The sequence below is a fragment of the Acidovorax sp. ACV01 genome, from assembly GCF_014851495.1.
Classification (GTDB): domain Bacteria; phylum Pseudomonadota; class Gammaproteobacteria; order Burkholderiales; family Burkholderiaceae_C; genus Acidovorax; species Acidovorax radicis.
Genome location: NZ_JACUZT010000004.1, coordinates 227,188 through 282,652 on the forward strand (window position 1 = coordinate 227,188; position 55,465 = coordinate 282,652).

General features: G+C 62.7%; 57 protein-coding genes and 2 tRNA genes (2 of these 59 running past the window's edge). 25 read left to right on the forward strand and 34 right to left on the reverse strand.

The genetic code is table 11. From position 1 onward, the window contains the following. The 3 genes from IB243_RS13630 to serA all read right to left on the reverse strand — a co-directional run. On the reverse strand, nt 1-344 hold the 5' portion of the coding sequence (locus IB243_RS13630) for an HIT family protein (RefSeq protein WP_192427709.1). The gene continues 88 nt to the left of window position 1, outside the view; the window shows 344 of its 432 coding nt (coding positions 1-344); the start codon lies at nt 342-344; the stop codon falls past the left edge of the window. Further along, nucleotides 344-4,270, reverse strand: coding sequence for an FAD/FMN-binding oxidoreductase (locus IB243_RS13635; RefSeq protein ID WP_192427711.1), 3,927 nt, complete (start codon nt 4,268-4,270; stop codon nt 344-346). Before IB243_RS13635 ends, IB243_RS13630 begins: the two co-directional genes overlap by 1 nt. A 121-nt stretch (nt 4,271-4,391) precedes the next feature. Further along, the gene (serA, locus tag IB243_RS13640; protein WP_057228839.1) at nt 4,392-5,621 is read right to left on the reverse strand and encodes a phosphoglycerate dehydrogenase; all 1,230 of its coding nucleotides are present in this window, start codon (nt 5,619-5,621) and stop codon (nt 4,392-4,394) included. A 300-nt stretch (nt 5,622-5,921) separates the two neighbouring features. On the opposite strand from serA, the gene ugpB reads away from it, so the two are divergent. The 6 genes from ugpB (at nt 5,922) to ugpQ (ending at nt 11,556) form a co-directional block, all read left to right on the forward strand. Continuing rightward, on the forward strand, nt 5,922-7,232 hold the full coding sequence (gene ugpB, locus IB243_RS13645; RefSeq protein WP_010461964.1) for a sn-glycerol-3-phosphate ABC transporter substrate-binding protein UgpB: 1,311 nt from the start codon (nt 5,922-5,924) through the stop codon (nt 7,230-7,232). Between the two features lie 203 nt (nt 7,233-7,435). Beyond that, nucleotides 7,436-8,317, forward strand: a complete 882-nt coding sequence (gene ugpA / locus IB243_RS13650) for a sn-glycerol-3-phosphate ABC transporter permease UgpA (RefSeq protein ID WP_010461967.1) — start codon at nt 7,436-7,438, stop codon at nt 8,315-8,317. Nucleotides 8,318-8,466: 149 nt separating this feature from the next. Next, the gene (gene ugpE / locus IB243_RS13655) at nt 8,467-9,318 is read left to right on the forward strand and encodes a sn-glycerol-3-phosphate ABC transporter permease UgpE (protein WP_010461970.1); all 852 of its coding nucleotides are present in this window, start codon (nt 8,467-8,469) and stop codon (nt 9,316-9,318) included. A 60-nt stretch (nt 9,319-9,378) separates the two neighbouring features. Then, entirely contained in the window at nt 9,379-10,389 is a 1,011-nt protein-coding gene (locus IB243_RS13660) for a sn-glycerol-3-phosphate import ATP-binding protein UgpC (protein ID WP_192427713.1), read from the forward strand. 4 nt (nt 10,390-10,393) lie between these two features. Continuing rightward, nucleotides 10,394-10,762, forward strand: coding sequence for a VOC family protein (locus IB243_RS13665; protein WP_192427715.1), 369 nt, complete (start codon nt 10,394-10,396; stop codon nt 10,760-10,762). Next, nucleotides 10,759-11,556: a glycerophosphodiester phosphodiesterase gene (ugpQ, locus tag IB243_RS13670; protein ID WP_192427717.1), complete on the forward strand. Its 798-nt coding sequence runs from the start codon at nt 10,759-10,761 to the stop codon at nt 11,554-11,556. The genes IB243_RS13665 and ugpQ overlap by 4 nt, the downstream gene beginning before the upstream one ends. Before the next feature lie 228 nt (nt 11,557-11,784). Here the strand turns inward: ugpQ and IB243_RS13675 are convergent, their stop codons facing one another. Further along, nucleotides 11,785-12,753, reverse strand: coding sequence for a tripartite tricarboxylate transporter substrate binding protein (locus IB243_RS13675; RefSeq protein ID WP_057272250.1), 969 nt, complete (start codon nt 12,751-12,753; stop codon nt 11,785-11,787). Nucleotides 12,754-12,904: 151 nt separating this feature from the next. Further along, nucleotides 12,905-13,183, reverse strand: coding sequence for a hypothetical protein (locus tag IB243_RS13680; protein WP_192427719.1), 279 nt, complete (start codon nt 13,181-13,183; stop codon nt 12,905-12,907). 72 nt (nt 13,184-13,255) lie between these two features. On the opposite strand from IB243_RS13680, the gene hemA reads away from it, so the two are divergent. The 7 genes from hemA (at nt 13,256) to IB243_RS13715 (ending at nt 20,730) form a co-directional block, all read left to right on the forward strand. Further along, the gene (gene hemA / locus IB243_RS13685; protein ID WP_010461984.1) at nt 13,256-14,572 is read left to right on the forward strand and encodes a glutamyl-tRNA reductase; all 1,317 of its coding nucleotides are present in this window, start codon (nt 13,256-13,258) and stop codon (nt 14,570-14,572) included. Nucleotides 14,573-14,687: 115 nt separating this feature from the next. Then, nucleotides 14,688-15,776 carry a peptide chain release factor 1 gene (prfA, locus tag IB243_RS13690; RefSeq protein ID WP_192427721.1) on the forward strand — a complete coding sequence of 363 codons (1,089 nt, stop codon included), beginning with the start codon at nt 14,688-14,690 and terminating at the stop codon, nt 15,774-15,776. A 73-nt stretch (nt 15,777-15,849) separates the two neighbouring features. Then, nucleotides 15,850-16,683 (forward strand): peptide chain release factor N(5)-glutamine methyltransferase, encoded by an 834-nt coding sequence (prmC, locus tag IB243_RS13695; protein WP_192427723.1) that lies wholly within the window; start codon nt 15,850-15,852, stop codon nt 16,681-16,683. A gap of 285 nt (nt 16,684-16,968) precedes the next feature. Then, entirely contained in the window at nt 16,969-17,676 is a 708-nt protein-coding gene (locus IB243_RS13700) for a DUF3053 family protein (RefSeq protein ID WP_192427725.1), read from the forward strand. 74 nt (nt 17,677-17,750) lie between these two features. Next, the gene (gene grxD / locus IB243_RS13705) at nt 17,751-18,074 is read left to right on the forward strand and encodes a Grx4 family monothiol glutaredoxin (RefSeq protein ID WP_010461991.1); all 324 of its coding nucleotides are present in this window, start codon (nt 17,751-17,753) and stop codon (nt 18,072-18,074) included. Nucleotides 18,075-18,253: 179 nt separating this feature from the next. Further along, nucleotides 18,254-19,261: an AAA family ATPase gene (locus tag IB243_RS13710; RefSeq protein ID WP_010461994.1), complete on the forward strand. Its 1,008-nt coding sequence runs from the start codon at nt 18,254-18,256 to the stop codon at nt 19,259-19,261. A gap of 119 nt (nt 19,262-19,380) precedes the next feature. After that, entirely contained in the window at nt 19,381-20,730 is a 1,350-nt protein-coding gene (locus IB243_RS13715; RefSeq protein WP_192427727.1) for a hemolysin family protein, read from the forward strand. Between the two features lie 127 nt (nt 20,731-20,857). Here the strand turns inward: IB243_RS13715 and IB243_RS13720 are convergent, their stop codons facing one another. Beyond that, entirely contained in the window at nt 20,858-21,550 is a 693-nt protein-coding gene (locus IB243_RS13720) for a lytic transglycosylase domain-containing protein (protein ID WP_192427729.1), read from the reverse strand. Further along, the gene (locus IB243_RS13725) at nt 21,547-23,289 is read right to left on the reverse strand and encodes a proline--tRNA ligase (protein WP_192427730.1); all 1,743 of its coding nucleotides are present in this window, start codon (nt 23,287-23,289) and stop codon (nt 21,547-21,549) included. Before IB243_RS13725 ends, IB243_RS13720 begins: the two co-directional genes overlap by 4 nt. A 92-nt stretch (nt 23,290-23,381) precedes the next feature. On the opposite strand from IB243_RS13725, the gene IB243_RS13730 reads away from it, so the two are divergent. Beyond that, complete coding sequence (locus IB243_RS13730) at nt 23,382-24,050, forward strand: RNA pyrophosphohydrolase (protein ID WP_192427732.1); 669 nt, start codon at nt 23,382-23,384, stop codon at nt 24,048-24,050. A 134-nt stretch (nt 24,051-24,184) separates the two neighbouring features. Here IB243_RS13730 and proB read toward each other — a convergent pair whose 3' ends face one another. The 4 genes from proB to rplU all read right to left on the reverse strand — a co-directional run bounded on the left by proB (nt 24,185) and on the right by rplU (nt 27,247). After that, complete coding sequence (gene proB / locus IB243_RS13735; RefSeq protein WP_192427734.1) at nt 24,185-25,324, reverse strand: glutamate 5-kinase; 1,140 nt, start codon at nt 25,322-25,324, stop codon at nt 24,185-24,187. A 92-nt stretch (nt 25,325-25,416) separates the two neighbouring features. Beyond that, the gene (cgtA, locus tag IB243_RS13740; protein WP_010462007.1) at nt 25,417-26,487 is read right to left on the reverse strand and encodes an Obg family GTPase CgtA; all 1,071 of its coding nucleotides are present in this window, start codon (nt 26,485-26,487) and stop codon (nt 25,417-25,419) included. Nucleotides 26,488-26,661: 174 nt separating this feature from the next. Then, entirely contained in the window at nt 26,662-26,919 is a 258-nt protein-coding gene (gene rpmA, locus IB243_RS13745; protein WP_008905145.1) for a 50S ribosomal protein L27, read from the reverse strand. A 16-nt stretch (nt 26,920-26,935) separates the two neighbouring features. Then, nucleotides 26,936-27,247, reverse strand: a complete 312-nt coding sequence (rplU, locus tag IB243_RS13750; RefSeq protein ID WP_010462012.1) for a 50S ribosomal protein L21 — start codon at nt 27,245-27,247, stop codon at nt 26,936-26,938. A gap of 225 nt (nt 27,248-27,472) precedes the next feature. Between rplU and IB243_RS13755 the strand changes: the two genes are divergently transcribed. The 8 genes from IB243_RS13755 (at nt 27,473) to IB243_RS13790 (ending at nt 34,247) form a co-directional block, all read left to right on the forward strand. Next, entirely contained in the window at nt 27,473-28,402 is a 930-nt protein-coding gene (locus IB243_RS13755) for a polyprenyl synthetase family protein (protein WP_050812516.1), read from the forward strand. Between the two features lie 43 nt (nt 28,403-28,445). Further along, nucleotides 28,446-28,522: transfer RNA gene (locus tag IB243_RS13760), tRNA-Pro, on the forward strand. 132 nt (nt 28,523-28,654) lie between these two features. Then, nucleotides 28,655-30,394, forward strand: a complete 1,740-nt coding sequence (gene pilB, locus IB243_RS13765; RefSeq protein WP_192427736.1) for a type IV-A pilus assembly ATPase PilB — start codon at nt 28,655-28,657, stop codon at nt 30,392-30,394. 18 nt (nt 30,395-30,412) lie between these two features. Then, nucleotides 30,413-31,630 (forward strand): type II secretion system F family protein, encoded by a 1,218-nt coding sequence (locus IB243_RS13770; protein ID WP_057228868.1) that lies wholly within the window; start codon nt 30,413-30,415, stop codon nt 31,628-31,630. After that, nucleotides 31,630-32,511 (forward strand): A24 family peptidase, encoded by an 882-nt coding sequence (locus IB243_RS13775; RefSeq protein WP_192427738.1) that lies wholly within the window; start codon nt 31,630-31,632, stop codon nt 32,509-32,511. The genes IB243_RS13770 and IB243_RS13775 overlap by 1 nt, the downstream gene beginning before the upstream one ends. A gap of 3 nt (nt 32,512-32,514) precedes the next feature. Beyond that, nucleotides 32,515-33,135: a dephospho-CoA kinase gene (gene coaE, locus IB243_RS13780; RefSeq protein WP_192427740.1), complete on the forward strand. Its 621-nt coding sequence runs from the start codon at nt 32,515-32,517 to the stop codon at nt 33,133-33,135. Between the two features lie 85 nt (nt 33,136-33,220). Then, nucleotides 33,221-33,976 carry a cell division protein ZapD gene (gene zapD, locus IB243_RS13785; protein WP_010462020.1) on the forward strand — a complete coding sequence of 252 codons (756 nt, stop codon included), beginning with the start codon at nt 33,221-33,223 and terminating at the stop codon, nt 33,974-33,976. Between the two features lie 52 nt (nt 33,977-34,028). Further along, nucleotides 34,029-34,247 (forward strand): DNA gyrase inhibitor YacG, encoded by a 219-nt coding sequence (locus IB243_RS13790; protein WP_192427742.1) that lies wholly within the window; start codon nt 34,029-34,031, stop codon nt 34,245-34,247. 95 nt (nt 34,248-34,342) lie between these two features. Here the strand turns inward: IB243_RS13790 and IB243_RS13795 are convergent, their stop codons facing one another. The 5 genes from IB243_RS13795 to IB243_RS13815 form a co-directional block, all read right to left on the reverse strand. Then, a complete protein-coding gene (locus IB243_RS13795; protein ID WP_192427744.1) occupies nt 34,343-34,810 on the reverse strand; it encodes an NUDIX domain-containing protein in 468 nt (155 codons plus the stop codon). After that, on the reverse strand, nt 34,803-35,675 hold the full coding sequence (locus tag IB243_RS13800) for an ATP-binding protein (protein ID WP_057228875.1): 873 nt from the start codon (nt 35,673-35,675) through the stop codon (nt 34,803-34,805). The genes IB243_RS13795 and IB243_RS13800 overlap by 8 nt, the downstream gene beginning before the upstream one ends. Before the next feature lie 57 nt (nt 35,676-35,732). Then, nucleotides 35,733-36,962, reverse strand: coding sequence for a bifunctional glutamate N-acetyltransferase/amino-acid acetyltransferase ArgJ (gene argJ / locus IB243_RS13805; protein WP_057228877.1), 1,230 nt, complete (start codon nt 36,960-36,962; stop codon nt 35,733-35,735). 96 nt (nt 36,963-37,058) lie between these two features. Further along, nucleotides 37,059-39,812: a preprotein translocase subunit SecA gene (gene secA, locus IB243_RS13810; protein ID WP_192427746.1), complete on the reverse strand. Its 2,754-nt coding sequence runs from the start codon at nt 39,810-39,812 to the stop codon at nt 37,059-37,061. A gap of 137 nt (nt 39,813-39,949) precedes the next feature. Then, complete coding sequence (locus tag IB243_RS13815; protein WP_010462031.1) at nt 39,950-40,933, reverse strand: M23 family metallopeptidase; 984 nt, start codon at nt 40,931-40,933, stop codon at nt 39,950-39,952. A 31-nt stretch (nt 40,934-40,964) separates the two neighbouring features. Here IB243_RS13815 and IB243_RS13820 point away from each other — a divergent pair, with 31 nt between their 5' ends. After that, complete coding sequence (locus tag IB243_RS13820) at nt 40,965-41,264, forward strand: hypothetical protein (protein WP_057228881.1); 300 nt, start codon at nt 40,965-40,967, stop codon at nt 41,262-41,264. Nucleotides 41,265-41,308: 44 nt separating this feature from the next. On the opposite strand, the gene IB243_RS13825 is transcribed toward IB243_RS13820, so the two are convergent. The 6 genes from IB243_RS13825 to petA form a co-directional block, all read right to left on the reverse strand. After that, nucleotides 41,309-41,384: transfer RNA gene (locus IB243_RS13825), tRNA-Thr, on the reverse strand. Nucleotides 41,385-41,435: 51 nt separating this feature from the next. Further along, the gene (locus IB243_RS13830) at nt 41,436-41,987 is read right to left on the reverse strand and encodes a ClpXP protease specificity-enhancing factor (protein ID WP_057228883.1); all 552 of its coding nucleotides are present in this window, start codon (nt 41,985-41,987) and stop codon (nt 41,436-41,438) included. A 49-nt stretch (nt 41,988-42,036) separates the two neighbouring features. Next, nucleotides 42,037-42,648 (reverse strand): glutathione S-transferase N-terminal domain-containing protein, encoded by a 612-nt coding sequence (locus IB243_RS13835; protein WP_007854512.1) that lies wholly within the window; start codon nt 42,646-42,648, stop codon nt 42,037-42,039. A gap of 110 nt (nt 42,649-42,758) precedes the next feature. Further along, entirely contained in the window at nt 42,759-43,520 is a 762-nt protein-coding gene (locus IB243_RS13840; RefSeq protein ID WP_192427748.1) for a cytochrome c1, read from the reverse strand. A gap of 17 nt (nt 43,521-43,537) precedes the next feature. Further along, nucleotides 43,538-44,953: a cytochrome bc complex cytochrome b subunit gene (locus tag IB243_RS13845; protein WP_010462045.1), complete on the reverse strand. Its 1,416-nt coding sequence runs from the start codon at nt 44,951-44,953 to the stop codon at nt 43,538-43,540. Nucleotides 44,954-44,964: 11 nt separating this feature from the next. Beyond that, nucleotides 44,965-45,564 carry a ubiquinol-cytochrome c reductase iron-sulfur subunit gene (gene petA, locus IB243_RS13850; RefSeq protein ID WP_035197058.1) on the reverse strand — a complete coding sequence of 200 codons (600 nt, stop codon included), beginning with the start codon at nt 45,562-45,564 and terminating at the stop codon, nt 44,965-44,967. Nucleotides 45,565-45,709: 145 nt separating this feature from the next. Between petA and mscL the strand changes: the two genes are divergently transcribed. Continuing rightward, entirely contained in the window at nt 45,710-46,141 is a 432-nt protein-coding gene (mscL, locus tag IB243_RS13855; RefSeq protein WP_192427750.1) for a large conductance mechanosensitive channel protein MscL, read from the forward strand. Between the two features lie 181 nt (nt 46,142-46,322). Here mscL and pdxA read toward each other — a convergent pair whose 3' ends face one another. Both pdxA and IB243_RS13865 read right to left on the reverse strand, forming a co-directional pair. Further along, the gene (gene pdxA, locus IB243_RS13860) at nt 46,323-47,351 is read right to left on the reverse strand and encodes a 4-hydroxythreonine-4-phosphate dehydrogenase PdxA (protein ID WP_192427752.1); all 1,029 of its coding nucleotides are present in this window, start codon (nt 47,349-47,351) and stop codon (nt 46,323-46,325) included. 93 nt (nt 47,352-47,444) lie between these two features. Beyond that, complete coding sequence (locus IB243_RS13865) at nt 47,445-48,206, reverse strand: Nif3-like dinuclear metal center hexameric protein (RefSeq protein ID WP_192427754.1); 762 nt, start codon at nt 48,204-48,206, stop codon at nt 47,445-47,447. A 123-nt stretch (nt 48,207-48,329) separates the two neighbouring features. Here IB243_RS13865 and IB243_RS13870 point away from each other — a divergent pair, with 123 nt between their 5' ends. Next, entirely contained in the window at nt 48,330-49,481 is a 1,152-nt protein-coding gene (locus tag IB243_RS13870; protein WP_192427756.1) for a trypsin-like peptidase domain-containing protein, read from the forward strand. 224 nt (nt 49,482-49,705) lie between these two features. Here the strand turns inward: IB243_RS13870 and tatC are convergent, their stop codons facing one another. The 10 genes from tatC to hisF form a co-directional block, all read right to left on the reverse strand. After that, complete coding sequence (gene tatC, locus IB243_RS13875) at nt 49,706-50,500, reverse strand: twin-arginine translocase subunit TatC (RefSeq protein WP_010462055.1); 795 nt, start codon at nt 50,498-50,500, stop codon at nt 49,706-49,708. A gap of 62 nt (nt 50,501-50,562) precedes the next feature. Next, the gene (gene tatB, locus IB243_RS13880) at nt 50,563-51,027 is read right to left on the reverse strand and encodes a Sec-independent protein translocase protein TatB (protein ID WP_192427758.1); all 465 of its coding nucleotides are present in this window, start codon (nt 51,025-51,027) and stop codon (nt 50,563-50,565) included. A gap of 43 nt (nt 51,028-51,070) precedes the next feature. Continuing rightward, nucleotides 51,071-51,313: a Sec-independent protein translocase subunit TatA gene (tatA, locus tag IB243_RS13885; RefSeq protein WP_010462059.1), complete on the reverse strand. Its 243-nt coding sequence runs from the start codon at nt 51,311-51,313 to the stop codon at nt 51,071-51,073. Between the two features lie 103 nt (nt 51,314-51,416). After that, nucleotides 51,417-51,773, reverse strand: a complete 357-nt coding sequence (locus tag IB243_RS13890) for a histidine triad nucleotide-binding protein (RefSeq protein WP_192427760.1) — start codon at nt 51,771-51,773, stop codon at nt 51,417-51,419. 117 nt (nt 51,774-51,890) lie between these two features. Further along, nucleotides 51,891-52,955: a patatin-like phospholipase family protein gene (locus IB243_RS13895; protein WP_192427762.1), complete on the reverse strand. Its 1,065-nt coding sequence runs from the start codon at nt 52,953-52,955 to the stop codon at nt 51,891-51,893. Beyond that, nucleotides 52,948-53,334, reverse strand: coding sequence for a membrane protein (locus tag IB243_RS13900; RefSeq protein ID WP_010462065.1), 387 nt, complete (start codon nt 53,332-53,334; stop codon nt 52,948-52,950). Before IB243_RS13900 ends, IB243_RS13895 begins: the two co-directional genes overlap by 8 nt. Then, the gene (locus IB243_RS13905) at nt 53,331-53,705 is read right to left on the reverse strand and encodes a phosphoribosyl-ATP diphosphatase (protein ID WP_010462066.1); all 375 of its coding nucleotides are present in this window, start codon (nt 53,703-53,705) and stop codon (nt 53,331-53,333) included. The genes IB243_RS13900 and IB243_RS13905 overlap by 4 nt, the downstream gene beginning before the upstream one ends. A gap of 5 nt (nt 53,706-53,710) precedes the next feature. Continuing rightward, on the reverse strand, nt 53,711-54,109 hold the full coding sequence (gene hisI, locus IB243_RS13910) for a phosphoribosyl-AMP cyclohydrolase (RefSeq protein ID WP_181147543.1): 399 nt from the start codon (nt 54,107-54,109) through the stop codon (nt 53,711-53,713). Between the two features lie 241 nt (nt 54,110-54,350). Continuing rightward, complete coding sequence (locus IB243_RS13915) at nt 54,351-54,920, reverse strand: hypothetical protein (RefSeq protein ID WP_192427764.1); 570 nt, start codon at nt 54,918-54,920, stop codon at nt 54,351-54,353. After that, nucleotides 54,920-55,465, reverse strand: the 3' portion of a protein-coding gene (gene hisF / locus IB243_RS13920; RefSeq protein WP_057228899.1) for an imidazole glycerol phosphate synthase subunit HisF. Its footprint extends 255 nt past the window's final position; 546 of the gene's 801 nt are visible here — the last part of the coding sequence; its start codon lies off the right edge, out of view — the gene reads right to left on this strand; it ends in the stop codon at nt 54,920-54,922. The genes IB243_RS13915 and hisF overlap by 1 nt, the downstream gene beginning before the upstream one ends.

Sequence of the window (55,465 nt, forward strand, 5' to 3'; positions counted from 1 at the left end):
GGGCTGGGCCGCTGCGCAGCCGCCCACACGGGTGAGGGGAAGCGCGTATCCCAGTCAAACCGCGCAATCACATGCCAGTGCAGGTGCGGCACCATGTTGCCCAGTGCCGCAATGTTGACCTTGGTGGGCGACAGGTGCTGGCGCAGGGCCTGCTCCACCACCGTCACAGCCTCCATGCAGTGGGCGCGTTCGGTAGCAGCCAGGTCCGAGAACTCGGCCACATGCGCATTCCAGACCACGCGGTAGAAGGCAGGAAACCCCGCCTCCTGCGCACGGATGACCCGCAGGCGCTCACCGCGCCAGACCAATGCGCCACCGTCTTCGGCGCACAAAGGGCAGACCATCAGACCAGCACCCGCTCAATGCCGCCCTGGTTGGCGCGCTGCACATAGTCGGGCATCCAGTTCTCGCCCAGGATTTCGCGCGCCATCTCGACCACGATGTAGTCGGCTTCGAGCAGACCGTTGTTCAGGTCGCCTTCATAGCGGTTCAGGCCCTGCAGGCAGCTCGGGCAGCTGGTGAGGATCTTCACGTTGTCCTGCGCGCCGACGGCGCCGCTGGCACGCAGCTGGGCCTCGCCCTTCTTGATTTCTTCTTCCTTGCGGAAGCGCACTTGCGTGGACACATCCGGGCGCGTCACGCCCAGCGTGCCGGACTCTCCGCAGCAGCGTTCGCTCTTCAGGACCTGCTCGCCCACCAGCGCCTTCACGGTCTTCATCGAGTCCTGAAGCTTCATCGGGTTGTGGCAAGGCTCGTGGTACAGGTACGCCCCCTTGCCCTGCAGGCTGACACCCTTCTCCAGCAGGTACTCGTGGATGTCGATGATCCGGCTGCCCGGGAAGATCTTGTCGAATTCGTAGCCCTGCAGCTGGTCGTAGCAGGTGCCACAGCTCACCACCACGGTCTTGATGTCAAGGTAGTTGAGCGTGTTGGCCACGCGGTGGAAGAGCACCCGGTTGTCGGTGATCATCTTCTCGGCCTTGTCGAACTGGCCCGAGCCGCGCTGGGGGTAGCCGCAGCACAGGTAGCCCGGGGGCAGCACGGTTTGCACCCCGGTGTGCCACAGCATGGCCTGCGTGGCCAGGCCGACCTGACTGAACAGGCGCTCCGAGCCACACCCCGGGAAATAGAACACCGCTTCCGTCTCGGCCGTGGTGGTGGCCGGGTTGCGGATGATGGGCACGTAGTCCTTGTCCTCGATATCGAGCAGCGCGCGCGCCGTCTTCTTGGGCAATCCCCCCGGCAGCTTCTTGTTGATGAAGTGGATCACCTGCTCCTTGATCGGAGCCGTGCCCACCGTCGCCGGCGGCTTGGCCGTCTGCTTGCGGCCCACCTTGCGCAGCAGGTCCACGGCGAGGCGCTGGGCCTTGAAGCCCACGTCCACCATGGCCGAACGCATGAACTTGATGGTGTCCGGGTTGGTGGCGTTGAGCATGGTCATCGCCAGCGCGTTGCCCGGCCGGAACGTCTTCTTGCCCATCTTGCGCAGCAGGTTGCGCATGTTCATGGTGACATCGCCAAAGTCGATCTTCACCGGACACGGGCTCTCGCACTTGTGGCACACCGTGCAGTGGTCCGCCACGTCCTCGAACTCTTGCCAGTGCTTGATGCTCACGCCCCGGCGGGTCTGTTCTTCGTACAAGAACGCTTCGACCAGCAGCGAGGTCGCCAGGATCTTGTTGCGCGGGCTGTAGAGCAGGTTGGCGCGCGGCACGTGCGTGGAGCACACGGGCTTGCACTTGCCGCAGCGCAGGCAGTCCTTGACAGAATCGGCAATCGCGCCGATGTCGCTTTGCTGCATGATCAGCGACTCGTGCCCCATGAGGCCGAAACTTGGGGTGTAGGCATTCGTCAGGTCGGCCTGCAAGGCGGGTTTCGACGCCGAATTTGAAGCCAAATTGGCCTCCAACGCTTGTCCATAAAGCGCTGGTAGCTCCTGATTTCGGAGCAACTTACCCTTGTTGAAGCGGCCCTCGGGGTCCACCCGCTGCTTGTACTGCGCAAACGGCAGCAGCTCTTCGTCGGTCAAGAACTCCAGCTTGGTGATGCCAATGCCGTGTTCGCCCGAAATCACGCCGTCCAGGCTGCGCGCCAGCACCATGATGCGTGCCACCGCCTCGTGCGCCGTCTGCAACATTTCATAGTCGTCGCTGTTGACGGGCAGATTGGTGTGCACATTGCCGTCGCCGGCGTGCATGTGCAGCGCAACCCACACGCGGCCCTTGAGCACGCGCTTGTGGATGGCCACCGCCTCGTCCAGGATGGGCTTGAACGCAGCGCCGGTGAAGATGCCTTGCAGCGGCCCACGCAGCTGGGTCTTCCAGCTCGCGCGCAGCGTGTGGTCCTGCAGTTGGGGAAACAGGGTTTCCACACCGTGCAGCCAGCCTTGCCACAGCGCGCGGACCTCCTCCACCAGGCCGATGGCCTGGGCCACGCGCTCCTGCAGCAGCTCCGGCGAGGGCACCTCGTCATCGGCGTCGTGTTTGCCCAAGGGCAGGTTGCCCCGCTCGAAGAACTCGGTCAGCGCGTCGCACAGCTTGATCTTGTTGCGCAGGGAGAGCTCGATGTTGATGCGCTCGATGCCGTCGGTGTACTCGGCCATGCGCGGCAGCGGGATCACCACGTCTTCGTTGATCTTGAAGGCGTTGGTGTGGCGGCTGATGGCGGCCGTCTTCTTGCGGTCGGCCCAGAACTTCTTGCGCGCTTCGGCCGTGATGGCCACAAAACCTTCGCCACTGCGGGTGTTGGCCAGGCGCACGACCTCGCTGGTCACGCGGGCCACGTCGTCGGCGTTGTCGCCCGCGATGTCTCCGATCAGCACCATCTTGGGCAGGCCACCGTTGCCCTTCTTGCTCTTGGTGGCGTAGCCCACGGCCTTCAGGTAGCGGTCGTCCAGATGCTCCAGCCCCGCCAGCAGCACGCCACTGCGCTTTTGCTCGGCGAACATGAAGTCCTTGATCTCGACGATGGAAGGCACGGCGTCCTTGGCGTTGCCGAAGAACTCCATGCACACGGTGCGCGTGTGCTCGGGCATGCGGTGCACCACCCAGCGCGCGCTGGTAATGAGGCCATCGCAACCTTCTTTCTGGATACCGGGCAGGCCCGACAGAAACTTGTCCGTCACGTCCTTGCCCAGGCCTTCCTTGCGGAAGGTGCGACCGGGGATGGCCAGGCGCTCGGTGCGCACGGGCGTCTTGCCGTCGGCCTCGAAATACTGCAGATCGAAGGTGGCCGTCTCCGCGTCATGGATCTTGCCCATGTTGTGGTCCAGGCGGGTCACTTCGAGCCACTGGGCGTCGGGCGTCACCATGCGCCAGCTGGCCAGGTTGTCCAGCGCCGTGCCCCAGAGCACTGCCTTCTTGCCGCCCGCGTTCATGGCGATGTTGCCGCCGATGCAGCTGGCCTCGGCGCTGGTCGGGTCCACGGCGAACACAAAACCCGCACGCTCGGCCGCATCGGCCACGCGCTGGGTGACCACGCCAGCCTCGGTCCACACCGTGCCCACTTCGCGGTCCATGCCCGGCAGGCGGCGCATCTCCACCTCGGTCATGGCTTCGAGCTTTTCGGTGTTGATGACCACGCTCTTCCACGTCAGCGGAATCGCGCCGCCGGTGTAGCCGGTGCCGCCTCCGCGTGGAATGATGGTCAGGCCCAGCTCGATGCAGCCCTTGACCAGGCCTGCCATCTCGGTTTCCGTATCCGGCGTGAGCACCACAAACGGGTATTCAACGCGCCAATCGGTCGCGTCGGTCACATGGCTCACGCGCGAGAGGCCGTCAAACTTGATGTTGTCCTTGGCCGTCAGGCGGCCCAGGGTCTTCTGGATCTGGCGGCGCAGCTGCGCGGCCTGCTCGAAGGTGGCGTTGAATTCGGCCACGGCGCGGCGCGCAGCCACCACCAGTTCACCCACCAGACGGTCGCGCCCGGCGTCGTCGTCGGGTGTGCGGCGTTTTTCGATCTCGCCCAGCCGGTGCTGCAGGGCATCGACCAGGAGCTTGCGGCGGTTGGGGTTGTCCAGCAGGTCGTCCTGCAGGTAGGGGTTGCGCTGCACCACCCAGATATCGCCCAGCACTTCATACAACATGCGGGCAGATCGCCCGGTGCGGCGCTCTTTGCGCAGCTGGTCCAGCACATCCCAGGCCGGAGACCCCAGCAGGCGGATCACGATCTCCCGGTCGGAGAACGAGGTGTAGTTGTAAGGAATTTCGCGCAGACGCACAGGCTCGGCGGCCTGCGTCTGCAAGGCAGCCAACGCAATCGGAACATTCATGGGGTCAACCTGGGGCGGGCGCTGCGCGCCCATGAGCCTTGGGGGCGCGATTTTAAGCCACCGGCCCTCCTCTCGCCGGGCCGGGGCTACGCGGATCGGCGCCAGGGACCGATGGACAGCGTCAGAAAAGCACGCGGCTGCGCAGTGTGCCGCCGACCTTGGCCAGCTTGTCCAGCGCCAGGTCGGACGATGCCGCGTCGATGTCGATCACCACATAGCCGATCTTCTCGTTGGTCTGCAGGTACTGGGCCGAGATGTTGATCTGGTTGTCCGAGAAGATGCGGTTGATCTCCGACAGCACGCCCGGCACGTTGCGGTGGATGTGCAGCAGGCGGTGCTTGCCAGGGTGTGCAGGCAGCGCCACCTCGGGGAAGTTGACCGACGAGGTGCTGGTGCCGTTGTCGCTGTATTTCACGAGCTTTTCCGCCACTTCGAGGCCAATGTTGGCTTGCGCTTCCATGGTGGAGCCACCGATGTGGGGGGTCAGAATCACGTTGTCTAGGCCGCGCAGGGGCGACTGGAACTCGTCCTTGTTGGTGCGCGGCTCCACCGGGAACACGTCGATGGCGGCGCCCAGCAGCTGCTTGGCTTTGAGCGCTTCTGCCAGCGCCTCAATATCCACCACCGTGCCACGCGCGGCGTTGATGAGGATGCCGCCGGGTTTCATCGCCGCGATTTCGGCGGCGCCGATCATGCCTTCGGTGGACGGCAGTTCGGGCACGTGCAGGCTCACGATGTCGCACTGCCCCAGCAGGTCGTGCAGATGCTGCACCTGGCGTGCATTGCCCAACGGCAGCTTGTTGACCACGTCGAAGAAGGCCACCTGCATGCCCAGGGCCTCGGCCAGCACGGACAGCTGCGTGCCGATGGAGCCGTAGCCCACGATACCCAAAGTCTTGCCCCGGATTTCGTACGCGTTGTCGGCCGACTTGAGCCAGCCACCCCGGTGCGCCACCGCGTTCTTCTCGGGGATGCCGCGCAGCAGCAGGATGGCCTCGGCCAGCACCAGCTCGGCCACAGAGCGGGTGTTGGAATACGGCGCGTTGAAAACGGCAATGCCGCGTTCGCGCGCGGCGTTCAGGTCCACCTGGTTGGTGCCAATACAAAAGCAGCCCACGGCCACCAGCTTGTGCGCCTGGGCAAACACCTCTTCGGTGAGCTGGGTGCGCGAGCGGATGCCCACGAAGTGCACATCCGCAATCTTGCGCTTGAGTTCCTCGTCCGGCAGCGCACCGGACACCGTCTCGATCTGGGTGTAGCCAGCAGCACGGATCACATCCACGGCGGAAGCGTGGATGCCCTCGAGCAGCAGGAATTTGATCTTGTTCTTGTCCAGCGAATTGGTAGCCATGGCGATAAGAAGAAAGGGTGTGGAGAAAAGAGACTCGGCGCGTTTGCAGCGCGAACGAACCGACGCGGAGGCGACTGGCACGCGACCCGCAGCATGGTGCATTGCACAAAACCTTGCAAGCCTCGGCAAATGCGCCACACCTTGTCACAAAAGAGTCACAATCGCTTCCCTCATGGGGACCCCAAGGGGTTTCCCCGGTTGTTGCAAGCGCAAGGCTCATGCGACAACGACATATCAATGTCACATCGGCTGCATAGCATCCAGCCCTTGTGCTTTTCGTCATCCTCGGAGGAAATATTCATGCAAACGAAGCATCTGGCGGTCTGCGCTGCCATTGCCTTGTCGGTCTGCGCACCAGCGCAGGCACAACAGGTGGAGATTCAGTGGTGGCATTCGATGAGCGCAGCGCTCGGCGACTGGGTCAACGATCTGGCCAAACAATACAACGCCAGCCAGACCAAATACAAGGTCGTGCCCACCTACAAGGGCACGTATGACGAATCGATGACAGGCGCCATCGCCGCCTTCCGTGCTGGCAACGCACCCCACATCCTGCAGGTGTTTGAAGTGGGCACCGCCACCATGATGTCCAGCAAGGGCGCCATCGTCCCCGCGGCCAAGGTGCTCAACGATGCAGGCTTCAAGTTCGACCCCACCCAATACGTGTCCGCTGTCGCCGGCTACTACACCGCGCCCAATGGCCAGATGCTGAGCTACCCGCTCAACAGCTCCACCACCATCTTCTATTACAACAAGGACGCCTTCAAGAAGGCCGGCCTGGACGCCGACAAGCCGCCAAAGACCTGGCCCGAAGTGTTCGCAGCCGCCTCCAAGCTCAAGGCCAGCGGCCACAGCTGCCCGTTCACCACCAGCTGGATCAGCTGGACGCAGCTGGAGAGCTTCTCGCTGTGGCACAACACCCTGTTCGCCTCCAAGAACAACGGCTTTGACGGCAACGACGCCCAGCTGCAGGTCAACACCCCCCTGCACGTGCGCCACTTCGAGAACCTGGCCAAGGCCTCCAAGGACGGTAGCTTCGTCTACAAGGGCCGCGGCAATCTGCCGGACGCATCCTTCCCTTCGGGCGAATGCGCCATGATCACCGGCTCTTCCGGTCTGTATGCCCGCGTGGCCAAGGAAGCCAAGTTTGCCTACGGCATCTCCGCCCTGCCCTACTACGATGATGTGAAGGGCGCGCCCCAGAACACCGCGATCGGCGGCGCCAGCCTGTGGGTGATGGCCGGCAAGAAGGCTGAGGAATACAAGGGCGTGGCCGACTTCCTGAACTTCCTGAATGACACCAAGGTGCAGGCCGCCAGCCACCAGCGCACGGGCTACCTGCCCGTGACCATGGGCGCCTACCAGCTGACCGAGGCTTCGGGCTTCTACACCAAGAACCCCGGCACCGACGTGGCCGTGACGCAGATGATCAAGAAGGCCACTGAAAAGTCGCGGGGAATCCGCCTGGGCAACTTCGTGCAGATCCGCTCCATCATCGACGAGGAAACCGAACAGATCTGGTCGGGCAAGAAGTCGCCCAAGGAAGCGCTGGACACGGCCGTGACCCGTGGCAACGAGCAACTGGCCCGTTTCGCGCGCGCCAACAAGTAAGTTCTGACGAGCGTCTATTGATGCCACCGGGCCGTTGAGGCCCGGTGGCATCGAAAGCCCGCCGCCCCCGTAAACCCTGCGGTTTACTGGGCGGCGGGTTGTCTTTTTTTGCCGCCGGGCTGTCCCACGGCAAAAGCGGCCCGATGGCGGGCCCGCGCTCCCGCGCAGCAGCCAGCGCGGGGACATTTTTTGAGAGTCTGGACATGGAAAAACGCGTTCTCTTTCGCTCTGCATGGCTGCCATGGGTGCTTCTGGCACCCCAGCTGGCCATCATCAGCGTCTTCTTCTTCTGGCCTGCCGGTCAGGCCTTGGTGCAATCGTTCCAGATGCAGGATTCCTTCGGCTTCTCGAAGGAATGGGTGGGTTTTGACAACTTCCGGGACCTGTTCCAGGACCCGGGCTACCTGGCGTCGTTCAAAACCACGGCCTTCTTCTCGATCCTGGTGGCAGTCAGCGGCATCACGCTGTCGCTGATCCTCGCGATCTTTGCCGACCGCATCATCAAGGGCGCGATGGTCTACAAGACCGCGCTGCTGCTGCCCTACGCCGTGGCCCCCGCCGTGGCGGGCGTGCTGTGGATGTTCATGTTTTCGCCCTCGCTGGGGGTGGTGGCCTACATGCTGCGCCAGTCCGGTTTCGACTGGAACCACATGCTCAACGCCGACCACGCCATGGCGCTGATCGTGATCGCGGCGGTGTGGAAGCAGATCTCCTACAACTTCCTGTTCTTCCTGGCAGGCCTGCAGTCCATACCGAAGTCGCTCATCGAGGCCGCCGCCATAGACGGTGCAGGCCCCTGGCGCCGGTTCTGGAGCATCCAGTTCCCGCTGCTGTCGCCCACCACGTTCTTCCTGCTGGTGATCAACGTGGTGTACGCGTTTTTCGACACCTTCGCCATCGTCGATGCCACCACACAAGGCGGCCCGGGCCGAGACACCGCCATCCTGGTCTACAAGGTCTACCACGATGGGTTCAAGGCCATGGACATGGGCGGATCGGCCGCGCAGTCGGTGGTGCTGATGGTGATCGTGGTGGTGCTCACCGTGATCCAGTTCCGCTACGTTGAAAAGAAAGTGCAGTACTAGATGACTCCCCCCCGAAGCGCCTTTGGCGCCTCCCCCTCGAGGGGGCGCCTCCAGCTGCCCGGCAAAGCCGGTTCCGCGGTGGCACGCGCAATGGCGCCCTTTGATTCACGCATGTCTTCTTCATCGCCCCTCTCTCCTGGAGCCCTCGCATGGTAGAGCGCAGTCCTTATTTCACCGCGTTCTCGCACCTCGTCATGGTGCTAGGCGTGGTCATCGTCGGTTTTCCGCTGTACCTGGCCTTTGTGGCCTCCACCCACACGGCGCAGGACATTGTCCAGGTGCCCATGCCCATGGTGCCCGGCGGCAACTTCTGGCAAACCTACCACGACGCCCTGTTCGGCGGCGGCTCCGGCGCGGGCTCCACCGCACCCGTGGCGCGCATGATGTGGGTGAGTTTTGTCACCGCCATCGTCATCACGCTGGGCAAGATCGCGATCTCGCTGCTGTCGGCATTCGCCATCGTGTACTTCCGCTTCCCGTTCAAGGGCATCTGCTTCTGGCTGATCTTCATCACGCTGATGCTGCCGGTGGAAGTGCGCATCGGCCCCACCTACCAGGTGGTGTCGGACCTCGGCATGCTCAACAGCTACGCGGGCCTCACGGTGCCGCTGATTGCCTCGGCCACGGCCACGTTCCTGTTCCGGCAGTTCTTCCTCACGGTGCCGGATGAACTGGTGGAAGCCGCCCGCGTGGACGGCGCCGGCCCGATGCGCTTCTTCAAGGACATACTGGTGCCGCTGTCGCGCACGTCGATTGCCGCGCTGTTCGTGATCCAGTTCATCTATGGCTGGAACCAGTACCTGTGGCCGCTGCTGGTGACCACGTCCGAAGACATGTACCCCGTGGTGATCGGCATCAAGCGCATGCTGGCCGGCGGCGATGCGGGCAACGAGTGGAACATCGTGATGGCCACGGCCCTACTGGCCATGCTGCCACCCGCCTTTGTGGTGGTGGTCATGCAGCGCTGGTTCGTCAAGGGCCTGGTGGACACCGAAAAATAAGACAAAACCCCTGCTAGCGCTTATCTATCAAGCACTTGTAGCTATCAAATTTATTGCATCATGGCATCCATATCTCTTCGCAACATCATCAAGCGCTACGGCCACGGCCCCAAGGCCAACCAGGTGATCCACGGCGTCAACGCCGAGGTCCAGGACGGCGAGTTCATCGTCATCGTGGGCCCCTCGGGCTGTGGCAAATCCACCCTGCTGCGCATGGTGGCGGGCCTGGAGGAAATCTCTGGCGGCGAGCTTCGCATCGGCGACCGTGTGGTCAATGACCTGGAACCCGCCCAGCGCGACATCGCGATGGTGTTCCAGAACTACGCGCTGTATCCGCACATGACGAACTTCGACAACATGGCCTATGGCCTGAAGATCGCCAAGGTGCCCAAGGAAGAAATCAAGGCGCGCGTGGACAAGGCCGCCAAGATCCTTGAACTGGGGCACCTGCTTGAGCGCAAGCCGCGCGAGCTGTCCGGCGGCCAGCGCCAGCGCGTGGCCATGGGCCGCGCCATCGTGCGCCAGCCCCAGGTGTTTTTGTTTGACGAGCCGCTGTCCAACCTGGACGCCAAGCTGCGCGCGCAAACCCGCCTCGAAATCCAGAAGCTGCACCGTGAACTCGGTATCACCAGCCTGTTCGTGACCCACGATCAGGTGGAAGCCATGACGCTGGCGCAGCGCATGATCGTGATGAACGCGGGCAACATGGAGCAGTTCGGCACGCCCGAAGAGGTCTACCACACGCCCGCCACCACCTTCGTGGCCAGTTTCATCGGCTCGCCGCCCATGAACCTGCTCAAGAACGCCCCCAGCGCCGCGCCCGGCACCATCCTGGGCATCCGCCCCGAGCACCTGGACGTGCGCAGCGAAGGCTGGGAAATCAAGGTGGAAACGGTCGAACTGCTGGGCGCCGAACGCCTGATCTACGGCCGCATCAATGGCGAGCAGATCATTGTGCGCGTGGAAGAAGGCACCCATGCACCAGCGCCTGACTCGGTGATCCACGTGGTGCCGCGCCCAGACCGCCTGCACGCATTCGACGCCACCACCGGCAAACGCATCGCTGCCTGAGCTGATGTTGCCCCAGCCGGCCGCCAGCAGCGGGAACGGGGTTCAGGCCACCGTTCCTGTGCTGGCGTCTCTGAACCTTGCAGAAACCCTGCGGTTCTACACCGAGCACCTGGGCTTTGCTCCGCTGCTGGAGATGGACAACTACCTGATCCTGCAGCGTGATGGTTGTGAACTGCATTTCTGGCCCTGCAACGAACCCCACATTGCAGAGAACACCTCGTGCTATGTGCGTGCAGACACAGAGTCGCTGTACGCGGATTTCACGGCACGGGGCCTGCAAGTGGCACCCCCCATCGTCCAGCCCTGGGGCATGAAGGAGATGTACGTCATCGACCCCCACGGCAACCTGCTGAAGTTTGGTGAACCCGCATGAGCGCTCCCTCGCCCGCCCCTGTATCCACCTTGGCCCCCTGGCCCTACCCCCGCTGGATCGCGCACCGCGGTGCCGGCAAGCTGGCCCCTGAAAACACCCTGGCCGCCTTCCGGCTGGGCGCCCAGCATGGGTACCGCATGTTCGAGTGCGACGCCAAGCTGAGTGCCGACGGCGTGCCGTTTCTGATGCACGACGCCACGCTGGACCGCACCACCAACGCGGTGCAGGTGCTGGGCACCCCCGCCAGCAACACCGGGGGCGACCACCCCTGGAGCGCGCTGGCCCAGCTGGACGCCGGCAGCTGGCATTCGCGCACCCATGCGGGCGAGCCGTTGCCCACTCTGGAGAACATGGCACGCTACTGCATCGCCAACGGGTTCCTCCTGAACATCGAAATCAAACCGACACCCGGGGCCGAGGAAAAAACGGGCCAAGTGGTGGGGGAACATGCAGCGCGGCTGTGGCAAGGCCAGGCTGTGCTGCCCCTGTTCTCGTCCTTCCAGCCCGAAGCGCTGGCAGGCGCCCGGGCCACGGCCCCCCACATTCCACGCGCCCTGCTGCTGGACACGTTGCGCAATGGCTGGCTGGACCTGGCACGCCAGCTGGGCTGTGTGGCCATCGTGTGCAACCACGCACTGTGGGATGCGGCACTGGTCGCACAGGTCCACGGCGCGGGCCTGCGTGCGCTGAGCTACACGGTGAACGACGACTGGGCCGCGCAGCGGCTCATTCACCTGGAAACCGACGGCATCATCACCGACCGCGTGGACTTTTTTTCGCCCGCCACGCCCTAGGGCGTGCCGTCACCCGAAGCCCGCTCCAAGGCCAGCGCCACCGCGGAACCGGCTTTGCCGGGCCTCCATTGGCGTCCCTCTCCGCGTGGACTTTTTTTTGCCCGCCACGCCCTAGGGCATGCCGTCACCCCAACCCCGCACCAAGGCCAGCGCCACCGTGGAACCGGCTTTGCCGGGCCACCGGTGGCGTCCCCCTTCCAGGGGGAAGGCGCGCAGCGCCTCAGGGGGTCAGTCCAATTTAGCGCCCGACTTCTTCACCGCGTCGGCCCAGCGCGGCAGCTCGGCCGCAAGGAATTTCGCAAAATCGTCCGATCCCAGAAACGCCGGGTCGGCCCCCTGGCTCACCATGCGATTGCGCACATCGGGCATCTGCAGCACCTGTCCAAAGGCATCGCTGAGCTTATTGACCACATCTTTGGGTGTCCCGGCCGGAGCCAGAAAGCCGTAGAAGCCTACCACCTCGAAGCCCTTGATGCCGCTCTCGATCACCGTGGGCACATCGGGCAGCGCGGGGTTGCGCTCCTTGCTGGTCACGGCCAGGGCGCGCACCTTGCCCTGCTTGTGGTAGCTGGCCGCCTGCGGGATGCTCTCGGCCATGAATTGCACCTGCCCGCCCATCAGGTCGGTGAATGCCGGGGCGCTGCCCCGGTAGGGAATGTGCACCATGAACAGGCCCGTGGCGGTCTTGAACATCTCGGGCACCAGGTGGCTGATGCCGCCGTTGCCCGCCGAGCCAAAGTTGACCTGGCCCGGCCGCGACTTGGCATAGGCCATGAACTCCTGCAGGTTCTTGGCGGGCACGCCGGGGTTCACCAAAAGGGCCAGTGGCTGCATGGCGGTGCGCGCAATCGGCACAAAATCCTTGAGGGTCGAATACGGCAACCGGCTGTAGAGCCCCGGGTTGATGACCATCACGCCGGTGTTGGCCAGCATGAGGGTGTGGCCGTCGGGCGGCGCCTTCATCACGTCCTGCGCGCCCACGGTGCCACCCGCGCCAGCCTTGTAATCCACCACCACGGGCTGGCCCAGCACGGCCTGCAGCTTGTCGGTAAGCAAACGGGCATGCTGGTCCAGCGGACCGCCCGCCGGAAACCCCACCACGATGCGAATGGGTTTGGAAGGGAAGGCCTGGGCCTGCGCGGCGGCAGACAGGGCAAGACCTGCGGCAAGGGCGATCCAGGTACGCATCAGCTTCATGGGGGGTGTCTCCAGCAGTCAGTGTTATGGGTGTGCATCCTTCAGCGGCGGACCATGGGGCGACGCCGCTGAAGAGGCACCAAGGCTAGCAGACACCAGGGCGCCAGAACCCCGTCCCCCGGCCCTCGCAAACCCTCAGGAGGGCAGGCGCTCAGGCCTTCCAGCCCCGCACCAGAACCCACTGGCAGGTTGCACAGACCACGACCAGGGCAGCATAGGTCAGCATCTTGCCGTCACGCCCCCACACCACAAGCCCTGCCAGCAGCGTGGCCAGCCCGACCCCAAAAACAACAGCGGCATGCAGCCACCCCGAGAGCGTTGCGGGCGCCTTGGAGTGGATGAAACGCCGTGAAAGCCCCAGCAGCAGCGCCATGGCGGCGGCAGGTGCCGCAAAATTGAGCAGGTGGTTGAAAACGTCCAGAGGACCCATGGAATTGACCCAAATCAAGGCTTGAACAAGCAAGGCCGCCTGTTCGGGCCAACAATTTTATAATCGGTGACTATGGCAGTCTGGGCCCTCGGCATCAACCACACCACCGCGCCGCTCGATCTGCGTGGCCGGTTCGCGTTCGCGCTCGACCAGATCGCCCCCACATTGCATGGTTTGCGCCAGTCGCTGGGCACCACCAGCCGCCACCCCGGGGTGGAAACGGCCATCATCTCCACCTGCAACCGCACCGAAATCTACTGCGCGGGCGAGCAGGCCGCCATGGACCATACGCTGGGCTGGCTGGCCCAGAGCGGCGGTGTGAGCCCCGCACTGTTGCGCTCGCACTCGTACACGCTCGAAGACAGCCTGGTCGCGCGCCATGCCTTCCGCGTGGCCAGCGGGCTGGATTCGATGGTGCTGGGCGAGGCGCAGATCCTGGGCCAGATGAAAGATGCCGTGCGCGCCGCCGAAACCGCTGGCGCCCTGGGCACCACGCTCAACCAGTTGTTCCAGCGCAGCTTTGCCGTGGCCAAGGAGGTGCGCACCAGCACCGAGATCGGCGCGCACAGCATCAGCATGGCGGCCGCCGCCGTGCGGCTGGCCAGCCAGCTGTTTGAAGACCTCGGCAAGATCCGCGTGCTGTTTGTGGGCGCGGGCGAAATGATCGAGCTGTGCGCCACGCACTTCGCTGCCAAGAACCCCAAGCAGATCGCCATTGCCAACCGCACGCTGGAGCGCGGCGAAAAGCTCGCCACCCGTTTTGGCGGCGAGGTGATGCGCCTGGCCGACCTGCCCGAGCGCCTGCACGAGTTCGACGCGGTGATCAGCTGCACCGCCAGCAGCCTGCCCATCATCGGCCTGGGCGCCGTGGAGCGCGCACTCAAGAAGCGCCGCCACCGTCCCATGTTCATGGTCGACCTGGCCGTGCCGCGCGACATCGAGCCCGAGGTCAAGGCCCTGGGCGATGTCTACCTGTACACCGTGGACGACCTGGCCAGCGTGGTGCAGACCGCCCAGGCCAACCGCCAGGCCGCCGTGGCCCAGGCCGAGGCCATCATCGACGCCGGCGTACAGAGCTTCATGCACTGGATGGAGCTGCGCAGCCCCGTGGGCGAGACCGGTGGTGTCGTGCCGCTGATCCAGCAGCTCAACGCGCAGACCGACGAGTGGCGCGCGCTGGAGATCGCACGCGCCAAGAAGCTGCTGGCCAAGGGCGAGGATGTGGACGCCGTGCTGGAGGCGCTGTCGCGCGGCCTCACGCAAAAGATGCTGCACGGCACCCTGGCCGAGCTGCGCGCGGGCGATGCCGAAGTGCGCGCCCAGACGGCCCAGACCGTCTCGCGCCTGTTCCTGCGCTCGCAAAGCAAGACCCCCCACAACGGCCTGTAGCGGCGCTCGCCCGCTCCGCAGTCCGCCCCGATTTCAATCAAAATCGGCCCCTGGCGCTTTATCCACAAGCGCCACCAGCTACAAAGTCAGTAGCAATCCCCTTTTCCAGAACTCCATGAAACCCTTTCTCCGAAGCCAGCTGGAGCGCTATGCGCAGCGCCTGGGCGAACTCGACTTTCTGCTCTCGCGCGAAGACATCATGAGCGACATGGCGCAGTACCGGCGCATCTCCGTCGAACATGCCGAGGTCACACAGGTGGCAGGACGCTACGCCCGCTACCAGCAGCGCGAAGCCGACCTGGCCGGCGCCCGCGAAATGCTGGCCGATCCCGACATGGCCGAGATGGCGCAGGAAGAAATCACCAGTGCCGAAGCCGAACTGCTGCAGCTCGCAGACGAACTGCAGCGCCTGCTGTTGCCGAAGGACCCCGACGATGCGCGCAACGCGTTCGTCGAAATCCGCGCCGGCACGGGCGGCGACGAATCGGCCCTGTTCGCGGGCGACCTCACGCGCATGTACACCCGCTACGCCGACCGCGTGGGCTGGAAGGTGGAGATCGTGAGCGAGAACGCGGCCGAGCTCGGTGGCTACAAGGAAATCGTGCTGCGCATCGAAGGTGACAACGTGTACGGCCACCTCAAGTTCGAGTCCGGCGGCCACCGCGTGCAGCGCGTGCCCGCCACCGAGACGCAGGGCCGCATCCACACCAGCGCCTGCACCGTGGCCGTGATGCCCGAGCCCGACGAGCACGAGGCCATCAAGCTCAACCCGGCCGACCTGCGCATCGACACCTTCCGCGCATCGGGCGCGGGCGGCCAGCACATCAACAAGACGGATTCGGCTGTGCGCGTGGTGCACTTGCCCACCGGCATCGTGGCCGAATGCCAGGATGGCCGCAGCCAGCACGCCAACAAGGCCAAGGCGCTACAGGTGCTGCAGGCGCGCATTCAAGAGAAAGACCGCAGTGAGCGCGCCGCCAAGGAGGCCGCATTGCGCAAGGGCCTGATCGGCAGCGGCGACCGCAGCGACCGCATCCGCACGTACAACTTCCCGCAGGGCCGCCTGACAGACCACCGCATCAACCTCACCTTGTACAAGCTGCTGTATGTGATGGAAGGCGACCTGGCCGATGTGCTGCAGGCTTTGGCCCACGCGCGCGAAGCCGAGCAACTGGAAGAGCTGGAGATGGGCACCACAGGCTGATTTCTACCCAAAATTTGAACAAAATTGGCCTCTGGCGCTTGATGGAAAAGCGCCAGAAGCTATCAAAATAGTAGTGAACAAAACTTCCCCCACCCTGGCCCAGGCACTGAACCAGGCCCGCACCCTGGGCTTGGACCGCATCGATGCGCAACTGCTGCTGCTACACGCCCTGGCCCGCCCGGATGCAGGCCGCGCCTGGCTGCTGGCGCACGACACCGACACGATGAATGCGGTCGTGCACGGCCAGTTCATTGCGTTGTGCCAGCGCCGCGTGGCGGGCGAACCCGTGGCCTACCTCACCGGGCGCAAGGAGTTCTATGGCCTGCCGTTGCAGGTGGATGCGCGCGTGCTGGACCCGCGCCCGGACACCGAGACGCTGGTGGACTGGGCGCTGGAGGTGATCACCCCCCTGCCCGCACCGCAGGTGGTGGACCTGGGCACCGGCAGCGGCGCGATTGCGCTGGCCCTGCAGAGCCAGCACCCCACCGCGCAGGTGATGGCCGTGGATGCCAGCGCCGATGCCCTGGCCGTGGCCCGGGCCAATGCCGACCGGCTGGGCCTGCACGTTCGGTTTACACAGGGCAACTGGCTCACCGAGGTGCATGGGCGCTTCGACGCCATCGTCTCCAACCCGCCCTACATCGCCAGTGCCGACCCGCACCTGGCCGCCCTCACGCACGAACCGTTGCAGGCCCTTGCCAGTGGCGCCGATGGGCTCGACGACATCCGCACTATCGTCGCGCAGGCGCCCGGCTGCCTTGCGCCGGGCGGCTGGTTGCTGCTGGAACACGGCCATGACCAGGCACAGGCGGTGCGCGATCTGCTGCAGCGTGCAGGCTTCAGCACGGTGGCCAGCAGGCGCGATCTGGCAGGCATCGAGCGCTGCACAGGTGGTTGCTGGGCCTAGCAGGCTGCCGGACTTGGGAGTCGTCGGCTGCAAATCGGCCGCAGCGGAACGGTTCTCTTCCCACCAACTGTTACAAACAAAGCCCGACGCCGCGGTGTGGGCAATTCAATAATCACCGGCACCCGCTGCGGGGCAACACCTTGCCGCCACCGCTTCGGACGGCGCCCGTGTGATCGATCGGTGCCGTGCCATCCGCGCCAGGCACCCTCGGACGCTCCAGCCGCCCGCACATTGCTTCCCCGTGGCCTGCGGCTTTGGACTGCCGCCATTTTTTTGCGAGACACCATGCTTCACATTGCTTCGCGCCGCACGGCGTTGACCCGCCTGAGCGCGCTTTCTCTGGGCGCCGCCCTGACCCTGAGTGGCTGCGGCTCGGAGCCCGGCGAGCGCAAGGCGTTCATCGAGTTCCTGCAGACCCGTGTGCTCAACACCCCGCGTGCCGCCGTGCCCAAGCTGAACGAGCAGCAGCGCAAGGCGTTCGGCGCGTATGCAGCGCACTACGACATCATTACGGGCTTCAACCAGGAAATGACCGATGCGCCCCTGACACGCATGATGGCCGCCATGCAGAACATGCGCTCGCTGCCTCAGCTGCTGGCCAAGCGCACCGAGGTGGGCGAACTGCTGGCCCACGTGCCCCAGGCCCAGCAGGACGTGAAAGCGCGCATCGACCGTGCCACGGCCGCCAAGAACGCTTTGAGCCAACCCGCTGACCTGAAGGCGGTCTACGACGCCGCCTTCGACAAACTGGTGACCCAGCTCGGCGGGATGATGCTGCAGTTGCTACCGCCCATGCAAGGCATGCTCGCAGCCGCCATGGACCTCGCGACCTACGTGGAGCAAAACCCCAAGGAGGTGCAGATCGTGGGTTCCAGCGTCCAGGCGACCACCCAGGCCAGCCTGGACAAGGTCAGTGTCCTGCTCAAGAAGCTGGAGAGCGAAGCTGCTTCGGTGGCCAAGATGGAAACCGCACTGCGAAAGTTGACAGGCTGATATGCACACGCCAGCCCACTTGAAACAGGGATAATGCAGCCCCATCTGCGCACAAAACCCCTACGGAAGTCCCCATGAGCGATACCCAACAACGCATCGACGCCCTCGTGAAATCCAGCGAGATCCTGCTGTTCATGAAGGGCAACGCCAGTTTCCCCATGTGCGGCTTTTCGGGCCGAGCCATCCAGATCCTGAAGGCCTGCGGCGTGGACCCCAAGAGCGTGGTCACCGTGAACGTGCTGGAAGACGAAGAAATCCGCCAGGGCATCAAGGAATACAGCAACTGGCCCACGATTCCCCAGCTCTACGTGAAGGGCGAGTTCATTGGCGGCTCGGACATCATGATGGAGATGTATGAGTCGGGCGAACTCAAGCAGGTGCTGGGCACCGAGGCCTGATCTCTCCCGGAGACATCCCCTCAAAAAAAGGCCGCCATCGGGCGGCCTTTTTGCTTTTGGGCATTTGATTTTTGGGTGTTCCTGCAACAGGGGCACCAATCGGGGGCTTATCCGATATTGCAGCAGGCATGTTGTGTGCTTGAATGATTGTGTGACCTCACATCACAAAGGAGCATGCAATGACCAGCCATAGCCTTGTTCCCCAGCCCCCGGCCCTGCGCCTACCGGTGGCCCAGATGCGCAATGTATTCCACCCCGGCGATGTCGAGCGCAAGCTCGCACGGCTGCAGGAGTCCGGCAACCAGCGCGAATACGAAACCCTGCGCACCGTCTACGAACGCATGCTGGAGCGTGGCCCGGAGCGCTTTCAGGTCAAGCCCTCGGGCATCCCCGACATGGCCAGCCTGTACGAGCAGTTGCCCAACTTCACCGAGGTGCTGGACGACGTGAAGCGCCATGTGGCACTGGCACAAGACAGCAGCGATGGCCTAGAGGTCACGCCCATGCTGCTGCTGGGCCCGCCCGGCATCGGCAAGACCCACTTTGCGCGCCACCTGGCCGAGCTGCTGGGCACGGGCATGAACCTCTTGCCTATGAGCTCCATGACCGCAGGCTGGCTGCTGTCGGGCTCGTCCGCGCAGTGGAAGGGCGCCCGCCCCGGCAAGGTGTTCGAAGCGCTGGTGGAGGGCGAATACGCCAATCCTGTCATCGTGGTGGACGAAATTGACAAGGCCAGCACCGACGCCCAGTACGACCCGCTGGGCGCGCTGTACAGCCTGCTCGAACACGATACGGCGCAAAGCTTCACCGACGAATTTGCCGAGGTAGCCATCGATGCCAGCCAGGTGATCTGGATCACCACGGCCAATGACACACGCGGCATCCCCGACCCCATCCTGAACCGCATGAACGTCTTCGAGGTAGAGGCCCCCACGTTGGAGCAGGCGCGCACCATCGCCCGTATCTTGTACCAAGGCATCCGCGCGGGGCACGACTGGGGCCGCCTGCTGGACCCCGAGCCACTCGATGATGTGCTGGACCACCTCGCACAGATGCCCCCGCGCGAAATGCGGCGTGCACTGATGACGGGCTTTGGCAATGCGCGGCTGGACCGCCGGTCCACCGTGGAGATCACCGACCTGCCCAAGGCGACGTCAGGGCGCGGCCGCATCGGCTTCGTGCAGTAGCCGCTGCAAGGTGCGTTGAGGGCCGCTGCGCATGCGCGGCCCCGGTATCCGTGCGCGGGGCGCCCAGATACACTCGAGAGGCCGGTGAGCCACGGCCTGTGCTCTGTCGTCACCTTCCCATGACCCTGTCCCAAAGCCTCTTCGTCATCGGGCTGCTGATTGCAGCCAGCGCCTTCTTTTCCATGGCCGAGATATCGCTCGCCGCAGCGCGCCGCCTGCGCCTGCGGCAGATGGCCGACGAAGGGGATGCCCGGGCGGACCAGGTGCTGCGCATGCAGGAGCAGCCAGGCGACTACTTCACGGTGGTGCAGGTGGGGCAGAATGCCGTCGCCATCCTGGGCGGTATCGTGGGCGAAGGTGCCCTGAGCCCGCACTTCAGCGCACTGTTCGGCCTGTGGCTGTCCGAGTCGAGTGCGCAGAAGGTGGGCTTTCTCGCCTCGTTCCTGGTCATCACCTCCCTGTTCATCCTGTTTGCGGACCTGTTCCCCAAGCGCCTGGGCATGGCCGAGCCCGAGCGGCTGGTGGTGCGGCTGGCACAGCCCATGGCCTGGTGCATGGCCTTGCTGCGCCCCGTGGTGTGGTTCTACAGCCGGGGGGCGGATGCGCTGTTCCGGGTGTTGGGCATGTCGTCGCTGCGAGACGACCGCATCACCTCGGACGACATCCTGGCGATGATGGAAGCGGGTGCGCGTGCCGGAGTGCTGGCCGCCCGCGAACAGCAGGTCATCACCAACGTGTTTGAGCTGGACACGCGCATGGTGTCCAGCGCCATGTCGCCGCGCGACCGCATTGCATTCTTTCTGCGCGACGAGCCGGACTCCGTTATACGCCTGCGTATCGCCGCCGAGCCGTTTTCGACCTACCCCGTGTGCGAGCGCGATATCGACCATGTGGTGGGCTACGTGGACGCAAAAGACCTGTTCCAGCGGGTGCTGAACAACCAGCCGATCTCGCTGGCCGACGACAGCCTGGTGCGCAAGGTGCTCATCGTGCCGGACCGGCTGACCCTCTCAGAGGTGCTGGAGCAGTTCCGCCAGGTGCACGAAGACTTTGCCGTGATCGTGAACGAGTACAGCCTGGTGGTGGGGGTGGTGACGCTGAACGACGTGATGAGCACCGTGATGGGCGACCTGGTAGGCCCGGCAGACGAAGAGCAGATCGTGCGGCGCGATGAAAACTCGTGGCTCATTGACGGCGTGACACCGGTGGAGGACGTGCTGCACGCACTGTCGCTGGACGAACTGCCCCACGCCGAGGAATACGAAACCCTCGCAGGCTTCCTGATGGTGATGCTGCGCCGCGTGCCACGGCGCACCGACAGCGTGAGCTGGGGCGGCTACAAGTTCGAGGTGCTGGACGTGGACAGCTACCGCATCGACCAGGTGATGGTGTCCCGCCTCGGAGCCCCCCAGTCAGAGGGCTCCACCCAGGTCATCCAGATAGACAGCACCACGCCCGCTTCGAAATAGGCCAACCTGCGAATTGGCCCCGCAGGCCCAGCGGAAGCTGATTGCCTCTGTTACCCGCTGAATACAAGCCAAATTGGCCCCTGGCGCTTGATAGATAAACGCTAGCAGCTACATAAATAGTAGCAATTCAAGCGGCAGGCAGTTGTGGTTTTTCGCCAAACAGCCAGTTGCGCTGTGCGCCAAACACGGCGTCCGGATAGGGCGAACGACCCCGGCTGCCGTTGTAGCGACCCAGCGCCATGAACAGGTCGCCCCGCTCCCGGTCGATGTAGTGCCGCAGGATCACGCAGCCAAAGCGCAGATTGGTCTGCATCTGGAACAGCTTGCCGGCATCCCCGTCTCCGATCACCCGCGTCCAGAACGGCATGACCTGCATGTAGCCGCGCGCCCCCACGCTGGAGACCGCATATTTTCGGAATGCGCTCTCGACCTGAATCAGGCCCAGCACCAGGGACACATCGAGCCCGGCGCGCTTGGACTCGTACCACGCGGTTTGCAGGAAATCGCGGCGGACCTCCCACTCGGGCTTGCGGCGGCGCAGGCGGTCGCTCATGGCGGCCAGCCAGCGCAGGTAGTGAATGCGGGCCTCAGTGGTAAAAAAATGCGGCTCCGGCGGAGCCTGGTTGGCAATGGCCGAACTCAGTGCCGTGCGCACGGAATCCATCAAGGGTTCCTCCAGTTGCCCGCCCGCATGCGCGAACGAAGGCGCCGCCAGCCACGTCGCTGGCGCTGACAGGGCAGCCAAGCATGCGCGCCGGGACACGCCGCCCCCGTCATCGAGGGGCGTACCTGCCGCAGAAACCAACCGCGCCCCGTTCATACCGCCATGCGGCCCTTCACGTGGGCCAGGATGTCTGCCGTGGCCACCTTGGTGGCCGCTGAGTCACGGCGGTGCTGGTACTCGACCACGCCGTCTTTGAGGCTCTTGTCGCCAATGGTCACGCGGTGCGGCACACCGATCAGCTCCCAATCGGCAAACATGGCACCGGGGCGCTCGCCCCGGTCGTCCAGGATCACATCCACGCCCGCTGCCAGCAGGTCAACGTAGAGCTGCTCGGCCGTGGCCTTGACGGCCTCGCTGCGGTCCATGCCCACGGGGCAGACCACCACGGTGAATGGGGCAATGGCGTCGGGCCAGATGATGCCGCGCTCGTCGTGGTTTTGCTCGATGGCCGCAGCGGGCAGGCGCGTGACGCCAATGCCGTAGCAGCCCATTTCGAAAAATGCGGGCCGGCCATCGTCGCCGAGGAAGGTCGCGTTCATGTCCTTGCTGTACTTGGTGCCCAGGTAGAACACGTGGCCCACTTCGATGCCACGCTCGATCGCCAGTTCGCCCTTGCCGTCGGGCGAGCGGTCGCCCGCCACCACGTTGCGCAGGTCCGCCACCGCATCGGGCTCGGGCAGGTCGCGACCCCAGTTGACGCCCGTGATGTGGAAATCAACCTCATTGGCCCCGCAGATCCAGTCGGCCATCAGGGCCACCTCGCGGTCCACCACGATCTTCAAAGGCTTCTTCAAACCGATCGGCCCCAGATAACCCGGCTTGCAGCCAAAGTGCTCCTCGATTTCGCCCAGCGTGGCAAAACGGAAACCCGCCAGGCCCGGCACCTTGGCCACCTTGATCTCGTTCATATCGTGGTCGCCACGCAGCAGCAGCAGCCACACCTGGGTCTTGACGATCTCGCCCGCCTCGTTGGCTTCGTCCGTGGCGAGTACCAGCGACTTCACGGTGGTCGCGAGCGGCACGCTGAGCAGCTCTGCGACGTCGGCACAGGTGCTCTTGCCCGGCGTGGCTGTCTTGGTCAGCGCCTGCGTGGCAGCGCCGCGTGGACCGGCGGGGGCCAGGGCTTCGGCCTTTTCCATGTTGGCGGCGTAATCGCTCTCTGGGCAATAGACGATGGCGTCCTCGCCCGTGGCGGCGATCACCTGGAACTCTTCGGAGAGGTCGCCACCGATGGCACCGCTGTCGGCCGCCACGGCGCGGTAGGTCAGGCCAAAGCGGTCAAAAATGCGGCGATAGGCCTGTGCCATGACCTGGTAGCTGGCCTTGGCCGCCGCCTGGTCGCGGTCAAAGCTGTAGGCGTCCTTCATGATGAACTCGCGGCCACGCATCAGGCCAAAACGTGGGCGGCGCTCGTCGCGGAACTTGGTCTGGATCTGGTAGAAATTCTTGGGCAGCTGCTTGTAGCTCTTGAGCTCCTGGCGCGCGATGTCAGTGATCACTTCTTCGCTGGTGGGCTGCACCACGAAGTCACGGCCGTGGCGGTCCTGGATGCGCAGCAACTCGGGGCCCATTTTTTCAAAACGACCCGTTTCCTGCCATAGCTCAGCGGGTTGCACCACGGGCATGGTCAGCTCCACGGCACCTGCACGGTTCATTTCCTCGCGCACGATGGCTTCCACCTTGCGGATCACCCGCAGCCCCATGGGCATGTAGTTATAGATGCCAGCGCCCAGCTTCTTGATCAGCCCCGCCCGCGTCATGAGTTTGTGGCTGACCACTTCGGCATCCGCCGGAGCTTCCTTGAGGGTGGAAATAAAGAATTGGGAGGCTTTCATCGGAATCGATTGCAGGCAGAACGGGGCCGTCCACTTGCTGCGCGCTAGGCGCCGTGCATAATGGACACAGTTTAAAAATTTGGGGTTTGATTATGCTTGACCGGGACGGCTTTCGGCCGAACGTCGGCATCATCCTGCTCAACCAGAAAAACCAGGTGTTCTGGGGCAAACGCATACGCACCCACAGCTGGCAGTTTCCGCAGGGTGGCATTGACCGGGGCGAGACCCCCGAGCAAGCCATGTTCCGGGAGTTGCATGAGGAAGTGGGCTTATTGCCCAACCACGTACGCGTGGTGGCCCGCACCCGGGACTGGTTGCGCTATGAGGTGCCTGACCGGTACATCCGCCGCGATGCACGCGGACACTACAAGGGCCAGAAACAAATCTGGTATCTGCTTCAACTGATGGGCCACGACTGGGACCTGAACCTTCGTGCCACCAACCATCCAGAATTTGACGCTTGGCGCTGGAACGACTACTGGGTTCCGCTGGACGTGGTGGTCGAGTTCAAACGTGGCGTGTATGAAATGGCGCTGACGGAGCTGGCCCGCTTCCTGCCTCGGCACGAACAGCGCAACCGCTATCTGCGCAGTGGCATGCGCACGCGCGAGGGTGAACACGCGGGCACCATGTTCCGGACGGGGTCCATGCTGATCAATCCAGGCATGGAGCTTCCCCCAGGGGCCAGTTTCGATCCCGACCCGCAGAACAGTGTGCCCGGGGAACTGGACGGCCTGCCCACGGTCACGACGCCGCGTTAAGCCAGTTAGCCAGTTAGCCAGTTAGCCAGTTAGCCAGTTAGCCAGTGAAGTTCTTCAGTTAACTTGGAAGCTCCATGAAAAACGCCTGCAGATAGCAGGCGTTTTGCTGTGCAGAGGCTGTTCGTGCTTCGCGCTCAGCTTGTGGTCAGCACCATGTTGTCGCGATGCACCATCTCGGGCTCTGCCACGTAACCGAGCAGCTTCTCAAATTCAGTCGAAGGCTTGCGGCACAACATTCGGGCCTCCGCCGCTGCATAGTTGGCCAGACCACGGGCAATTTCCGTACCGGATGCATCTCGCACTGCAATCACGTCCCCGCGGGAAAAGTCGCCCTCGACCGCTGTCATTCCGATGGGGAGCAGGCTCTTGCCTTCATCACGCACCTTGGCGGCAGCCCCGGCGTCCACCACCACCGAACCCCGCAGCTGTAGGTGGTCGGCCATCCACTGTTTGCGGGCCTGCTTCTTCTGCGTCTGGGCCACGAGCAAAGTGCCCAGCGCCTCGCCACGCACAAGGCGGACCAGTACTTCGGGTTCACGCCCCCAGGCAATCACGGTGGACGCACCCGAGCCAGCAGCCCGCTTGGCCGCCAGGATCTTGGTGATCATGCCGCCCTTGCCGATGCTGGAACCCGCGCCGCCGGCCATGGCCTCCAGTGCCGGGTCGCCCGCCTTGGCTTCGTGGACAAACTGCGCCGATGCATCACGGCGCGGATCGGCCGTGTACAGCCCCTTCTGGTCGGTCAGGATGATCAGCGCATCGGCCTCCACCAGATTGGCCACCAGGGCACCCAGCGTGTCGTTGTCGCCGAACTTGATTTCGTCGTTGACGACGGTGTCGTTCTCATTGATCACCGGCACCACGCCCAGGCGCAGCAGCGTGAGCAGTGTGGAACGGGCGTTCAGGTAGCGCTCCCGATCGGCCAGGTCCGCATGGGTGAGCAACACCTGCGCGCTGCCCATGCCCTGCTCGCGCAGCTTGGTTTCGTACATCTGCGCCAGCCCCATCTGTCCGACGGCGGCAGCGGCCTGCAGCTCGTGGACTTCGTGCGGCCGCGTGGTCCAGCCCAGGCGCTTCATGCCTTCGGCAATGGCACCGCTGGACACCATCACAACCTCGCGCGGCGCGCCGCCGTCGCCACGCACCAGGGCAGCCAGTTGGCGGCTCCATTCACCAATGGCGGTTTCGTCCAGGCCACGCCCCTCATTGGTCACAAGACTGGAACCCACCTTGACCACGATGCGGCGGGCACCTCGCAATACGCTGGAAACCATTTTTTTAGTGCTTTTGGCCACTAGCGCTTGTTTATCAAGCGTCAACAGCTATTAGAAATATAGCAATCAAATCCGAATAGCCCTGTGACGAATCAGGCAGGAGCATCTCCGGCAAAACGAGGATCAATTTCCACCGGCTCGTTCTCCACCCGCTGCTCAGACTGCACGTGGCGGAAGATGGCATGGATCAGCGGCTCGCAGCCTTCGCGCGTGAGGGCAGAAATCTCGAAGACGGGCCCTTTCCACTTGAAGCGCTTGACGAAGTCCTTCACCCGCGCTTCCCGCTCATCGGTGGGCACCATGTCCAGCTTGTTCAGGACGAGCCAGCGCGGCTTGTTGTACAGCTGCTGGTCATATTTTTTGAGCTCGTTCACGATGGCCTTGGCCTGGGCCACGGGGTCCACCGCGTCATCGAAGGGCGCCAGATCGATAATGTGCAGCAGCAGGCGGGTGCGCTGCAGGTGGCGCAAGAACTGGTGTCCTAGACCCGCGCCCTCCGAAGCACCTTCGATCAGCCCCGGAATATCAGCCACCACAAAACTCTGCTCAGGACCCACGCGCACGACACCCAGGTTGGGATGCAACGTGGTGAACGGGTAGTCCGCAATCTTGGGGCGGGCGTTGGACACCGCCGTGATGAAGGTCGATTTTCCTGCATTGGGCATACCCAGCAGGCCCACGTCGGCCAGCACCTTCAGCTCCAGCTTCAGGTTCTTCTTCTCGCCAGGCCAGCCCGGCGTCTTCTGGCGCGGGGCACGGTTGATGGCGCTCTTGAAGCGCATGTTGCCAAAACCGCCGTCCCCACCCTTAGCGATGGTGATGACTTCGCCCGGGTTGAGCAATTCGTACAGCACTTCGCCTGTTTCGGCGTCGGTGATGATGGTGCCCACGGGCATCTTGAGGGTGATGTCGGTGCCGGCGGCACCGAACATGTCCGATCCCATGCCATGCTCGCCACGCTTGGCCTCATGCCGTCGCGAATAGCGAAAATCCACCAGAGTGTTCAGATTAGGATCAGCCACCGCAAACACATGCCCGCCGCGCCCACCGTCCCCCCCGTTGGGACCGCCGAACTCCTTGTACTTTTCATGCCGGAAAGACACGCAGCCATTGCCACCATCGCCTGCGGCAATGTCAATAAAGGCTTCATCGACGAACTTCATGGAATATCCAGTTTACAAAAGGGCGCAGCACCCACGTCAGACTGCTAAATTCAGTTGGGACTGCGGAACGCCTTGAAGGCGCTGTCTGCACGCACGTGGCCGCGCCACATCGTACAGACCAAACAACAAAGCCCCGGCAAAGCGGGGCTTCGATGGCTACCAGAGGGGTGAACCTCAGGCAGGAGTCACATTGACCGTGGACTTGGACAACGCACCCTTGGTACCGAACGACACATGACCGTCCACCAGAGCGAACAAGGTGTGATCCTTGCCCACACCGACATTGTTGCCGGGGTGGAAACGCGTGCCACGTTGACGCACGATGATCGAGCCAGCGCTGATCAGTTCACCACCGAACGCCTTGACACCAAGCATCTTTGGCTTGGAATCACGCCCGTTTCGCGTAGAGCCGCCGCCTTTTTTCTGTGCCATGACTCAGCTCCTTCGATTAAGCAGCAATCGCACCGATTTGCAGCTCAGTGAACTGCTGGCGATGGCCTTGGCGTTTTTGATAGTGCTTGCGACGGCGCATCTTGAAGATGTGCACTTTGTCGTGCTTGCCGTGGGCCACGACAGTGGCTTTCACGGTTGCGCCGGACACCAGGGGCGTACCGATCTTGAGTTCAGCGCCGTTGCCGACTGCCAAAACCTGATCGATCACAATTTCCTGGCCTACGTCCGCAGCAATCTGTTCTACTTTAATTTTTTCGCCGGAAGCAACGCGATACTGCTTGCCGCCGGTTTTTATGACCGCGTACATGTTGACCTCTTGATATGAGTTCTGCAGACGAATTTCCGCAGAGCCAAAGAGTATAACGCATAGCTCGCCAAAGCGCCAATCCCTTCGCGCCCGCAGCGCGACACCCTTGCACGTCGTCGCAGAGCACCTTCGGGGGTTCCTATAATCCGGGCTCTTTCTGTGACCACCATCTTGACTGACCACACCGCCCCCGCAGCATCTCCCATCCTGCTCGTTGCACAAGACATGCACGAGGTCGACAAGGTCATTGGTCAGCGCCTGACATCCAGCGTTCCCCTGGTGGCCCAGATATCGCAGTACATCATTGCTGCGGGCGGCAAACGCCTGCGACCCGCCCTGCTGTTGATGGTGTGTGGCGCCTTGGGCTATCGAGGGGCACATCGGCACAGCCTTGCGGCCGTCGTGGAGCTGATCCACACCGCCACGCTGCTGCACGACGATGTCGTTGACGCATCCACCCTGCGCCGGGGCCGCCCTACCGCCAACGAGACTTTTGGCAACCCTGCCAGCGTGCTTGTTGGTGATTTTTTGCACACCCGCTCCTTCCAGATGATGGTCGAGGCAGGCAGCATGCGGATCATGGAAATACTCTCGGAGGCCACCAACGTGATCGCCGAAGGGGAGGTTCTGCAGCTGATGAACATGCACGACGCCTCGCTCGACGAAGCGGGCTACCTGCGCGTCATTCGCTCCAAGACTGCCAAGCTTTTTGAAGCGAGTGCGCGCCTTGGTGCAGTACTCGCCGAAAGCCCGCCCGAGGTTGAAGAAGCATGCGCAATCTACGGGCAAGCGCTAGGCACAGCTTTCCAGATCATTGACGACGTCCTTGACTACGACGGAGACGCGACAGAGATGGGGAAAAACCTGGGCGACGATCTGCGCGAAGGCAAGTCCACCCTCCCCCTGATTGCGGCTATGGAACGCGGCACGGCGAGCCAGGCGCGCGTGGTACGCGAAGCCATTGAACAAGGCTCCACCGATCAATTGGCGGACATTGTCCAGATCGTTCGCGAGACCGGTGCCCTGGAGGTCACCCGGGCAGCCGCGTCCGCGGAAGCCCGCCGGGCCATGGCTGCTGCAGAGCAACTACCGGCGAATGAATATTCAGCAGGTTTGCTAGAATTGGCAGCACAGTTGCTCATACGACGCAACTGAAACACTCATTACATCGACTCTTGGGTGCAATCTAGTGGGCACGCGGGGTGTAGCTTAGCCTGGTAGAGCGCTACGTTCGGGACGTAGAGGCCGGAGGTTCGAATCCTCTCACCCCGACCATAAATACAAGCGCATTTCTAACAATAGCACTGCTTCTGTGGTGCTGTTGCCAATATCGGTCACTGTACAGCCTGCAGATGATCGGTGATGATAGGATGGTTTCTTTTCCACACCTAACACATTACCGGTTACATGGCCGCTGTCGATACTGTCCCCAAAGAAGCCTCCGCAGTGGCCCTTCCCGGATTGGGCAGGGCCCTGATGTCTGCTGGCAAGCTGACCCAAAAGGCAGCAGAGGACATTTACAAAAAATCACAACTTAGCCGAACCAGCTTTATTGCCGAGTTGACTGGCTCCGGCGCGGTGTCTGCCGCCGACCTGGCCCACACCGTATCGGCCGTTTTTGGCGCACCCTTGCTGGATTTGGAAGCGATTGATCCGCTGCGGCTCCCCAAAGAACTCTTGGACGGCAAGATATGCCAAGCATATCGGGTTGTTGTTCTGAGCAAGCGCAATAATCGCCTGATTGTCGCTACAGCAGATCCTACCGATCAGGAAGCTGCCGAGAAAATAAAATTCACCACCCAAATGGGGGTGGATTGGATTATTGCTGAGTACGACAAGCTTAGCCGATTGGTAGAGGCAACCACCAAATCCACCAGCGAGTCCATGGAGACCCTGACGAGTGGTGGTGGTGATTTTGAATTTGACGATGCACCCATCGAAGAGGCACCAGACAATAATGATACAGGTGCCGGTGATGTAGAAGATGCTCCCATCGTCAAGTTCTTGCACAAGATGCTACTGGACGCATTCAATATGCGTGCATCGGATCTGCACTTTGAACCTTACGAGCACCAATACCGCGTGAGATTCCGGATTGATGGAGAACTTCGCGAAATCGCGTCTCCTCCGATAGCCATTAAAGACAAACTCGCCTCGCGTATCAAGGTGATCTCCCGGCTGGATATTTCTGAAAAACGCGTTCCACAAGATGGGCGCATGAAATTGAAAGTGGGCCCGGACAGAGTGATTGATTTTCGGGTCAGTACCCTCCCCACGCTGTTTGGCGAAAAGATCGTTATCCGTATTCTGGACCCCAGCAGTGCGAAGCTGGGGATCGACGCGTTGGGCTATGAACCCCAGGAAAAGGAGCGGTTGCTCGAAGCCATTGGGCGCCCCTACGGCATGATCTTGGTCACCGGGCCCACGGGCTCTGGCAAAACCGTCTCCTTATATACCTGCTTGAATCTTCTGAATAAGCCGGGAGTCAACATCGCCACAGCTGAGGACCCCTCAGAAATTAATCTCCCGGGAGTCAACCAGGTCAATGTCAACGAGAAGGCTGGCATGACCTTTGCCGTGGCTCTCAAATCCTTCCTGCGGCAAGATCCCGACATCATAATGGTCGGCGAAATTCGCGACCTGGAAACTGCTGATATTTCTATCAAGGCGGCACAGACGGGCCACTTGGTGCTGTCGACGCTTCACACCAATGATGCTCCCACAACGTTGACACGTATGCGCAATATGGGTATTGCCCCTTTTAATATTGCCTCCAGCGTCATCCTCATTACAGCGCAGCGCTTGGCACGCCGATTGTGCCCAGTCTGTAAAACACCAGCCGACATACCGCACGAATCGCTTCTTGAAGCAGGATACAAGGAAGAAGAAATTGACGGAAGTTGGGTAACTTACCGTCCAGTGGGTTGCTCTGCATGCAACAACGGATACAAGGGACGGGTTGGCATATACCAGGTCATGCCGATCTCCGAGGACATCCAACGGATCATATTGCGCGACGGCAGTGCACTGGAAATTGCCGAGCAAGCCAGGGCGGAAGGCGTTCGCTCGCTTCGCGAATCGGGCCTGCACAAGGCAAGGCTGGGCTTCACTTCGCTGGAAGAAGTGCTTGCCGTCACCAACGAATAACAAGCTAGAGGGACCAGCATGGCAACCGCTGCATCACGGGATATCAAGGAATTTGTTTTTGAATGGGAAGGCAAGGATCGCCATGGCAAGGTGGTGCGCGGAGAAGTGCGTGCATCTGGCGAAAACCAAGTGCAAGCCACCCTGCGCCGCCAGGGCGTTTTCCCCACAAAGATCAAGAAGCGCCGGATGCGTTCTGGCAAGAAGATAAAACCCAAAGACATTGCGTTGTTTACCCGACAACTCGCCACAATGATGAAAGCGGGGGTTCCTCTCTTGCAGTCGTTTGATATTGTGGGACGCGGTAACACCAACGCCAGCGTTACCAAACTTCTGAATGATATCCGCTCCGACGTTGAAACAGGTACTTCGCTGAATGCTGCATTCCGCAAGCATCCCATGTACTTTGACAGCCTCTACTGCAACCTTGTAGAAGCCGGCGAGGCGGCCGGTATTTTGGAAGCTCTGCTCGACCGGTTGGCCACCTACATGGAAAAAACGGAGGCCATCAAGTCGAAAATCAAATCAGCTTTGATGTATCCGATATCGGTGGTGATTGTGGCCTTCGTAGTCGTCACAGTAATCATGATTTTTGTAATTCCCGCATTTAAAGAGGTTTTCAAGTCATTCGGCGCCGACCTTCCGGCTCCCACATTGTTCGTGATGGGAATCAGTGATGTTTTTGTTAAATGGTGGTGGCTAATATTTGGAGTAATTGGAGGTGGATTCTATTTTTTTATGCAAGCATGGCGACGCAATGAAAAAATGCAGATGTTTATGGATCGCGTGCTGCTACGTATCCCTATTTTCGGTGCGTTGATTGAAAAATCATGCATTGCACGATGGACACGCACCCTTGCAACCATGTTCGCCGCAGGCGTTCCTTTGGTTGAAGCCCTTGACTCGGTGGGGGGAGCCTCCGGAAACTCTGTGTACTCGATGGCGACCGAAAAGATTCAACAGGAAGTTTCCACAGGTACCAGTCTCACCGCAGCCATGGGCAATGCAAATATTTTTCCCTCCATGGTCCTTCAGATGTGCGCCATTGGGGAAGAATCCGGCTCCATTGACCACATGCTGGGCAAGGCTGCCGATTTTTATGAGGCAGAAGTGGATGAAATGGTGGCGGGCTTATCGAGCCTGATGGAGCCCATCATCATTGTGTTCCTGGGTACGCTGATCGGCGGCATCGTCGTCTCCATGTACCTTCCTATCTTCAAACTTGGTCAAGTTGTGTAATGGAGATGGCGGCTTGGTGGGGCGCGAGTCTGGGTGGGGTATTGGGACTTCTAATCGGTAGTTTTCTCAATGTGGTCATTTACCGGCTTCCAAAAATGATGGAACGCCAGTGGGCTGAGGAAGTGCGGGCAGTGCAGGTGCTGGGCGGGCAAGAAGATGTGCATCCATCTGCCCCCTCTGACCATGAGCGGTTCAACCTTATGGTTCCCCGCTCCCGCTGCCCGTCGTGCGGGCACATAGTGCAGTGGTACGAGAACATCCCCATCCTGAGCTACCTTTTTCTGCGCGGCCGCTGTTCGGCGTGCAAGACACGGATATCGGTACGCTACCCGTTGGTCGAGATGGCGACCGGGGCCCTGTTCTTCCTTTGTATTCAGCGTTGGGGCATGACGCCTACGGGTTTTGTCTGGTGCGGCTTCTCGGCAGCTCTGATTGCCTTGGCGTTCATTGACTGGGATACCACCCTGCTGCCTGACGACATCACCCTTCCCCTGCTTTGGGCCGGACTGCTCGCTTCTGCCCTGCAATGGATTGAGGTGCCCTTGTACGCCTCGGTGCTCGGAGCAGCCTCGGGGTACCTTTCACTCTGGCTGGTTTACTGGGGATTCAAGCTGGCCACGGGGAAGGAAGGCATGGGTTATGGGGACTTCAAGCTGTTTGCGGCGCTGGGGGCCTGGTTTGGCTGGCAAGCACTGGTGCCTATCATCCTGATGTCGTCGGTCATCGGTGCAATCATCGGCATTGCGATGAAAGTCTTCAGCAGCCTGCGTGAAGGCGGCTACATTCCTTTTGGACCCTTCCTCGTCGGCGCGGGATTTACGGCCATGGTGTTTGGGCCCAATGCCATCCTTGACGCCGTGCTGAATCTTTTGGGACTGTGAACGATGAACCCGCGCAAGCGCCCCTTGCGCCTTGGCTTGACCGGAGGCATTGGCAGCGGCAAGAGCACGGTGGGCAGCATGCTGACCTCACTGGGTGCCAGCCTGATTGATGCAGACCAACTGGCCCGGGACGTCACCGGTCCACACGGCGCGGCCATGGATGCAATCCGGGAGACTTTCGGGGCTGACTTCGTGGATGCCACCGGGGCACTCGACCGCGCACGCATGCGCGTTCTGGCCTTTAGCCACCCCGAGGCCCGGGCCCAGCTCGAAGGGATTGTGCACCCCCTGGTCACCCTCCACAGCAATACCCTGGCCCAGCAGGCCATGGACCAAGGCCATGCCTTGATCGTGTTTGACATCCCGCTGCTGGCGGAATCAAGCCGATGGGCCCGCAGGCTGGATGCGGTCGTGGTGGTGGATTGTTCTGCGGAAACCCAGATTGAGCGTGTCGTGCAGCGCAACGGCCTCACGCGGGAGGTGGTGCAGGGCATCATCGCCTCGCAGGCCAGCCGCGCGGCACGGCGGGCGGTGGCGGACGCCGTGATTGCCAATGACAAGGATTGCTCGATGGAGGACCTGCACGCGCAGACGCGGCAGGTGGCTGCGCTGTTCGGGCTATGATGCGAGCGAAACCGTTTGTGCTTTCACTCCATGCCGTGCGCCACCGGCGTCAGAATACTCCCTGAGCCCCCAGGAACCCGCCAGCGTGATCCTTTACGAATATCCCTTTAACGAGCGTCTCAGAACCTATCTGCGGCTTGAGCAGTTGTTTCGCCGGTTGGGAGAATTGATTCCCCGCTCCCACGCGCTCGACCACCACTTTGCGCTGGTCACGATCTTCGAGATCATGGATGTGGCCGCACGGGCCGACCTCAAGTCAGATGTGCTCAAGGACATCGAGAAACACAAGCATCAACTCGACAGCTATCGTGGCAATCCCTCGATTTCTGAGGCGGCACTGGATGCCGTCATCGCCCAGCTAGACCGCTGCTTCACGGCGCTCAACACCCAGTCGGGCAAGTCGGGCCACTCGCTCACGGAAAACGACTGGCTGATGAGCATTCGCAGCCGGGTGGGCATTCCAGGCGGCACCTGCGGGTTTGATCTACCGGCTTACTATGCGTGGCAACACCACGCACCGGATGTCCGCCAGCAGGCCCTCGAAGAGTGGGCATCGACTCTCGCACCGATGGCTGAATCCATCTATGTGCTGCTCAAGCTGCTGCGCGACTCGGGTGTGCCGCAAAAGGTGGCCGCCGAGCGCGGCCAGTTCCAGCAGAACCTGCCGCAGGGCCGCACGTTTCAGTTGCTGCGCCTGCGCATTGACCCGGCCCTCAACCTGATTCCCGAGATCAGCGGCAACCGCCTGATCGTCTCGGTGCGGCTCATGCGGCTGGAGGGAGACGGCCGACTGCATGCCTGCAATGAAGACGCGGCCTTCGAGCTGACCCTGTGCGCATAAGCTGTGGCGGGTGGGCAGACGGCAGGCAAAAACACTGAGGATGACGACGAGCATGGCCCACTCCACGCACACCAAACCACCCGCACGCACCGTCACCTGCCCCAGTTGTGGCGGTGACAGCGTCTACAGCCTCACCAACGTGTACCGCCCGTTCTGCAGCGAGCGTTGCAAGCAGATTGACCTCGGCGCCTGGGCCAGCGAGGATTTCCGCATGCCTGCCGAGGCCCCGCCCGCCGACGAACCGTATGGCGATCCTCGCCTGCAGCACTGATCCTGGTGGGCGGCGCAACGGGATTTCAAGAAAAACTGGGCCCTAGCGCTTATCGGTCAAGCGCGCATAGCTATTAAGTCAATAGCAAACCACATTCACTCTGGCGAAGACTCCAGGCCACGCTCCTCAGCGAGCCACTGCAGCACCGGGTAGGCACCAGGCAACACCGGCGCCACTGTCAGCGGCATCTGCTGCCACTCCATGGCCTGCCCTTCGCGCATTTCAAACTCACCCGACCACTCCCAGACCTTGCACCAGTGCAGGCGCACCAGGGCATGCGGGTAGTCGTGCTCCGTGATTTTCCAGACGCTCGCAGCGCCGATGGTCACCCCCAGCTCTTCAACCAGCTCGCGGCGCAGCGCCTGCTCCACGGTCTCGCCCGCTTCGAGCTTGCCGCCCGGAAACTCCCAGTACCCGGCATAGGGCTTGCCGGTTGGGCGCGTGGAAAGCAGCATGGCGCCATCGGCCCGCAGCAGGATACCCACAGCCACTTCGGTGTGCTTGCGCTCCGTGGCTGCAGCGATTGAAGCAGGCGTCGCGGAGATGGTCGCGGAATCAACCATCGTGGCGCCCCGCATAGTCACGTGCAAACTGGTAGGCCACACGGCCACTGCGCGAGCCACGCTCCAGTGCCCAGACCAGCGCCTCGGCCCGGGCCGCTGCAATCGCAGCTTGGGACACCCCAAAGGAGGCCAGCCACTGGGCGACGATGGTCAGGTACTCCTCCTGGCTGAAGGGGTAGAAGCTCACCCACAGGCCAAACCGCTCCGACAGTGAAATTTTTTCTTCCACCACTTCGCCGGGGTGCACTTCGCCATCTTCGGTATGGGTGTAGGTGAGGTTTTCGGCCATGTATTCCGGCAACAGGTGGCGCCGGTTGCTGGTGGCGTAGATCAGCACATTCGGCGTGGCGGCGGCCACCGACCCATCCAGGATCGACTTGAGCGCCTTGTAGCCGGGCTCGCCATCTTCAAAGCTCAAGTCATCGCAGAAGACGATGAATTTCTCAGGCCGGTCGGCCACCACATCCACGATGTCTGGCAGATCCACAAGGTCCGCCTTGTCCACTTCGATCAGGCGCAGGCCCTGCCCCGCGTACGCATTGAGGCAGGCTTTGATGAGCGACGACTTGCCGGTGCCGCGCGCCCCCGTCAGCAGCACGTTGTTCGCGGGCTTGCCCTGCACAAACTGCTCGGTGTTGCGCTGGATCTTTTCCTTTTGCCCGTCAATCTCCTTGAGATCGGCCAGCTGCATCGCAGCCACATGGCGCACGGGCTCCAGGGAGCCATGGCCGCTGCTGCGCTTGCGGTAGCGCCAGGCAATGGACGAGGACCAGTCCGGCGCTCCGAGGGGCTGGGGCAGCACAGACTCGATGCGGGCGATCAATTGCTCGGCCCGCTCGATCAGATGTTCGAATTTTTGGTTCATTTTGGGGCCTGGCGCTTATTCATCGTACGCCAACAGCTATCAAAATAAGAGCGCCATTTACGAACGGTAGTCCGCGTTGATGGTGACGTATTCGTGGCTGAAATCGCAGGTCCACACCGTGTCGGACGCATCGCCCCGGCCCAGCAGCACGCGCACAGTGATCTCGCTTTGCTTCATCACGCGCTGACCGTCCTCCTCGCGGTAGGCAGGGTTGCGGCCGCCCTGGATGGCCACATGCACGTCGTCCAGGTACAGGTCGATGCCCGTCTGGTCGAGATCGTCGATGCCTGCGTAACCCACCGCCGCGAGAATGCGGCCCAGGTTCGGGTCGCTGGCATAGAACGCGGTCTTGACCAGCGGCGAGTGGGCAATGGCGTAGGCCACCTTGCGGCACTCTTCACCGGTCTTGCCACCTTCTACCTGAACGGTGATGAACTTGGTCGCGCCCTCACCGTCGCGCACGATGGCCTGGGCGAGCTTTTGCGATACCGCCAGCATGGCGGCCTTGAGGGCCTGGCCCTCGGCGCTGTTCAGCGAGGTGATGGGGGCATGCGTGGCTTTGTTGGTGGCCACCACCACAAACGAGTCGTTGGTGGAGGTGTCGCCGTCGATGGTGACGCGATTGAACGAACCATCGGCCAGCTCGCGGGCCAGCTGCTGCATCACTCCAGGGGCCACGCAGGCATCCGTCGCCATAAAGCCCAGCATGGTGGCCATGTTGGGCCGGATCATGCCCGCGCCTTTACTGATGCCGGTGATGGACACGGTGGCACCACCAATCTGCGCCTGTGCCGAGAAAGCCTTGGGCAGGGTGTCGGTGGTCATGATGCCCTCGGCGGCGCGTGCCCAGTGGCCCGTCTGCGCGTCAGCGATGGCAGCGGGCAGGCCAGCCTCAATGCGGTCGTTGGGCAACGGCTCCATGATCACGCCGGTGGAAAAAGGCAGGATCTGCTCGGGTGCCACGCTGAGCTGGCGCGCGAGGGCAACGCAGGTGGCGCGCGCACGCACCAGGCCATCCGCACCCGTGCCCGCGTTCGCGTTGCCAGTGTTGATCAGCATGGCGCGAATGGGCTGCCCACTGGCAAGGTGATCGCGGCTGATCTGCACCGGCGCGGCGCAAAAGCGGTTCTGCGTGAACACACCCGCCACGCTGGCGCCCTCGTCCAGCAGGAACACGGTAAGGTCCTTGCGGTTGGCTTTGCGGACACCGGCTTCGGCAACACCGATGCGGACGCCAGCTATCGGGTGCAGATCGGCGGCAACGGGGGCGACTAGATTGACGGGCATGGAGGTCCTTCTCAAAAAACTGCGGCCGATTATCCGGAAAACCGTGGCACGCCAATGAAAACACGGGCCGAAGCCCGTGTTGTGTGGATCAGGAAATCAGGCGAGTTTGCCGTGGCACTGCTTGTACTTCATGCCGCTGCCACAAGGGCAGGGATCGTTGCGGCCCACGCGCACGCCCTCTGGCAGCGCCAGACCCTGCGTCTGAGCGTCCACCGTGGTTTCGACCTCACCGGTTTCCGTGGGCGCTGTGTAGGTCACGTTGGCAATGCTTTCGCCGCGGTTTTCCATCTCTTGCGCTGCCTGGTCCAGCTGCTCCTGCGACTGCACCTGCACGGTCATGAGTATCTTGGTCACTTCGTTCTTGACCTGGTCGATCAACTGGCGGAACAGCTCGAAGGCCTCGCGCTTGTATTCCTGCTTGGGCTGCTTTTGCGCATAGCCGCGCAGGTGGATTCCCTGGCGCAGGTAATCCAGCGCAGAGAGGTGGTCACGCCAGTTGGAGTCGAAGCTCTGCAACAGCACCATGCGTTCAAACTGCGTAAAATTCTCCCGCCCGACCTGCTCCACTTTGGAGTCAAAGGAGGCATGGGCCGCGGCCAGCACCTTCTCCAGGATCTCGTCGTCGGTGATGGCACTGGCGCCCTGCACCACCTGCTGCAAGGCAATCGATACCTGCCATTCCTCGGCCAGCACCTTCTCCAGAGCGGGGAGATCCCACTGTTCTTCCACCGACTCGGCGGGCACATACTGGCGCACCAGATCGGTCATGCAATCTTCGCGCATGGCGGCGATCACGTCCGACAGGTCGGCTGCATCCAGAATGTCGTTGCGCTGCTGGTAGATCACCTTGCGCTGGTCGTTGGACACATCGTCGTACTCCAGCAACTGCTTGCGGATGTCGAAGTTGCGGGCCTCCACCTTGCGCTGCGCCGACTCGATGCTGCGCGTCACGATGCCGGCTTCGATGGCCTCGCCATCGGGCATCTTCAGGCGGTCCATGATCGCCTTGACGCGGTCGCCCGCGAAGATGCGCATCAGCGAATCGTCCAGGCTCAGGTAAAAACGTGAGGAACCGGGGTCGCCCTGGCGGCCCGAGCGGCCGCGCAGCTGATTGTCGATGCGGCGCGACTCATGGCGTTCGGTCGCAATGATGCGCAGGCCACCGAGCTCCTTGACCTTCTCGTGGTCGATCTTCCACTGCTCGCGCAACGCAGCCACCTTGTCGGCGCGTTCGGCTTCTGACAGGGCTTCATCGGCTTCGATGGCCGCCACATCTTTTTCAATGTTGCCGCCCAGCACAATGTCGGTCCCACGACCGGCCATGTTGGTGGCAATGGTGATCATGCCGGCACGACCGGCCTGGGCCACGATGTCCGCCTCGCGGGCATGCTGCTTGGCGTTGAGCACCTGGTGCGGCAGGCCTTCCTTGTTCAGGAGCTGGTCGATGATTTCAGAATTCTCGATCGACGTCGTGCCCACCAGCACGGGCTGGCCGCGCTCATGGCATTCACGGATGTCCTTGATGGCCGCTTCGTACTTCTCGCGCGTGGTCTTGTAGACGCGGTCAAGCTGGTCGTCCCGGCGGCTGGGGCGATTGGGCGGTATCACCGTGGTTTCCAGGCCGTAGATTTCCTGGAACTCGTAGGCTTCCGTATCGGCCGTACCGGTCATGCCGGCGAGTTTGTTGTACAGGCGGAAGTAGTTCTGGAACGTGATCGATGCCAGCGTCTGGTTCTCGGCCTGAATGTTCACGCCTTCCTTGGCTTCCACGGCCTGGTGCAGGCCTTCGCTCCAGCGGCGGCCCGACATCAGGCGGCCGGTGAACTCGTCCACGATCACGATTTCGCCGTTTTGCACCACGTAGTGCTGGTCGCGGTGGTAGAGGTGGTTGGCACGCAGCGCGGCATACAGGTGGTGCATCAGCGTGATGTTGGCCGGGTCGTACACCGAGGCGCCCTCGGCGATCAGTCCCTGGCTGGCCAGGATGCGCTCGGCACTCTCATGGCCCTGTTCGGTCAGGAACACCTGGTGCGTCTTCTCATCCAGCGTGAAGTCACCCGGCTTGGTCACACCCTCACCCGTGCGGGGGTCGGCTTCGCCTTCCTGGCGCACCAGCAGCGGCACGACCTTGTTCATGGCGATATACATCGCCGTGTGGTCTTCGGCCTGACCACTGATGATCAGCGGCGTGCGGGCCTCGTCGATCAGGATCGAGTCCACCTCATCGACGATGGCGAAGTTCAAGCCCTGCTGCACGCGGTCCCGCGCTTCGTAGACCATGTTGTCGCGCAGGTAGTCGAAGCCGTATTCGTTGTTGGTGCCGTAGGTGATGTCGGCACGGTAGGCTTCCTGCTTTTGCTCGCGCGGCATGTTGGGCAGGTTGATACCCACCGTCAGGCCCAGGAAGTTGTACAGGCGTCCCATCCACTGCGCATCGCGGTTGGCGAGGTAGTCGTTGACGGTCACCACATGCACACCCTTGCCCGATAGGGCGTTGAGGTACACGGGCAAGGTGGCGGTGAGGGTCTTGCCCTCGCCCGTCCGCATTTCGGAGATCTTGCCAAAGTGCAACGCCATGCCCCCCAGCAGCTGCACATCAAAGTGCCGCATCTTCATGATGCGCTTGGAGCCCTCTCGCACCACGGCAAAGGCTTCGGGCAGGATGTCATCCAGCGATTCGCCCTTGGCCACACGCTCCTTGAACTCCTGCGTTTTGGCCTTGAGCTGCTCGTCCGACAGCTTCTCGTAGTCGGGCTCCATCGCATTGATGCGGGTCACCGTCTTGCGGTACTGCTTGAGGAGCCGGTCATTGCGGCTGCCGAATAGTTTGGTGAGGAAGTTGGTGGCCATGCGAACAGGACCGCCGGGCCGCTGCAAATCAGCGCGCCAAGCGACCGAAATCCCTAAGATGAATTGAGTTCAGGTGGGTGCATCGCCAAGGATTGCAAGCACTGCAATCCCGGACTGTGAACACCGGACCCGCGATTTTACCTGCCCGCTGCGGGCGTGGACGACTGGCTGGGCGATGCGCGCGGCTGGACCGAGGCGACCTGTGCCCCCGCAGCCGTGCCACCAGCACTCAGAAACTTCTGCGGGTCTTGGAAAACACCTTGTACCAGCACCTCAAAATGAAGGTGGGCCCCGGTGGAGCGCCCCGTGGTGCCCACCTCGGCAATCTTCTGTCCTCGGCGCACGATGTCGCCCTGCTTGACCAGCGTCCGGGACGCGTGGGCATAGCGTGTGACCAATTGATTGCCATGGTCCACCTCGATCATGTTTCCATAGGCGGGGTGATACTCCTGCGTCATCACCACCCCACCGGCAGCAGCCAGGATGGGTGTGCCCGTATCTGCCTGAAAGTCCAGGCCCGTGTGCAAGGCCGATTGGCCGGTGATAGGGTCTACACGCCAGCCAAAGGCCGAACCAGGCGCCCGCCCCGTGACAGGTGCGTGGGTGGGGATCATCTTCTTGCGGATATGCTGATCGAAGAGGCGCGATTCGAGCACGGTCATCAGATCTACGCGCTGGTTGGTCAGGCGCTCCAGCTCATCGAGCGTGGACTGCAACTCCTCCATGGACAGGTTCCGTGCGCTCACCAGCACACCTCCCCGGGCATCGGACTTCTGGATATCGGCGGGGGCCATGCCTGCAAGGCCCAGCACGCGGTCACCGAGCGACTCCAGCTGCACCATGCGCGCCTGCATTTCACCCACGCGGCGGGCCATCGCATCCAGGTTGGCCCGCATGAAGCGGTCTCGCTCGGCAAACTCGTCCTTGACGACCAGCCGCACCAGCGAGCCGACAATGGGCCAGCCCTCGCGCGCGCCTTTGAGAAAGACCCAGTGGTAAAGCGTCGCAGCGACCAGCATGAGGCACAGTGACAGTCCCAGCCCCGCCAGAACCAGGCGCGTACCCGACAAGTGAATGGCCCGGCTGCGGGCCAGACGGGCGTCCGTGATAATCAGATGCACTACGAATTCTCCACGCCCGAAGACGCACACCATGAACCGCCGCCACTACGCCGTCAGCCTGCAGCAGGCCAGCGAGGACTCTCCCACGCTGGCGAAGCTCACAGCGCTGACACGCGACTCCAGTGATCGGCTCAAGGCCATTGAAATGCTGATTCCCGCAGCGCTGCGACCAGCGATCCAGGCAGGTCCCATCGATGGGGACTCCTGGTGCCTGCTGGTCAAAAGCAATGCCGCAGCGGCAAAAATACGCCAGTTGCTGCCTGCTTTGCAGGCGCATTTGCGCAGCCGGGGGTGGGAGGTTAACGCGATTCGCCTGAAAGTTCAAACCTGACGGCCTACGCCAGGGGCAGGGAATGCGAGAGAGACCAGGAAAACTGGTGCCGGTTGTCGGAATCGAACTGACGACCTACCGCTTACAAGGCGGGTGCTCTACCAACTGAGCTAAACCGGCGAAGGCTGCATTTTATCGCGGAAAAAGCAGCCTCAAAAAATACCAGAGCCGTTATTTGACCCGCTTGAGGGACGGCCGCACTCCGCCTGCAGCAGGGGGCGGCCGAGGCGCATCGCCGCCCTCCTCGCCATCCTTCTTGCCATCATCGGTGGGTACCAACTGAACCACGCGGTCCTCCGGGACCGACGGCGCCATACTCGCCGCCACGGATTCGGAAGAAGCCAAGGTATCGGCCAGCACAGGTGCCATGCCCCCAGCCCCCCCACTACCGGCCAACACATCCACCGGTGGCGGGAACGCCATGCCCTGGCCGTTCTCACGGGCATAGATAGCAATCACACGCCCCACCGGCACGAGAATCTCTCGCGGCTTGCCACCAAATCGTGCCTTGAATTCGATGAAATCGTTGCCCAACTGCAAGGCACTCGTCGCATCAAAACTGATGTTCAGGACAATCTCACCATCCTTCACATACTCACGCGGCACCTGAACGGAATCATCGACACGCACCGCCACATAGGGCGTGAGCCCATTGTCGGTGCACCACTCGTACAAGGCACGAATGAGGTACGGGCGCGTGGACGTTGATTCCTGTGCGGTCATGGAGGTGAAAGGCAACGGCTGTGAATAGGGGAATGGGGCAGGCCGCAAGTTACTTGCGCATGACCTTCTCGGACGGGGTCAACGCCTCAATGTAGGCAGGGCGCGAGAAGATGCGCTCGGCGTACTTGAGCAGCGGGGCAGCGTTCTTCGACAGATCGATGCCGTAGTAGTCCAGGCGCCACAGCAACGGAGCAATCGCCACGTCGAGCATGGAGAAGTTGTCGCCCAGCATGTACTTGTTCTTGAGGAACACGGGAGCCAGTTGCGTCAGGCGGTCACGGATGTGCGCTCGCGCCTTCTCCAACGCCTTTTCGTTGCCCTTGGTGGCCCGCGATTCGAGGATATTCACATGCACGAACAGTTCCTTCTCGAAGTTGAGCAGGAACAGACGCACGCGCGCGCGGTCCACCGGGTCGCCAGGCATGAGTTGCGGGTGGGGGAAGCGCTCGTCGATGTACTCGTTGATGATGTTCGACTCGTACAGGATCAGGTCGCGCTCGACCAGGATAGGCACCTGGCCGTACGGGTTCATCACGCTGATGTCTTCGGGCTTGTTGTACAGGTCCACATCGCGGATTTCAAAGTCCATGCCCTTTTCGAACAGGACAAAACGGCAGCGGTGGGAGAAGGGACAGGTCGTACCCGAGTAAAGCACCATCATGGTGGGAGGCTCCTAAAAATCAAAAGAGTGGGAGCCCAAAGCGCCCACTCTACAAACAATCCGGCGGCACCCCGAAGGGCGCCTTCTCATGGATCGACGGCTTGTGCTGCTTACTTCACATCCTTCCAGAAGGCTGCGTTCAACCTCCAGGCGATGACGGTGAAAACACCGAGGAAGATCAGCACCCACACGCCAACTCGGACGCGGGTGTTCTGGGCAGGTTCACCCATCCATTGCAGGTAGTTCACAAGATCGCCCACAGTCTGGTCGAACTGCAGCGGGGTCATCGTGCCTGGCTTGACCTGCTCCCAGCCCTTGAAGACCTGGGTCTTGTGGCCGTGGCTTTCGTGCTCTTCGAACACAGGGCGGCGGTCACCCTGCATTTCCCACAGCACATGGGGCATGCCCACGCTTGGGAAGGCAAGGTTGTTCCAGCCCGTGGCCTTGGTCTCGTCACGGTAGAACGTGCGCAGGAAGGTGTAGAGGTAGTCGGCACCCGTGCCACCGTGGCCGGCGCGCGAGCGTGCGATCACGGTCAGGTCGGGCGGGTTGGCGCCGAACCATTCTTTGGCCTGCTTGGGATCGATGGAGGCCTTCATGGTCTCGCCGACCTTGTCGGTCGTGAACAGCAGGTTGTCCTTGATCTGCTGCTCGGTCAGACCGATATCGCGCAGGCGGTTGAAGCGCATGAACGCAGCCGAATGGCAACTCAGGCAATAGTTGACGAACACCTTGGCACCGTTTTGCAGGGAAGCCAGGTCGTTGGTCTTGTTGGGTGCCTTGTCCCAGGCGATGGTGTCACCACCCGAGGCGTGTGCAGCACCTGCCACGAGACCCACTGCGGCGATCAGCGTGAGGATGAGTTTCTTCATTGTTGTTGTCTCCAGGCTCAGTGCGCCACAAAGGTCACGCGGTCGGGCACGGGCTTGGTCTTGCCGATGCGGCTCCACCAGGGCATCAGCAGGAAGAAGCCGAAGTAGAACAGCGTACCCACCTGCGATACACGCTCGCCAATAGCTGACGGAGGCTGCACCCCCAGGTAGCCCAGGATGAGGAAAATGATCACGAAGATGCCGTACAAGTACTTGTGCCAGTCAGGGCGATAGCGGATCGACTTGACGGGGCTGTAGTCCAGCCAGGGCAGGAAGAACAGAATAATCACTGCACCACCCATCACCACCACGCCCCAGAATTTGGCGTCGATGGAGAGCATCATCGCGATCACCGCAATGGCCGCAACGGCAATGCCCGCCTTGACGAAGCTGGGCAGCTTCGCCTTGAGGATGCCGAAGCCCGCACCGGCCACCACGCACAGCACCAGCACGTACATCATCTCGGTGGTGATGGCACGCAGCATCGAATAGAACGGCGTGAAGTACCAGACCGGTGCGATGTGCGCAGGCGTCTTGAGCGGATCGGCAGGGATGAAGTTGTTGTATTCGAGGAAGTAGCCACCGAACTCAGGGGCGAAGAACACCACCGCCGTGAACGCCATCAGGAACATGCTCAGCGCAAAGATGTCATGCACCGTGTAGTAGGGGTGGAACGGCACGCCATCCAGGGGCTTGCCATTGGCATCCTTGGGGGCTTGCGGGCCCTTGATTTCCACGCCGTCGGGGTTGTTGGAACCGACATCGTGCAGCGCCAGCAAGTGGGCCACCACCAGGCCCAGCAGCACCAGTGGCACGGCGATCACGTGGAAGCTGAAGAAGCGGTTCAGCGTAGCGTCGCCCACCACGTAGTCGCCGCGGATCAGCAGCGCCAGGTCAGGGCCGATGAACGGGATGGCGGCGAACAGGTTCACGATCACCTGGGCGCCCCAGTAGGACATCTGGCCCCAGGGCAGCAGGTAGCCCATGAAGGCCTCGGCCATCAGGCACAGGAAGATTGCGCAGCCGAAGATCCAGACCAGCTCGCGCGGCTTGCGGTAGCTGCCGTAGATGAGGCCCCGGAACATGTGCAGGTACACCACCACGAAGAACGCGGAAGCGCCCGTGGAGTGCATGTACCGGATCAGCCAGCCCCAGGGCACATCGCGCATGATGTACTCGACCGAAGCGAACGCCAGACTGGCGTCGGGCTTGTAGTGCATGACCAGGAAGATGCCGGTCACGATCTGGATCACCAGCACCACGAGGGCCAGCGAGCCGAAGATGTACCAGAAGTTGAAATTCTTCGGAGCGTAATACTCCGACATGTGCACCTTGTAGGCGTCAAAGGCCGTGGGGAACCGGTTTTCGAACCAGTTCGTGACCTGGGCGCTGATCGGGGCGTTGGGAGAGATTTCTTTGAATTCGTGGGCCATGTCGTTCTCCGTCAAGCCTTCTTGTCTTCACCGATCACGAGGCGCGTGTCGGACAGGTACATGTGCGGAGGGACTTCAAGGTTGTCGGGCGCGGGCTTGTTCTTGAACACGCGGCCAGCCATGTCGAACGTGGAGCCATGGCAAGGGCACAGGAAACCGCCCTTCCAGTCATCGGGCAGCGAAGGCTGGGCACCGGTCTGGAACTTGTCGGAGGGCGAGCAACCCAAGTGCGAGCAGATGCCCACACCCACAAAAATCTCTGGCTTGATCGAACGCGCTTCGTTGCGCGCGTACTCGGGGGTCAACTCGGATGGCTTGCGCTCCGACTTGGGGTCCGCCAGCTGGCCGTCGAGCTTGGGCAGTTCGGCAAGCTGCTCGGGGGTGCGCTTGATGATCCAGACGGGCTTGCCGCGCCACTCCACGGTGAGCTTCTCGCCCGGCTTGAGGGCGGAAATATCGACCTCGACGGCAGCCCCGGCGGCTTTGGCGCGCTCGGAGGGCTGAAAAGTACTCACGAAAGGTACGGCGGTTGCCACGCCGCCCACCGCACCAGCACAGCCGGACGCGATCAGCCACGTCCGTTTGCTGGAGTCGATTGGAGTGTCACTCATGGGGATCCTCGATGAACATCGCTAGATTGGGGTCAACCGCGAATTGTAGCGGAGTGAAAATGGTTATTTCAAAGTGAAGGGCTGTCTTGACAGGGTACCGCGCCGGGCAATACTCCGGCATCACCATTCAAACAAGGAGCACACCATGGGGATGATGCAAGAGTTCAGGGAATTCGCGGTCAAGGGCAATGTGATTGATCTCGCCGTGGGCGTGATCATTGGGGGGGCATTCGGCAAGATCGTGGATTCGGTGGTGTCCGATCTGATCATGCCGGTGGTGGGGCTGGTGTTCGGCAAGCTCGACTTTTCCAACCTTTTTGTGGTGCTGGGCACGGTGCCACCCGGCACGGCCATGACACTGGATGCGCTCAAGAAAGCAGGCGTGCCGGTGTTTGCGTACGGCAACTTCCTGACCGTAGCCGTCAACTTCATCATTCTGGCGTTCATCATCTTCATGATGATCAAGCAGATCAACCGCCTCAAGCGCGAAGCCCCCGCGCCCGCCCCTGAAGCCCCGGCCGCACCCGCCGAGGACATCGTGCTGTTGCGCGAGATCAGGGACAGCTTGAAAAAGTAAGCCCCCCTGAAGTGGCTGTGCGCCCCCCCCGCCATCCGTGGCCCGGCAGAGCCGGTTCCACAGTGGCGCTGGCGCAGAGCGTGCGGGCTTCCTAGGTCGCGCGCCCAGCATGGGTCATGGCCCACCCTGTTGCTACATTATCGATAGCTTCCAGCGCTTTGTGTTCAAGCGCTATGGCCCACTACCCACACAGCGACCGCGCCATGCACACGGCCTCGATGAGGCTCGTAGCATCGGCCACGCCCTGCCCTGCGATGTCGAACGCGGTGCCGTGGTCGGGGCTGGTGCGCACCAGGGGCAAGCCCAGGGTCACATTCACCCCCTTGTCCACCCCCAGGTACTTCACGGGGATGAGCCCCTGGTCGTGGTACATGGCAATGACCACGTCGAACTCTCCCGCACGATGGGGCGTGCTGCGCGCGCGCATGAACACCGTGTCGGGCGCAAAAGGGCCGTGCACATCCAGCCCCTGAGCGCGCGCGGCGACCATCGCCGGCGCAATCACCTCGGCCTCCTCGCCGCCAAACAGCCCGCCCTCGCCCGCGTGGGGATTGAGCCCCGCCACCGCAATGCGCGGCGCCCGGCCCAGGCTACGCACCAGGGCAGCGTGCGTGATCTGCAGCGTCTGCAGGACGTTGTCCGTGGTGACCGCTGCAATGGCCTCACGCAGCGACATGTGGATACTGACCAACACGGTGCGCAGCTCGTCGCTGGCGAGCATCATGCGCACAGGCATTTGCGCCAACGCGACCCCCTGGTGTGTGGCGGCCTCAGCCTGCAGCAGCTCGGTGTGGCCCGGAAACGCCACGCCCGCGGCCGACAAGGCCTCCTTGTGCAACGGCGCTGTGACCAGCCCCGCCACCTCGCCCCGCAGCGCTGCCCGCGCGGCCCAGACCACACTGTCAGCAGCGGCGCGGCCCGCAGCGGCACTGACCAGACCCCAGGGTTGCGGGCCAGGAATGCCCGGCAGCTGCAGCACCGGAACACAGCGGGGCGGCACCTCCAGCACATCGGTGGGCGCGGTGATCTGCGCCACGGGCACCATCGGCACCCCGGGGCGCACGATGGCCTGCGCCGCGCGCCGCAGAGTGGCGACATCGCCGACCACGAAGCAGCCCGCCAAATCGGCCGGTGCATCGCGAAATGCCTTGGCCACAATTTCGGGGCCGATGCCTGCAGGGTCACCCTGGGTGATGGCGAGGGACTTCATGGCAGTTTTATTTCAGAAAAAAGGCTTCAGCGCTTTACCAACATGCGTTGCAAGCTATTGTTTTAATAGCAAATGAGATCACACCACCCGCCATCAGGCAGGATTGTCGATCTCGATGAACTGGTGGCTCAACCCGAACTGCCCTGCAACCTGCGCCGCCACCGCAGGCGCACCATAGCGCTCGGTCGCGTGGTGCCCCGCGGCAATGAAGCCCACTCCCATCTCCCGGGCCAGATGCGCCTGGGGCTCTGAAATCTCGCCCGTGATGAACACGTCCGCCCCGGCCGCAATCGCCGCCTCGAAGTAGCCCTGCGCACCCCCCGTGCACCAGGCCACGCGGCGGACAGGCCGCTGTGCGGCGGCGCCTTCTGGCGGCACCCAGGTGACGGCACGGCCCAGGACCTGCGAGGCATGGTCTGCCAGTGCCTGCCCATGGGCAAACGCGGCAGGCCCGGCAAAGCCCAGATCGTTCTCGCCAAACCGCGCGTCGGCCACCAGGCCCAGCACACGGCCCAGCTGGGCGTTGTTGCCCAGTTCAGGGTGCGCGTCCAGGGGCAGGTGGTAGGCAAACAGGTTGATGTCATGCGCCAGCAGCAGTTGCAGCCGCTGCTTCATCCAGCCCGTCACGCGGCCGTCCTGCCCGCGCCAGAACAGGCCGTGGTGCACGAAGATCGCGTCGGCGCGGGCAGCGATGGCCGCCTCGATCAGGGCGCGGCTGGCCGTCACACCACTGACGATGCGCGTGATCTCGGCCTTGCCCTCCACTTGCAGGCCATTGGGGCCATAGTCCTTGAAGCGCTCGGGTTGCAGCAGGCTGTCAAACGCCTGCAGAAGTTCGGGGCGGGAAATGCTCATGCAGCTATTGTCGCGCGTGGCCCGCACCCACACATTGGGAGACAATGCTTTCGTCCGGAAGGCAACCGTGGCGCGTCGCACCGATGCGCCCCCTTCTCCAGCCCACCACCTGTACAGAATTTCATGAAACGCATCTGGCTGTTGTTCTCCCAGGCCGTGACGGTGTTCGTTGCGGCCTACTTCGTTGTCGCCACCCTTCAGCCCAGCTGGCTGGGCCGGAGTGCCACCACACGCTCCGGCGCAGGCATTGCGCTGCGGGAAGCCCCGGCCACCACCGCCAGCCCGCAACCGGCGGCGGGCAGCTTCAGCGGTGCGGCGCGCCAGGCGGCGCCTGCGGTGGTGAGCATCAATACCAGCAAGGCCGTGCGCCATCCGCGCAGCAACGACCCCTGGTTCCAGTTCTTCTTTGGCGACCAGGGTGCCCAGGCACAGGCCGGGCTGGGCAGCGGGGTGATCGTGAGCCCCGATGGCTACATCCTGACCAATAACCATGTGGTGGAAGGCGCCGACGAAATCGAAGTGACGCTGACCGACAGCCGCCGCGCCCGCGCCCGCGTGATCGGCACCGACCCAGACACCGATCTGGCCATCCTCAAGATCGAGCTCGACAAGCTGCCCGTCATCGTGCTGGGCAACTCGGATGTGCTCGCCGTGGGCGACCAGGTGCTGGCCATCGGCAACCCGTTCGGTGTGGGCCAGACGGTGACCAGCGGCATCGTGAGCGCACTGGGCCGCACGCAGTTGGGGATCAACACCTTCGAGAACTTCATCCAGACCGATGCGGCCATCAACCCTGGCAACTCGGGCGGCGCGCTGGTGGATGTGAACGGCAACCTCATGGGCATCAACACCGCCATCTACTCGCGCTCGGGCGGCAGCATGGGCATCGGCTTTGCAATCCCCGTGTCCACGGCCCGCATGGTGCTGGACGGCATCGTGAAGGATGGACAGGTCACGCGCGGCTGGATCGGTGTGGAGCCCAACGAACTCTCGCCAGAGCTGGCAGAAACCTTCGGCGTAAAAGCCACAGAGGGCGTGATCATCACCGGCGTGCTGCAGGACGGCCCCGCAGCCCAGGCCGGCATGCGGCCCGGCGATGTGATCGTGCGCGTGGAAGGCAGGAACGTGGGCAATGTGTCCGAGCTGCTGACCGCCGTGGCCGCGCTGAAACCCGGCACTGCGGCGCCGTTCAACGTGCAGCGTGGCGAAAAGATCGTGGAGCTGAGCATCAACCCCGGGGTGCGCCCCCGGCCCCAGCGCAATGTGAAACGGTAAGCCCCCTGAGCCGCTGCGTGTCCTCCCCCAAAGGAGGACGCCTCCAGCGGCCCGGCGAAGCCGGTTCCGCGGTGGCACTGGTATTGGGCACGCGCCAGTTTCTAGGGGCTGCGCGCAGAACAGGGCGGCACGGTTGCTGATGCAACCCGTCAGCTATTAAAAATATAGCTGCTAGCGCTTATCCAGAAAGCGCCAGAGTCCATTAAGACCCAAAATTTTCACATTCAGGGGTTGGAAGCCACTTCATCGGCATCTTCCGGCGCCTTGGTGTGCTTGATGAAGATCTGCGCTGCCCAGATGCCCACCTCGTACAGCAGGCACATGGGCACGGCCAGCGACAGCTGCGAGACCACATCGGGCGGCGTGACGACGGCGGCGATCACAAACGCGATCACGATGAAATAGCCACGGAATTCACGCAGCTTCTGCACGCTCACGATGCCCATGCGCGCCAGCACCACCACGGCAATCGGCACCTCAAAAGACAGGCCAAACGCAAGGAACATCGACAGCACGAAACTCAGGTAGGCCTCGATGTCTGGCGCGGCCGTGATGCTCTTGGGGGCAAAGCTCTGGATAAAGGCAAACACCTGGCCGAACACCAGGTAGTAGCAAAACGCCACCCCGATGAAGAACAGCAGCGTGCTGGAAACCACCAGCGGCAGCACCAGCTTCTTCTCGTGCGAATACAGGCCTGGCGCCACGAAGGCCCACACCTGCCACAGCACAAACGGCAGCGCCAGCAAAAAGGCCGACATCAGCAAAATCTTGAGCGGCACCATGAACGGCGAGATCACCGATGTGGCGATCAGCGTGGCGCCCTTGGGCAGGTGCGCCACCAGCGGCGCCGCCAGAAAGTCATACAGCGCGCCTGGGCCGGGGAAGAAGAACAGGATCGCCGCCGCGATGGCGATGGCAATGATGGCCTTGACCAGCCGGTCGCGCAGCTCCATCAGGTGCTGCACAAACGGCTGCTCGGTACCGGCCAGCTCGTCTTCTTGGGAAGGGGTTTCGGACATGTTGGATTTTCGTGGGCGTCAGGGTCGCCCATGCAGCGCGCGGGGCGCTGGTGGCTGCTGCATCAGTGGAATTTACGGGGACGGAAACGCGCCACACGGGCCGCACCGGACTGGGCCTTGGTGCGCACACCGCTTCGGGCCTTGTACCACTGGGGCACCGCGCCCCGCTTGAGGCGCCAGTTCTTGCCGGGGTGCTTGTAGGCGGGCACCACGGCAGCCTGCGACCCATTTAGGTCGCTGTTGCTGGTGTCCGTGGCGGCCGCCCAGTCTTTCTCGAACTCGCTGGCGCTGGTCTGGATGGAGTTCTGCACATCGCGTGCGGCGCTCTCCACCGTGTCCTTCATCTTCTTGAGCTCATCGAGCTCCATGGACCGGTTGACCTCGGCTTTTACGTCGGACACGTAGCGCTGGGCCTTGCCCAGCAGCGTGCCCACCGTGCGGGCCACGCGGGGGAGCTTCTCGGGCCCGATGACAATGAGTGCCACCGCGCCGATCAGCGCCATCTTGGACAGGCCAATATCAATCATGGGTCAAGCGCAAAGCGTGCGGGTGCCAGTCGAAACGGCCCGCTCAGCTCTTTTGCTTGGCTTCGACATCGATGGTGGTCTTGTCAGCCGCCGGGTTGTTGGCAACCTGGCCTGCGGGTGGTGTGGTGGTGGCTGCCGCATCGGCCGAACCGTCCTTCATGCCGTCCTTGAAGCCCTTGACGGCGCCCCCGAGGTCGGAGCCCATGTTCTTGAGCTTCTTGGTGCCGAACACCATGACGACGATCAGCAGCACGATCAGCCAGTGCCAGATGGAAAAAGAGCCCATGGAATATCTCCTAACGAATTGCAATCATTTTAGACCGCAGCTGTGAACGAATCGCAGCAGCCTTGCGCAAGCCCGGGAAAGGCGCCTGCGCCACCAGTCAGTTTCAGCCCTTGAGCCACGGGCGGGGGCCACCCATCACGTGGACATGCAGGTGGTGGATCTCCTGGCCACCTTCAAGCCCCGTGTTTACCACGACGCGAAACCCGCCCTCCGGGTAAGGGTTGCAGCCCTGCTCCAGCGCCAGCTGGGGCGCCAACGCCATCATGCGGCCCAGCACTGGTGCGTGTTCGGCCGTGACCTGGGCCATCGACGCAATGTGCACCTTGGGCACCATCAGGAAATGCACTGGCGCCCAGGGATGGATGTCGTGGAAGGCGAAGATTTCCTCGTCTTCGTAGACCTTCTTCGAAGGAATCTGGCCCGCGATGATCTTGCAGAAAAGACAGTTCGGATCGTGCATGCGAAATCGGGAGAAAAATGGGAGTCAACTTTTGCGGGACGCTCTGCCAAGTTGCCAGCAGCGCGGTGCGACCAAGAGGGCAACGTACGAAACACCCTGGGGGCCGCTTCGCGCGCTTCACGCATTGTCAGCGATCTTGATAGTCGGGCGCACACCCACGTCCTTTCGGTGCGCGTGCAGCCACTCCTGCCCGGCCGTGCGGCCCAGGGCGAACAGTTTGCGCACAAAGGCCAGGTCCGCGCGGGACTTGCTGTCGGCGCCAAAGGGCGCCAGCACCGCGCCACCGTCAATGCGGTGCATGCGCACGTTTTTGTAGCGGCGCGCATCCAGCTTGCCCTCGGCCAGCAGGCGGCGCACGAACTCGATGGCGCGCATCTCGGCCAGCAGGCTGGCGTTGAAGGTGACTTCGTTCATGCGTTCCATGATTTCCTGGCCTGAATCGGGCAGTTCCAGGTGTTCGATGGGGTTGATCTGCACGAGCAGGATGTCGGAGGTTTCGGTCTGATAAATGAGCGGATGCAGCGCCGGGTTGCCCGAGTAGCCGCCGTCCCAGTAATGCTCGCCATCGATCTCCACCGCCTTGAACAGCAACGGCAGGCAGGCCGATGCCATGACGGCATCCGCGCTCAGCCGGGAGCCCGAGAAAATTTCACCGCGCCCGGTGCGCACGTTGGTGGCGCACACAAACACCTTGGGCCCGCCCGCAGCAGCGCTGGCGCGGCGTACGGTGCACAGCAGGTCAAAGTCCACCTCACGCTCCAGAAGGCGGCGCAGCGGATTGATGTCGAGCGGATTGGTCTGGTAGGGCGACAGCCACTGGCGCATCAGGCCCATCATCGGGTTGGCGGCCGACAGGGGGGAACCCCACATGAGGCTGCCCAGCGTACCCACTCCCTCCCACAGCCGGGTGAGCGTTTCACGCGCCTGGGCACAACCGGCCAGGTGCGCTTCGTGCGGATCCTTGTGCTCCTGTGCGGCTTTGGCAAAGCCATGCGCCATGGCCACGGCATTCATCGCGCCAGCGCTGGTGCCGCTCACGCCATCAAACTGCCACTGGCCATCCTCCAGCAGCGCATCCAGCACACCCCAGGTGAGCGCACCGTGGGAGCCTCCGCCCTGCAGGGCCAGGTTCAGCCGTGGCAAGGAGGACAAGTGCGGCCGGGGCGCTGTGGGTTCAGGCATCCACTGCCTGGTTCTTGCTCATGGCCAGCATGCCGCGCACGATGCGGTACAGGAACCACAAGGAAATGATGCCCCAGGCGATCCAGCCCGGCGCAATCAACAACAGCCACAGGGGCGAGGTCACCACATACAGCACGCCGGCCCAGATCGTCGAGCGGATGCGCCACGAAAAATGATTGGCCTGCCAGGTGCCCTCGGCATCGCTGCGTTTGACCAGATCGATCACCAGCGCAATGACCAGCAGCAGGGCGCTGGCTTGCGCACCCGGCAGCACAGCCCCCACGGCCACGATGAGGTGCAGCACATAGCTGACCCAGCCGACGTTCTTGAGGCCCTGGGCCTTCTGCTCATTGCTTTGCACGTCGATGATGTCGTTCATGGAGCCCCTTCTTCGGCAGTGCGCGCAACGGCCTTGCGCAAGGCTTTTTCCTCGATGCCGCTGGTGCCTTCGCGGCGCTCCAGCTCGGTCAGCACATCAGCAGGCGTCAACCCGTAATGGGCCAACGCCACCATGGAGTGGAACCACAGGTCGGCCACTTCGTAGACCAGCTTGGACTTGTCGGCGCCGTGGTCTACGTCCTTGGCCGCCATGACGACTTCGGTGGCTTCCTCGCCGATCTTCTTCAAAAACGCATCAGGGCCCTTGTGCAGCAGGCGCGAGACGTAGCTTTTGTCCGGGTCACCGCCGTTGGCAGGCTTGCGGCTTTCAATGATGGCCGCCAGGCGCGCCAGAGAATCGTTGGAACTCATGGCTCTTACTTGTAGATGGATTCAGGGTCTTTCAAGACCGGGTCGATGGCACTCCAGGCACCATCCTTGAGCACACTGAAGAAGCAGCTGTGGCGGCCCGTGTGGCAGGCGATGCCGGGCTCGTGGCCAAGCTGGGTGACCTTGAGCAGCACCACGTCGTTGTCGCAGTCCAGGCGGATCTCGTGCACAGTCTGCACGTGGCCGGATTCTTCGCCCTTGAACCACAGCTTCTTGCGCGAGCGGCTGAAGTACACGGCGCGGCCGAGTTCCGCCGTCTTGGCAAGGGCCTCACGGTTCATCCAGGCAAACATCAGCACGTCGCCCGTACCCTGCTCCTGCGCAATCACGGGCACCAGGCCCTGCGCGTCCCATTTCACTTCGTTGAGCCAGTTCATGGGCGGGATTGTCGGTGATTTGAAGGACCGGCCCGCCTGCCGGGCGAGCGGATGGAAGGTCATTTTGGCCTCTAGCGCTTATCCATCAAGCGTTAGAAGCTACGAAAAATGAGAGTTTCGTGAAAAACCAGACGCACCATCGGGCAGTTTGCGTCCAAGTGAGGTACTGCGCAGTTTGCAATTTTAGCTACCAAAATGATAGCTATTGACGCTTTACCATCAAGCGCCAGAACCAATTTTGATCAAAAATTTACTTCGCCACGGTCAAAAACACCCACTTGCGATCCCAGTTCTTGCGGCCCAGGTACTTGATGGCAAAGGCATAACGCCCCGGGGGCAGAAAATCCTGCGTGAGGGTTTCCTGCTGCGTCACCACGGGCTGGCCATTCACGCGCACGCTTTGCTGCGCCACCAGCTCCGACTCGCTCTCCAAGTCCTGGCCGTCGAGGGCATAGACGGTGACATCGGGCTCTTCCTTCTCATCGCCCACCAGCGGCAGACCCAGCGTGTTGGTGCGGGTTTCCACGTCCAGCGCCAGCGTGCCCAACACGGGTTCGCGCACGATCCAGTGCACGTCACGCACATTGCTGTTCAGCGCCTGCAGCAGGACCTTGAGCTTTTCGAATTCGGCCTTGTCGGCAATCACCTCCACCGGCTTGCCGCCGATGGTCGCATCAAAACACCGGCCAATGCGGTGCACACAGGGCAGTCGCTCGGAAAAACTCGCGTACGACGGTGGCGGCACCTGCGCCGCAGCGGGCAGCGCCGTGGCGACGAGGGCCACCGCCAACGCCCAGCGCGCGCCTGTGAGCCGCGCCATCACAGGCGCACCGGAATGCCGCGCTCGGCCATGCGGGCCTTGGCCTGGCCCACGGTGTATTCGCCGTAATGGAAGATGCTGGCGGCCAGCACCGCGTCGGCGCCACCAGTCTGGATGCCGTCTGCCAGGTGGTCGAGATTGCCCACGCCGCCCGAGGCGATCACGGGCACGCTCACGGCGTCACTGACGGCGCGGGTCAGCTCCAGGTCAAAACCTGCCTTGGTGCCGTCGCGGTCCATGCTGGTCAGCAGGATTTCGCCCGCGCCGCGCTGCGCCATCTCGGTGGCCCAGGCAATGGCATCCAGGCCCGTGTTCTTGCGCCCGCCGTGGCTGTAGACATCCCAGCCCGCGCCCACGGGCTGGCCGTGGGCGCCGATGCGCTGGGCATCCTCGGCCGAGCGGCGTTTGGCGTCGATGGCCACCACGATGCACTGCGCGCCATACTTGGCCGACACGGCGTTGATCACCTCGGGGTTGGCGATGGCGGCCGAGTTGAAGCTGGTCTTGTCCGCACCCGCATTGAGCAGCCTGCGCACGTCTTCCAC

Coding starts and splice junctions, on each gene's coding strand:
- IB243_RS13635 (WP_192427711.1), bottom strand. CDS start 4,270: ATGAATGTTCCGATTGCGTTGGCTGCCTTGCAGACGCAGGCCGCCGAG.
- serA (WP_057228839.1), bottom strand. CDS start 5,621: ATGGCTACCAATTCGCTGGACAAGAACAAGATCAAATTCCTGCTGCTC.
- ugpB (WP_010461964.1), top strand. CDS start 5,922: ATGCAAACGAAGCATCTGGCGGTCTGCGCTGCCATTGCCTTGTCGGTC.
- ugpA (WP_010461967.1), top strand. CDS start 7,436: ATGGAAAAACGCGTTCTCTTTCGCTCTGCATGGCTGCCATGGGTGCTT.
- ugpE (WP_010461970.1), top strand. CDS start 8,467: ATGGTAGAGCGCAGTCCTTATTTCACCGCGTTCTCGCACCTCGTCATG.
- IB243_RS13660 (WP_192427713.1), top strand. CDS start 9,379: ATGGCATCCATATCTCTTCGCAACATCATCAAGCGCTACGGCCACGGC.
- IB243_RS13665 (WP_192427715.1), top strand. CDS start 10,394: ATGTTGCCCCAGCCGGCCGCCAGCAGCGGGAACGGGGTTCAGGCCACC.
- ugpQ (WP_192427717.1), top strand. CDS start 10,759: ATGAGCGCTCCCTCGCCCGCCCCTGTATCCACCTTGGCCCCCTGGCCC.
- IB243_RS13675 (WP_057272250.1), bottom strand. CDS start 12,753: ATGAAGCTGATGCGTACCTGGATCGCCCTTGCCGCAGGTCTTGCCCTG.
- IB243_RS13680 (WP_192427719.1), bottom strand. CDS start 13,183: ATGGGTCCTCTGGACGTTTTCAACCACCTGCTCAATTTTGCGGCACCT.
- hemA (WP_010461984.1), top strand. CDS start 13,256: ATGGCAGTCTGGGCCCTCGGCATCAACCACACCACCGCGCCGCTCGAT.
- prfA (WP_192427721.1), top strand. CDS start 14,688: ATGAAACCCTTTCTCCGAAGCCAGCTGGAGCGCTATGCGCAGCGCCTG.
- IB243_RS13700 (WP_192427725.1), top strand. CDS start 16,969: ATGCTTCACATTGCTTCGCGCCGCACGGCGTTGACCCGCCTGAGCGCG.
- grxD (WP_010461991.1), top strand. CDS start 17,751: ATGAGCGATACCCAACAACGCATCGACGCCCTCGTGAAATCCAGCGAG.
- IB243_RS13710 (WP_010461994.1), top strand. CDS start 18,254: ATGACCAGCCATAGCCTTGTTCCCCAGCCCCCGGCCCTGCGCCTACCG.
- IB243_RS13715 (WP_192427727.1), top strand. CDS start 19,381: ATGACCCTGTCCCAAAGCCTCTTCGTCATCGGGCTGCTGATTGCAGCC.
- IB243_RS13720 (WP_192427729.1), bottom strand. CDS start 21,550: ATGAACGGGGCGCGGTTGGTTTCTGCGGCAGGTACGCCCCTCGATGAC.
- IB243_RS13725 (WP_192427730.1), bottom strand. CDS start 23,289: ATGAAAGCCTCCCAATTCTTTATTTCCACCCTCAAGGAAGCTCCGGCG.
- IB243_RS13730 (WP_192427732.1), top strand. CDS start 23,382: ATGCTTGACCGGGACGGCTTTCGGCCGAACGTCGGCATCATCCTGCTC.
- proB (WP_192427734.1), bottom strand. CDS start 25,324: ATGGTTTCCAGCGTATTGCGAGGTGCCCGCCGCATCGTGGTCAAGGTG.
- cgtA (WP_010462007.1), bottom strand. CDS start 26,487: ATGAAGTTCGTCGATGAAGCCTTTATTGACATTGCCGCAGGCGATGGT.
- rpmA (WP_008905145.1), bottom strand. CDS start 26,919: ATGGCACAGAAAAAAGGCGGCGGCTCTACGCGAAACGGGCGTGATTCC.
- rplU (WP_010462012.1), bottom strand. CDS start 27,247: ATGTACGCGGTCATAAAAACCGGCGGCAAGCAGTATCGCGTTGCTTCC.
- IB243_RS13755 (WP_050812516.1), top strand. CDS start 27,473: ATGCACGAGGTCGACAAGGTCATTGGTCAGCGCCTGACATCCAGCGTT.
- pilB (WP_192427736.1), top strand. CDS start 28,655: ATGGCCGCTGTCGATACTGTCCCCAAAGAAGCCTCCGCAGTGGCCCTT.
- IB243_RS13770 (WP_057228868.1), top strand. CDS start 30,413: ATGGCAACCGCTGCATCACGGGATATCAAGGAATTTGTTTTTGAATGG.
- IB243_RS13775 (WP_192427738.1), top strand. CDS start 31,630: ATGGAGATGGCGGCTTGGTGGGGCGCGAGTCTGGGTGGGGTATTGGGA.
- coaE (WP_192427740.1), top strand. CDS start 32,515: ATGAACCCGCGCAAGCGCCCCTTGCGCCTTGGCTTGACCGGAGGCATT.
- IB243_RS13790 (WP_192427742.1), top strand. CDS start 34,029: ATGGCCCACTCCACGCACACCAAACCACCCGCACGCACCGTCACCTGC.
- IB243_RS13795 (WP_192427744.1), bottom strand. CDS start 34,810: ATGGTTGATTCCGCGACCATCTCCGCGACGCCTGCTTCAATCGCTGCA.
- IB243_RS13800 (WP_057228875.1), bottom strand. CDS start 35,675: ATGAACCAAAAATTCGAACATCTGATCGAGCGGGCCGAGCAATTGATC.
- argJ (WP_057228877.1), bottom strand. CDS start 36,962: ATGCCCGTCAATCTAGTCGCCCCCGTTGCCGCCGATCTGCACCCGATA.
- secA (WP_192427746.1), bottom strand. CDS start 39,812: ATGGCCACCAACTTCCTCACCAAACTATTCGGCAGCCGCAATGACCGG.
- IB243_RS13820 (WP_057228881.1), top strand. CDS start 40,965: ATGAACCGCCGCCACTACGCCGTCAGCCTGCAGCAGGCCAGCGAGGAC.
- IB243_RS13830 (WP_057228883.1), bottom strand. CDS start 41,987: ATGACCGCACAGGAATCAACGTCCACGCGCCCGTACCTCATTCGTGCC.
- IB243_RS13835 (WP_007854512.1), bottom strand. CDS start 42,648: ATGATGGTGCTTTACTCGGGTACGACCTGTCCCTTCTCCCACCGCTGC.
- IB243_RS13840 (WP_192427748.1), bottom strand. CDS start 43,520: ATGAAGAAACTCATCCTCACGCTGATCGCCGCAGTGGGTCTCGTGGCA.
- IB243_RS13845 (WP_010462045.1), bottom strand. CDS start 44,953: ATGGCCCACGAATTCAAAGAAATCTCTCCCAACGCCCCGATCAGCGCC.
- petA (WP_035197058.1), bottom strand. CDS start 45,564: ATGAGTGACACTCCAATCGACTCCAGCAAACGGACGTGGCTGATCGCG.
- mscL (WP_192427750.1), top strand. CDS start 45,710: ATGGGGATGATGCAAGAGTTCAGGGAATTCGCGGTCAAGGGCAATGTG.
- pdxA (WP_192427752.1), bottom strand. CDS start 47,351: ATGAAGTCCCTCGCCATCACCCAGGGTGACCCTGCAGGCATCGGCCCC.
- IB243_RS13865 (WP_192427754.1), bottom strand. CDS start 48,206: ATGAGCATTTCCCGCCCCGAACTTCTGCAGGCGTTTGACAGCCTGCTG.
- IB243_RS13870 (WP_192427756.1), top strand. CDS start 48,330: ATGAAACGCATCTGGCTGTTGTTCTCCCAGGCCGTGACGGTGTTCGTT.
- tatC (WP_010462055.1), bottom strand. CDS start 50,500: ATGTCCGAAACCCCTTCCCAAGAAGACGAGCTGGCCGGTACCGAGCAG.
- tatB (WP_192427758.1), bottom strand. CDS start 51,027: ATGATTGATATTGGCCTGTCCAAGATGGCGCTGATCGGCGCGGTGGCA.
- tatA (WP_010462059.1), bottom strand. CDS start 51,313: ATGGGCTCTTTTTCCATCTGGCACTGGCTGATCGTGCTGCTGATCGTC.
- IB243_RS13890 (WP_192427760.1), bottom strand. CDS start 51,773: ATGCACGATCCGAACTGTCTTTTCTGCAAGATCATCGCGGGCCAGATT.
- IB243_RS13895 (WP_192427762.1), bottom strand. CDS start 52,955: ATGCCTGAACCCACAGCGCCCCGGCCGCACTTGTCCTCCTTGCCACGG.
- IB243_RS13900 (WP_010462065.1), bottom strand. CDS start 53,334: ATGAACGACATCATCGACGTGCAAAGCAATGAGCAGAAGGCCCAGGGC.
- IB243_RS13905 (WP_010462066.1), bottom strand. CDS start 53,705: ATGAGTTCCAACGATTCTCTGGCGCGCCTGGCGGCCATCATTGAAAGC.
- IB243_RS13915 (WP_192427764.1), bottom strand. CDS start 54,920: ATGGCGCGGCTCACAGGCGCGCGCTGGGCGTTGGCGGTGGCCCTCGTC.